The sequence below is a fragment of the Streptomyces sp. NPDC127092 genome (assembly GCF_042722475.1).
Classification (GTDB): Bacteria; Actinomycetota; Actinomycetes; order Streptomycetales; family Streptomycetaceae; genus Streptomyces.
Window position 1 is genome coordinate 14909 of sequence record NZ_JBHXFE010000049.1, and the last position, 47363, is coordinate 62271.

48 protein-coding genes and 1 pseudogene are annotated in these 47363 nt (G+C 73.2%); 29 read left to right on the top strand and 20 right to left on the bottom strand.

What is annotated here, in order from left to right; all coding sequences use genetic code 11:
• Nucleotides 1-144: 144 nt before the first annotated feature.
• Nucleotides 145-771 carry a hypothetical protein gene (locus ACFWJO_RS31220; protein ID WP_386870556.1) on the bottom strand — a complete coding sequence of 209 codons (627 nt, stop codon included), beginning with the start codon at nt 769-771 and terminating at the stop codon, nt 145-147.
• A 495-nt stretch (nt 772-1266) separates the two neighbouring features.
• Between ACFWJO_RS31220 and ACFWJO_RS31225 the strand changes: the two genes are divergently transcribed.
• The gene (locus ACFWJO_RS31225; protein WP_386870558.1) at nt 1267-2784 is read left to right on the top strand and encodes a glutamate--cysteine ligase; all 1518 of its coding nucleotides are present in this window, start codon (nt 1267-1269) and stop codon (nt 2782-2784) included.
• 26 nt (nt 2785-2810) lie between these two features.
• The gene (locus ACFWJO_RS31230) at nt 2811-3641 is read left to right on the top strand and encodes a CPBP family intramembrane glutamic endopeptidase (protein WP_386870560.1); all 831 of its coding nucleotides are present in this window, start codon (nt 2811-2813) and stop codon (nt 3639-3641) included.
• Nucleotides 3642-3741: 100 nt separating this feature from the next.
• Here the strand turns inward: ACFWJO_RS31230 and ACFWJO_RS31235 are convergent, their stop codons facing one another.
• Nucleotides 3742-4551, bottom strand: a complete 810-nt coding sequence (locus ACFWJO_RS31235) for a PhzF family phenazine biosynthesis protein (RefSeq protein ID WP_384416155.1) — start codon at nt 4549-4551, stop codon at nt 3742-3744.
• A 242-nt stretch (nt 4552-4793) separates the two neighbouring features.
• Between ACFWJO_RS31235 and ACFWJO_RS31240 the strand changes: the two genes are divergently transcribed.
• Nucleotides 4794-5420 (top strand): PadR family transcriptional regulator, encoded by a 627-nt coding sequence (locus tag ACFWJO_RS31240; RefSeq protein WP_386870563.1) that lies wholly within the window; start codon nt 4794-4796, stop codon nt 5418-5420.
• A gap of 70 nt (nt 5421-5490) precedes the next feature.
• Here the strand turns inward: ACFWJO_RS31240 and ACFWJO_RS31245 are convergent, their stop codons facing one another.
• The gene (locus ACFWJO_RS31245) at nt 5491-5919 is read right to left on the bottom strand and encodes an SRPBCC family protein (RefSeq protein ID WP_386870565.1); all 429 of its coding nucleotides are present in this window, start codon (nt 5917-5919) and stop codon (nt 5491-5493) included.
• 70 nt (nt 5920-5989) lie between these two features.
• A complete protein-coding gene (locus tag ACFWJO_RS31250) occupies nt 5990-6202 on the bottom strand; it encodes a hypothetical protein (protein ID WP_384416146.1) in 213 nt (70 codons plus the stop codon).
• A 307-nt stretch (nt 6203-6509) separates the two neighbouring features.
• Here ACFWJO_RS31250 and ACFWJO_RS31255 point away from each other — a divergent pair, with 307 nt between their 5' ends.
• From ACFWJO_RS31255 to ACFWJO_RS31265, 3 genes are all read left to right on the top strand, one after another.
• On the top strand, nt 6510-7019 hold the full coding sequence (locus tag ACFWJO_RS31255; protein WP_386870647.1) for a Clp protease N-terminal domain-containing protein: 510 nt from the start codon (nt 6510-6512) through the stop codon (nt 7017-7019).
• A gap of 41 nt (nt 7020-7060) precedes the next feature.
• A complete protein-coding gene (locus ACFWJO_RS31260) occupies nt 7061-8050 on the top strand; it encodes a DMT family transporter (RefSeq protein ID WP_386870567.1) in 990 nt (329 codons plus the stop codon).
• A gap of 173 nt (nt 8051-8223) precedes the next feature.
• On the top strand, nt 8224-9168 hold the full coding sequence (locus ACFWJO_RS31265; protein ID WP_386870569.1) for a DMT family transporter: 945 nt from the start codon (nt 8224-8226) through the stop codon (nt 9166-9168).
• Nucleotides 9169-9240: 72 nt separating this feature from the next.
• Here the strand turns inward: ACFWJO_RS31265 and ACFWJO_RS31270 are convergent, their stop codons facing one another.
• Both ACFWJO_RS31270 and ACFWJO_RS31275 read right to left on the bottom strand, forming a co-directional pair.
• A complete protein-coding gene (locus tag ACFWJO_RS31270; protein WP_386870571.1) occupies nt 9241-9900 on the bottom strand; it encodes an FMN-binding negative transcriptional regulator in 660 nt (219 codons plus the stop codon).
• Nucleotides 9901-9911: 11 nt separating this feature from the next.
• Nucleotides 9912-10679: a pyridoxamine 5'-phosphate oxidase family protein gene (locus tag ACFWJO_RS31275; RefSeq protein WP_386870573.1), complete on the bottom strand. Its 768-nt coding sequence runs from the start codon at nt 10677-10679 to the stop codon at nt 9912-9914.
• A gap of 35 nt (nt 10680-10714) precedes the next feature.
• On the opposite strand from ACFWJO_RS31275, the gene ACFWJO_RS31280 reads away from it, so the two are divergent.
• Complete coding sequence (locus ACFWJO_RS31280; RefSeq protein WP_386870575.1) at nt 10715-12046, top strand: aminotransferase class I/II-fold pyridoxal phosphate-dependent enzyme; 1332 nt, start codon at nt 10715-10717, stop codon at nt 12044-12046.
• A gap of 33 nt (nt 12047-12079) precedes the next feature.
• Here ACFWJO_RS31280 and ACFWJO_RS31285 read toward each other — a convergent pair whose 3' ends face one another.
• Nucleotides 12080-13171, bottom strand: a complete 1092-nt coding sequence (locus ACFWJO_RS31285) for a DMT family transporter (protein WP_386870577.1) — start codon at nt 13169-13171, stop codon at nt 12080-12082.
• 74 nt (nt 13172-13245) lie between these two features.
• On the opposite strand from ACFWJO_RS31285, the gene ACFWJO_RS31290 reads away from it, so the two are divergent.
• Nucleotides 13246-14151: a LysR family transcriptional regulator gene (locus ACFWJO_RS31290; protein WP_386870579.1), complete on the top strand. Its 906-nt coding sequence runs from the start codon at nt 13246-13248 to the stop codon at nt 14149-14151.
• Between the two features lie 28 nt (nt 14152-14179).
• Here ACFWJO_RS31290 and ACFWJO_RS31295 read toward each other — a convergent pair whose 3' ends face one another.
• Nucleotides 14180-14647 (bottom strand): pyridoxamine 5'-phosphate oxidase family protein, encoded by a 468-nt coding sequence (locus ACFWJO_RS31295; RefSeq protein ID WP_386870581.1) that lies wholly within the window; start codon nt 14645-14647, stop codon nt 14180-14182.
• Nucleotides 14648-14688: 41 nt separating this feature from the next.
• On the opposite strand from ACFWJO_RS31295, the gene ACFWJO_RS31300 reads away from it, so the two are divergent.
• Nucleotides 14689-15378 carry a cysteine hydrolase gene (locus tag ACFWJO_RS31300; RefSeq protein WP_386870583.1) on the top strand — a complete coding sequence of 230 codons (690 nt, stop codon included), beginning with the start codon at nt 14689-14691 and terminating at the stop codon, nt 15376-15378.
• Here ACFWJO_RS31300 and ACFWJO_RS31305 read toward each other — a convergent pair.
• Both ACFWJO_RS31305 and ACFWJO_RS31310 read right to left on the bottom strand, forming a co-directional pair.
• A complete protein-coding gene (locus ACFWJO_RS31305) occupies nt 15365-15793 on the bottom strand; it encodes a Rieske (2Fe-2S) protein (protein WP_386870585.1) in 429 nt (142 codons plus the stop codon). The two genes, ACFWJO_RS31300 and ACFWJO_RS31305, sit on opposite strands and share 14 nt — an antisense overlap.
• 113 nt (nt 15794-15906) lie before the next feature.
• A complete protein-coding gene (locus ACFWJO_RS31310) occupies nt 15907-17226 on the bottom strand; it encodes an ROK family protein (RefSeq protein WP_386870587.1) in 1320 nt (439 codons plus the stop codon).
• Between the two features lie 126 nt (nt 17227-17352).
• On the opposite strand from ACFWJO_RS31310, the gene ACFWJO_RS31315 reads away from it, so the two are divergent.
• From ACFWJO_RS31315 to ACFWJO_RS31335, 5 genes are read left to right on the top strand one after another with little or no spacing between them, the layout of a single operon-like run.
• The gene (locus tag ACFWJO_RS31315; protein ID WP_386870589.1) at nt 17353-18669 is read left to right on the top strand and encodes an ABC transporter substrate-binding protein; all 1317 of its coding nucleotides are present in this window, start codon (nt 17353-17355) and stop codon (nt 18667-18669) included.
• 14 nt (nt 18670-18683) lie between these two features.
• A complete protein-coding gene (locus ACFWJO_RS31320) occupies nt 18684-19664 on the top strand; it encodes a carbohydrate ABC transporter permease (protein WP_386870591.1) in 981 nt (326 codons plus the stop codon).
• Complete coding sequence (locus ACFWJO_RS31325; protein ID WP_386870593.1) at nt 19657-20529, top strand: carbohydrate ABC transporter permease; 873 nt, start codon at nt 19657-19659, stop codon at nt 20527-20529. Before ACFWJO_RS31320 ends, ACFWJO_RS31325 begins: the two co-directional genes overlap by 8 nt.
• A gap of 56 nt (nt 20530-20585) precedes the next feature.
• Nucleotides 20586-21968 carry a GH1 family beta-glucosidase gene (locus tag ACFWJO_RS31330; protein ID WP_386870595.1) on the top strand — a complete coding sequence of 461 codons (1383 nt, stop codon included), beginning with the start codon at nt 20586-20588 and terminating at the stop codon, nt 21966-21968.
• A gap of 30 nt (nt 21969-21998) precedes the next feature.
• Nucleotides 21999-24188: a discoidin domain-containing protein gene (locus ACFWJO_RS31335; RefSeq protein ID WP_386870597.1), complete on the top strand. Its 2190-nt coding sequence runs from the start codon at nt 21999-22001 to the stop codon at nt 24186-24188.
• Between the two features lie 114 nt (nt 24189-24302).
• Here the strand turns inward: ACFWJO_RS31335 and ACFWJO_RS31340 are convergent, their stop codons facing one another.
• The 4 genes from ACFWJO_RS31340 to ACFWJO_RS31355 all read right to left on the bottom strand — a co-directional run bounded on the left by ACFWJO_RS31340 (nt 24303) and on the right by ACFWJO_RS31355 (nt 28978).
• The gene (locus ACFWJO_RS31340; RefSeq protein WP_386870599.1) at nt 24303-26144 is read right to left on the bottom strand and encodes a potassium channel family protein; all 1842 of its coding nucleotides are present in this window, start codon (nt 26142-26144) and stop codon (nt 24303-24305) included.
• A 95-nt stretch (nt 26145-26239) separates the two neighbouring features.
• A complete protein-coding gene (locus tag ACFWJO_RS31345; protein ID WP_386870601.1) occupies nt 26240-27760 on the bottom strand; it encodes a flotillin family protein in 1521 nt (506 codons plus the stop codon).
• 55 nt (nt 27761-27815) lie between these two features.
• Complete coding sequence (locus ACFWJO_RS31350; protein WP_386870603.1) at nt 27816-28322, bottom strand: hypothetical protein; 507 nt, start codon at nt 28320-28322, stop codon at nt 27816-27818.
• Between the two features lie 92 nt (nt 28323-28414).
• Entirely contained in the window at nt 28415-28978 is a 564-nt protein-coding gene (locus ACFWJO_RS31355) for a CBS domain-containing protein (RefSeq protein ID WP_386870605.1), read from the bottom strand.
• A 356-nt stretch (nt 28979-29334) separates the two neighbouring features.
• Between ACFWJO_RS31355 and ACFWJO_RS31360 the strand changes: the two genes are divergently transcribed.
• Nucleotides 29335-31044 (top strand): GAF domain-containing protein, encoded by a 1710-nt coding sequence (locus ACFWJO_RS31360; protein ID WP_386870607.1) that lies wholly within the window; start codon nt 29335-29337, stop codon nt 31042-31044.
• A gap of 56 nt (nt 31045-31100) precedes the next feature.
• On the opposite strand, the gene ACFWJO_RS31365 is transcribed toward ACFWJO_RS31360, so the two are convergent.
• Nucleotides 31101-31586: a pyridoxamine 5'-phosphate oxidase family protein gene (locus ACFWJO_RS31365; protein ID WP_386870609.1), complete on the bottom strand. Its 486-nt coding sequence runs from the start codon at nt 31584-31586 to the stop codon at nt 31101-31103.
• A gap of 204 nt (nt 31587-31790) precedes the next feature.
• On the opposite strand from ACFWJO_RS31365, the gene ACFWJO_RS31370 reads away from it, so the two are divergent.
• Nucleotides 31791-32468 (top strand): response regulator, encoded by a 678-nt coding sequence (locus ACFWJO_RS31370; protein WP_386870611.1) that lies wholly within the window; start codon nt 31791-31793, stop codon nt 32466-32468.
• Nucleotides 32469-32535: 67 nt separating this feature from the next.
• On the opposite strand, the gene ACFWJO_RS31375 is transcribed toward ACFWJO_RS31370, so the two are convergent.
• Nucleotides 32536-33030, bottom strand: a complete 495-nt coding sequence (locus tag ACFWJO_RS31375) for a hypothetical protein (RefSeq protein ID WP_386870613.1) — start codon at nt 33028-33030, stop codon at nt 32536-32538.
• Nucleotides 33027-33161 (bottom strand): hypothetical protein, encoded by a 135-nt coding sequence (locus tag ACFWJO_RS31380; RefSeq protein ID WP_386870615.1) that lies wholly within the window; start codon nt 33159-33161, stop codon nt 33027-33029. The genes ACFWJO_RS31375 and ACFWJO_RS31380 overlap by 4 nt, the downstream gene beginning before the upstream one ends.
• A gap of 144 nt (nt 33162-33305) precedes the next feature.
• Here ACFWJO_RS31380 and ACFWJO_RS31385 point away from each other — a divergent pair, with 144 nt between their 5' ends.
• From ACFWJO_RS31385 to ACFWJO_RS31430, 10 genes are all read left to right on the top strand, one after another.
• Nucleotides 33306-34385 carry an ArsR/SmtB family transcription factor gene (locus ACFWJO_RS31385; RefSeq protein WP_386870617.1) on the top strand — a complete coding sequence of 360 codons (1080 nt, stop codon included), beginning with the start codon at nt 33306-33308 and terminating at the stop codon, nt 34383-34385.
• Nucleotides 34386-34530: 145 nt separating this feature from the next.
• Entirely contained in the window at nt 34531-34878 is a 348-nt protein-coding gene (locus ACFWJO_RS31390; RefSeq protein ID WP_386870619.1) for a hypothetical protein, read from the top strand.
• 3 nt (nt 34879-34881) lie between these two features.
• On the top strand, nt 34882-35439 hold the full coding sequence (locus tag ACFWJO_RS31395) for a hypothetical protein (RefSeq protein ID WP_386870621.1): 558 nt from the start codon (nt 34882-34884) through the stop codon (nt 35437-35439).
• 115 nt (nt 35440-35554) lie between these two features.
• Nucleotides 35555-36394: a HipA family kinase gene (locus tag ACFWJO_RS31400; protein ID WP_386870623.1), complete on the top strand. Its 840-nt coding sequence runs from the start codon at nt 35555-35557 to the stop codon at nt 36392-36394.
• Nucleotides 36391-36774, top strand: coding sequence for a DUF3037 domain-containing protein (locus ACFWJO_RS31405; RefSeq protein ID WP_386870625.1), 384 nt, complete (start codon nt 36391-36393; stop codon nt 36772-36774). Before ACFWJO_RS31400 ends, ACFWJO_RS31405 begins: the two co-directional genes overlap by 4 nt.
• A 195-nt stretch (nt 36775-36969) precedes the next feature.
• A complete protein-coding gene (gene fabG, locus ACFWJO_RS31410) occupies nt 36970-37731 on the top strand; it encodes a 3-oxoacyl-ACP reductase FabG (protein ID WP_386870627.1) in 762 nt (253 codons plus the stop codon).
• A 25-nt stretch (nt 37732-37756) separates the two neighbouring features.
• A complete protein-coding gene (locus tag ACFWJO_RS31415) occupies nt 37757-38524 on the top strand; it encodes an SDR family oxidoreductase (protein ID WP_386870629.1) in 768 nt (255 codons plus the stop codon).
• Nucleotides 38525-38672: 148 nt separating this feature from the next.
• On the top strand, nt 38673-40253 hold the full coding sequence (locus tag ACFWJO_RS31420; RefSeq protein WP_386870631.1) for an ABC transporter substrate-binding protein: 1581 nt from the start codon (nt 38673-38675) through the stop codon (nt 40251-40253).
• Nucleotides 40254-40346: 93 nt separating this feature from the next.
• A complete protein-coding gene (locus tag ACFWJO_RS31425; RefSeq protein WP_386870633.1) occupies nt 40347-41030 on the top strand; it encodes a uracil-DNA glycosylase in 684 nt (227 codons plus the stop codon).
• 86 nt (nt 41031-41116) lie between these two features.
• A complete protein-coding gene (locus ACFWJO_RS31430) occupies nt 41117-41593 on the top strand; it encodes a hypothetical protein (protein WP_385689957.1) in 477 nt (158 codons plus the stop codon).
• Between the two features lie 31 nt (nt 41594-41624).
• On the opposite strand, the gene ACFWJO_RS31435 is transcribed toward ACFWJO_RS31430, so the two are convergent.
• Both ACFWJO_RS31435 and ACFWJO_RS31440 read right to left on the bottom strand, forming a co-directional pair.
• Complete coding sequence (locus ACFWJO_RS31435) at nt 41625-42089, bottom strand: hypothetical protein (protein WP_386870635.1); 465 nt, start codon at nt 42087-42089, stop codon at nt 41625-41627.
• Nucleotides 42090-42262: 173 nt separating this feature from the next.
• Nucleotides 42263-42862 carry a TetR/AcrR family transcriptional regulator gene (locus ACFWJO_RS31440; protein WP_386870637.1) on the bottom strand — a complete coding sequence of 200 codons (600 nt, stop codon included), beginning with the start codon at nt 42860-42862 and terminating at the stop codon, nt 42263-42265.
• A 302-nt stretch (nt 42863-43164) separates the two neighbouring features.
• On the opposite strand from ACFWJO_RS31440, the gene ACFWJO_RS31445 reads away from it, so the two are divergent.
• Both ACFWJO_RS31445 and ACFWJO_RS31450 read left to right on the top strand, forming a co-directional pair.
• Complete coding sequence (locus ACFWJO_RS31445) at nt 43165-44352, top strand: FAD-dependent monooxygenase (protein WP_386870639.1); 1188 nt, start codon at nt 43165-43167, stop codon at nt 44350-44352.
• Between the two features lie 109 nt (nt 44353-44461).
• Nucleotides 44462-45409 (top strand): Gfo/Idh/MocA family protein, encoded by a 948-nt coding sequence (locus tag ACFWJO_RS31450; RefSeq protein WP_386870641.1) that lies wholly within the window; start codon nt 44462-44464, stop codon nt 45407-45409.
• A gap of 4 nt (nt 45410-45413) precedes the next feature.
• Here the strand turns inward: ACFWJO_RS31450 and lnt are convergent, their stop codons facing one another.
• On the bottom strand, nt 45414-47033 hold the full coding sequence (lnt, locus tag ACFWJO_RS31455; protein WP_386870643.1) for an apolipoprotein N-acyltransferase: 1620 nt from the start codon (nt 47031-47033) through the stop codon (nt 45414-45416).
• A 99-nt stretch (nt 47034-47132) separates the two neighbouring features.
• On the opposite strand from lnt, the pseudogene ACFWJO_RS31460 reads away from it, so the two are divergent.
• Nucleotides 47133-47363, top strand: a pseudogene (locus ACFWJO_RS31460) (hypothetical protein); the annotation flags it as partial.

Here is a 47363-nt window from a genome sequence, read left to right on the forward strand (position 1 = left end):
CGGTCTTGCGCCCCCCCCCCTGTTCGTGGTGTTTTTTTGCGTCCCTCCCCTCCGCCCCCCCCCCCCTTCCCCCCCCCACCCCGCCCCCCCCCCCCGCCCCTCGGTTGCTCCCCCCCCCCACTGCCGAACGGTCGGGGCGCGCGGTCAGGCCGTCGCGCTCGCGGCGGAGCCGAGCAGCGGCGGCGGCGTGAGCCGCAGGCCGATCACCGGGAGCAGATCGGCCACCGCGTAGGGGCGGTTCGCGGCGATCCCGGGCGGCGCGGGCGCGAGCGGGACGAGCAGGTCGGCCGGTCCCGGCTCGGTGGTGGAGCCGTCCGCCTCGGTGTCGGCGTGCAGCCACAGCGTCAGCATGTAGAGCTCCGGTACGGAGAGCAGCCGCGGCTGGTACGGGGTGACCAGCGCCTCGGCCTGGATCAGGGCCCGCTCGGTGGCCGCGACGTAGGGACCCTCGAAGAAGTGCGAGAAGGACCAGCCGTCGGGGGTGAGCATGGTGTCGGCGGCGGCGATCGCCCGGTCCCCGTTCCTGATGAGGAAGCGCCAGCCGGCCAGCCGGGTGCGCGGTGGCCGCTGCCCGGCCGTGCCGGCGGCCGCGGGGGCGTCGACCCCACCGAGCGTGCCGAGCACGTGGACGGGCAGGGGCAGTTCGGGGCTCAGCGGTCCCTGTGCGGTCCGCAGGGCCGGTGTACGCGGTTCTCGTACCGCCGAGGGCGTGCCGAGGGCCGCGAGGACACTGCGGAGGGCCGGCGCGGGGGCCGGGGAGGGTCGGAGCATGATGGGTCGCCTCTCACTCAGGAGACACGGTGAAGCGTGGGCAGGTAACGACGGCGCTGTCAGCGACGGGGCCAGAGAGGGGGGCCATGGGTGCATGGCCGTGCGCCAACACTCTGCCTCGTGCGCGGAGTTTATACGACACGTGTTCACACAGTGTTTCCGCTAGGCGCCGCGGATATTCCTGACAAGGCGTCATTCAGACGTATTCCCCGGGCGATTCGGTGGAATGCATGGCTCCGGGGATCCGCTGCCTGCGTTTTCCGTGCCGGGCCGGTCGGCCGAATCATGACCCCCGATGCGCCGGTGCGGTGCGGACAATATGACATTGGTATATGTCGATTGCTCTTTGCCCGCGGAGACTGCCTCCGGAGAAAGCCCGCCAAGAGTAACGGATCACACCTGCGCTCCGCAGGCGTTGTCGATCAGCCGACGGGGCATCATCGTCCGTGACGCTCGCGGCCGTCGCGGCGGCCGCCCACTCGGGAGGGACGCTCGATGGGGGAGAAGGTCGTGGCCGACGGGTTCGGCCCGTCCGACCGGCAGCGCTACCGTCGAAAGCTCCAGCAATGCCTGGCGGCACTCGCACGGCTGCTCGCGGAGAAGCGGTTCGACCGGCCCCGCAATCTCATGGGCCTGGAGATCGAACTCAATCTCGCGGGCGAGGACGGGCTGCCCAGGATGCTGAACGCGCCGGTGCTCGACCGGATCGCCAGTCCCGATTTCCAGACCGAACTCGGAATGTTCAACCTGGAAGTGAACATCGCCCCGCACCGGCTCGAAGGTCATGTATTCGACCGGCTCGCGGAAGAACTCCGTACCGGACTCGGATACGCCGACCGCAAGGCCGAGGAGCTGGACGCGGGCGTCGTGATGATCGGCATACTCCCGACCCTCACCCAGGAGGACGCGGTCCACGCCAACCTCTCCGCGGCCGACCGCTACGCGCTCCTCAACGACCAGATCCTCGCCGCCCGGGGCGAGGACTTCACGCTCGACATCCAGGGGGTGGAGCGACTGCACTGCACCGCGGCCTCGATCGTGCCCGAGGCCGCCTGCACCTCCGTGCAGCTGCACCTCCAGGTGACCCCGCCCCGCTTCGCCGCCCTGTGGAACGCGGCCCAGGCGATCGCCGGCGTGCAGATAGCGGTGGGCGCCAACGCGCCCTTCCTCTTCGGGCACGAGCTGTGGCGCGAGTCCCGGCCGCCGCTGTTCACCCAGGCCACCGACACCCGGCCGCCCGAGCTGCAGGCGCAGGGCGTCCGCCCGCGCACCTGGTTCGGGGAGCGCTGGGTGGACTCGGTCTACGACCTGTTCGAGGAGAACCTGCGGTACTTCCCCGCCCTGCTGCCGATCTGCGAGGACGAGGACCCGCTGCGCGTCCTGGACGAGGGCGGGGTGCCCAGGCTCCAGGAGCTGGTCCTGCACAACGGCACCGTCTACCGCTGGAACCGGCCCGTCTACGGCTGGGTCGACGGCGTCCCCCACCTGAGGGTGGAGAACCGGGTGCTCCCGGCCGGTCCGACGGTCACCGACGTCGTCGCCAACGCGGCCTTCTACTACGGACTCGTCCGCTCGCTCGCCGAGGAGTCCCGGCCGGTCTGGAAGCGGATGGACTTCGCCGACGCGGGCCACAACTTCGACACCGCGTGCCGCCACGGCATCGAGGCGGAGCTGCGCTGGCCCCGCCCGGGCCGCGCCGGCGGCGTGTCGACGGTGCCCGCGGCACGACTGGTCCTCGACGAGCTGCTGCCGCTGGCCGCGGCCGGTCTGGACGCCTGGCACGTCGAGCCGCGCGACCGCGACTTCTACCTCGGCGTGATCGAGGCGCGCTGCCGGCGGCGGGTGAACGGCGCCTCGTGGCAGGCGGACACCTTCCACGGGTTCCTCGAGTCGGGCCTCGACCGTCCGGCGGCCCTCGCGGCCACCACCCGGCGCTACCGCGAGCTGATGCTCACCGGGGAGCCGGTGCACACCTGGCCGGTGGGGGTCGAGGGCGCTTCCCCGGCCCCGTAGGTAGGGTTCCCGTGACCCGGAGAACGATGGGGAATGGGAGAACAGGTGTGGTGTCGGAGCAACGAGTGGTAGACGCTTCCCTGCCCCCCGACGGGCTGCCGCGCCGGATCCTGCGCTCCGAGACGCTCATCGTGCTCGCGCTGTCGCTCGGCGCGAGCGCGCTCTCCTCGCTCATCAGCTTCATCGGCTCGCTGACCAAGCCCGGCGCGCTCAAGGAGCAGGCCGCCACGCTCAACGGCTCGTACGCGCCCGGGCGGCCCTGGCTCGACCTGGCCTGGCAGCTGTTCGGCATCGCCACCGCGCTCGTCCCGGTCGTCCTCGTCGCCCATCTGCTGCTGCGCGAGGGCGCCGGAGTGCGCGGGCTGCGCGCGATCGGCTTCGACCGCACCCGGCCGTGGCCGGACCTCGGCCGGGGGGCGCTCGTCGCGGCCGGCATCGGCAGCGCGGGCCTCGCCTTCTACCTGGCGGCGCGCGCGTCCGGGTTCAACCTGACCGTGGTGCCCGAGTCGCTGCCCGAGGTGTGGTGGAAGTACCCGGTCCTGATCCTCTCGGCGATCCAGAACTCCGTCCTGGAGGAGGTGATCGTCGTCGGCTATCTGCTGCGCAGGCTCGACCAGTTGGGCTGGTCCCCGAAGGCCTCGCTCGCCGCGAGCGCGGTGCTCCGCGGCTCGTACCACCTGTACCAGGGCATCGGCGGCTTCGTCGGCAACATGGTGATGGGCGTGGTCTTCGTGTGGCTGTACCGGCGCTGGGGCCGGGTGGGCCCGCTGGTGGTCGCGCACGCGCTGCTCGACATCGTGGCCTTCGTCGGCTACGGGCTGCTCGCCGGGAAGGTGGGCTGGCTGCCCACGCCGTGAGCCGGCGGTGACGGGAGAAGGGGCGTACGGCCGGTGCCGTACGCCCCTTCTTCGTGTGCCCCTGTGCCCCCGTGCCCCAGTGCCCGAGTGCCCGGGAGGGTCAGGCGTGGAGCTCGCCGTCGATGACGGTGACCGCGTGGCCGTTGAGGTGGGTGCGCTCGCCGCGCAGGCGGGTGCGGACGAGGCCGGTGCGCGCACCGCCCTGGAAGCCGGTCAGCTCGTCGCGGCCGAAGCGGGCCGACCAGTAGGGCGCGAGCGCCGTGTGGGCGCTGCCGGTGACCGGGTCCTCGTCGATGCCGACGGCCGGGAAGAAGCCGCGCGAGACGAACTGGTACGCGCCCTCGGGCGCGTCGGCCACGGCCGTCGCGATGATCCCCCGGTCGGACAGGGTGCTCAGGAGCGCGAAGTCCGGGGCGAGGGTGCGGACGGTCGTCTCGTCGGCCAGTTCCACGACCAGGTCGCCGATGTGGGCGGCGGTGTCGTGGACGGCGACGGGCTCGGCGCCGAGTGCCTTGGCCAGGCCGTCGGGCGCGGCGACCGGGGTGAGCGAGGAGGTCGGGAAGTCCAGGGTGATCGTGCCGTCCGGCTCGGCCGTGGCGGTCAGCACGCCGCAGCGGGCGGCGAAGCGGACGGTGCCGGTGGCGGTTCCGGTGCTGTGCAGGACGTGGGCGGTGGCCAGGGTGGCGTGACCGCACATGTCCACCTCGGTGGTGGGCGTGAACCAGCGCAGCGCCCAGTCCGCCTCGCCGCCCGGCGGCAGCGGGTGGGCGAAGGCGGTCTCCGAGAGGTTGACCTCGGCGGCCACCTTCTGGAGCCAGGCGTCCTCGGGGAAGGAGTCCAGGAGCAGGACTCCGGCCGGGTTGCCGGAGAAGGGCCGGTCGGTGAAGGCGTCGACGATTCGAATCCGCATGGGACGGGACCGTACCGGAGCGGGAAAACCGCTGACCAAGGCCAATTCGGGACGACTGGACCGGTCGGGGGCGGGACCGGGGGGCGGCCGAAGCCGGCCGGGGTGTCCGGCGGGGTGCCGGACGGGGTGGCGGAAGGAAGCCGGGCGGAGTGTCGGTCGGGTGTTGCCGAACGAAGTGTTCCGATATATCGTTGAAGCATCGCGACAGTTCAACGATGAATCCCGATGGAAGGAGCGTTGCGATGCGTACCTACGGACACGAATTCGGACACGGAAACGGCCCCGGTGTCGGACGCGGGCACTGCGGTCCTGGCCCTCGCGGTGACTTCGAGGGGCGGCGCGCGGCCTTCGGGCAGTTCGGCCCGGGCTTCGGCGGACCCTGGGGCGGAGGCCCCTGGGGCGGCCGGGGCCGCGGCGGCGGCCGCGGCCGGGCCCGGCGCGGCGATGTGCGCGCCTCGATCCTGGCCCTCCTCAAGGACCGCCCGATGCACGGCTACGAGATGATCCAGGAGATCGTCGAGCGCAGTGGCGGGGCCTGGAAGCCCAGCCCCGGCTCGGTCTACCCGACCCTCCAGATGCTGGAGGACGAGGGGCTGATCGCCAGCGAGAGCGAGGGCGGCAAGAAGCTGTTCACGCTCACCGACGCCGGGCGCACCGAGGCCGAGGCGGGGCCGGAGGCCCCGTGGGAGGAGGTCGGGCGCGGCGTCGACTGGGACGCCGTGAACGAGGTCCGGCAGGCAGGCTTCGGTCTGATGGAGGCCTTCGGGCAGGTCTGGAAGACCGGTGACGCCCAGCAGCGGCAGAAGGCCGTGGAGGTCATCAACGAGGCCCGCAAGAAGCTGTACCTGATCCTGGCCGACGAGCACTGAGTGCCCGGACGGCGGCGAAGGGCCCCGCGGCGACGTGCCGCGGGGCCCTTTCGCGTACGGAGCGGGCCGGTCAGGCGACCAGGCCGGCGAGCCTGCGCAGGGACTCGGTCAGCGCCGCCGTCGCCGAGTCCTTGAGCTTGCCCGCCATCAGGGACACGGCCGCACCCGTGAACTCCCCGTCGATCCGTACGGTGGTGGCGTCGCCGTCGGCGGTGAGGGAGTAGCGCGTGCCGACGTTGACGCCCATCGGGCCCTTGCCGCGGATCGCGAACACGCGGGCGGTCTCCAGCTCCTCCACCGTCCAGGTCACCTCAGCGGGGAAGCCCATCAGCTTCATGTTCTCGGCGAAGGTCGCGCCGGCCTCCAGGGTGGCCGGGCCGCCGTCCGGGAAGTTCGTGTGGGTGGCGTTCCACTCCCCGTACGAGCCCCAGTCGGTGAGCTGCGCCCACACCTTCTCGGCCGGTGCCTCGATGCGTGCCTCCGCGCTGACTTCGGCCATGGGACCACCCCTTCACGCGTGTCTGCCGGCAGTTCGGTGTCGCGGAACGTAGCCGTCAGGGCGTGAACATTCAATACTGATGAACCGTCAGTTCTGCGGTCTCGCCCCCGGTCCACCACATCTGCGCGGAGTCGAACCAGTCGGACGCGCGGGGCCCGTCGCCCTCGTCGTGGCAGTGGAACGCGGCCCAGAAGAGATCGGCCGGCAGTGCCTCCCGCGGTGCGTAGACGCGGTAGACGTACTGCCGCCCGTCTTGCGCGAGCAGGGCCACCATCCAGAACATGCCTGGAGGACGTTACGGTACGGGCCTGTGGTTGCGCAGAGGGCGCAAGGCAAGGCGGCGCGCGCCCCTTGCGCAGAACTCGCCGGATCTCATCCGCAAGGAGGAGGAACCGCTCGCCCGTGCCCGACTCCGGTGGGATGCGCACATGCTCCTCGCCGGGGATGTCCGGGCCCGCGCGGGCTGATGAGGTGGAAGGGTGCATGCTCCCGTCCCTCCGGTCCCGCCCTCGGTCCCTTCCGTACCCTCCGCACGGCCTCCCGCGACGTCCGCGTGCCGCCGCGCGCCCGCGCCCCGGGCCCCCAGGCCGCTGCCCGCCACCGGCCGCGCCGAACTCGAGGACGGGCTGACGGCGGAGCTGATGACGGCGGTCACCGGTGCGCGGCGCCGTGCCCTGCGGGACGGTGACCGGCAGATCGACACCGCCCACCTGCTGCACTCCCTCGTCGAGGCCGACCCCGAGACCGCCGCCGCCCTCGACGAGGACGACCGGCTCGCCCGGGTCCTCGGCTACCTCGTCCAGCGCTCGATCGGCTACGGGCTGCGCTGGCAGCGCGCCGTCGAGGAAACCGGCTCCGCCCTGCCCGTCGTGCGCGGCGGCGAGAACGGCGCCGCCGGCTGGTCGCCGGCCGCCGCCACGGCCCTCGCGGGCGCCTTCGAGCGCGCCGCGCGCCGCGGTGGCCGGCGGGTCCGCGGGCTCGACCTGCTCGCCGCCCTGGCCGCCGACCCCGACAGCCGGGCCGCCGAGGTGCTGCGCCGGGCGGGGGTCGACCCCCTCGCCCTGGCCGCCCGGATCGAGGAGCCGTCTCAACAGGTGTAACGGCACTTACGCTGCTGACCGGCTCCTGTCATGATGGCCCGATGCACGCGTCTCAGGGGAGAAGCGCCGGCCTGGGAATCGCCCTGGCCTCGGCCTTCGCATTCGGTGGTTCGGGAGTGGCGGCCAAGCCGCTGATCGAGGCAGGACTCGATCCGCTCCATGTGGTGTGGCTCAGGGTGGCCGGTGCCGCCCTCGTCATGCTGCCCGTCGCCTGGCGCCACCAGGACCTCGTGCGCCGCAAGCCCGCGCTCCTCGCCGGCTTCGGCCTGCTCGCCGTCGCCGGCGTCCAGGCGTTCTACTTCGCGTCGATCTCCCGGATACCCGTCGGCGTCGCCCTGCTCGTCGAGTACCTGGCGCCCGCCCTCGTCCTCGGCTGGGTCCGCTTCGTCCAGCGGCGGCCGGTGACCCGCGCCGCCGCGCTCGGCGTCGTCCTCGCCGTCGGCGGCCTCGCCTGCGTCGTCCAGGTCTGGTCCGGACTCGGCTTCGACCTCCTCGGACTGCTCCTCGCGCTGGCCGCCGCCTGCTGCCAGGTCGGCTACTTCGTCCTGTCCGACCACGGCGGCGACGGGGCCGACTCCGCCGACCCGCTCGGCGTCATCGCGTACGGGCTGCTCGGCGGCGCCCTCGTGCTCACCGTCGTCGCCCGCCCGTGGGGCATGGACTGGGCGGTCCTCGGCGGCACCGCCGACCTGAACGGCACCGCGACCCCCGCCTGGCTGCTGCTCGGCTGGATCGTGCTGATCGCCACCGTCCTCGCGTACGTCACCGGCGTCGTCTCGGTGCGCAGGCTCTCGCCGCAGGTCGCCGGGGTCGTGGCCTGCCTGGAGGCGGTCGTCGCGACCGTCCTCGCCTGGGTGCTGCTCGGCGAGCACCTGGCGGCGCCGCAGATCGCCGGCGGCGTCCTGGTCCTCGTCGGCGCCTTCATCGCGCAGTCCTCGACGCCCAAGGCGGCCCCGGTCGAACCGGTGGCCGCCTCGGGGGAGCCGGCCGCCGAGGGCGCCGGGTTGTCGGGCGGACGAGTCTCCTCGTAGGGTCCTGATCATGCACGCGACCGTTCTTCCGCCCCCCGCCGCCTAGCGCGGGCGGCACCTTCCGCTGACGAAGACCGGGCTCGGGCGCGCCGTACACGCCCCCGAGCGGTTCGTCGCTGCCCGCCCGCGGAGCCGAGCGACCACCCACCCCCGTCTTCCCACGGAGAACGCACGTGTCGAACACCGTCGGTTCCGCCCTGTCCACCGGGCGGAGCCTCACCTATCTGATCGTCGCCGGAATCGCCTGGGGCACGGCGGGAGCCGCCGCCTCACTGGTCTTCCGGGCCGGCGACATGGGCCCCCTGACCCTCTCCTTCTGGCGCTGCGTGGGCGGCCTCGTGCTGCTGCTCGGCGTGCTCGCGCTGCGCCGCGGCCCCCGGGCCGGGGCAGGCGCCGCCGCTCGCGAACCGCGTCGGCGCAGGCTCGTCCGCATCCTCGGCACGGGCATCGGACTCACCGTCTTCCAGAGCGCGTACTTCGCGGCCGTGCAGGCCACGGGCCTCGCCGTCGGCACCGTCGTCACCCTCGGCGCCGGGCCCGTGCTCATCGCGGTCGGCGCCCGCGTCCTGATGGGCGAGCGGATCGGGGCCGGCGGCGTCGTCGCCGTCGGCGGGGCGCTCGCCGGGCTCGGCGTCCTCGTCCTCGGCGGCGGCGGAGCCGAGGTCCGGCCGCTCGGCGTCCTCCTCGCCGTCCTGTCCGCCGCCGGTTACGCGGCGATCACCCTGCTCACCCGGTGGCTCGGCCGCACCGGCGCGGGCGGGGACGCGCTGTCCACCACGACCTGGTCCTTCGCCGTCGGCGCCGTCGGGCTGCTGCCGATGGCCGCCGCGGAAGGACTCGTCCCGCACACCGACGCACCGCTGCGGACGCTCGCCCTGCTGCTGTACGTCGCGGCCGTCCCGACCGCCCTCGCCTACGCCCTGTACTTCGCCGGGGCGGCCGTCATCCGTGCCGCGACCGTCTCGGTGATCATGCTCCTGGAACCGGTCAGTGCCGCGCTCATCGCGGTCACCCTCCTCGGCGAGCAGCTGACCGCGGCCACGGTCACGGGCACGCTGCTCCTGCTGCTCGCCGTGACGGGCCTCGCCCTGGCGGAGGCCCGGGCGGCGCTGGCCTAGGCCGTCTCTTCCGGATCTTGACCGGGTCCGCGACGCCTGGCACGGCACCTCGCCGCGGGCATGTCCCGCGGGTCAGGCCCGCCGGGGCGGCATGGTGGCGTCGCGGCGGGCCTTGTGGGACAGGGCCGCCGTGTCGCCGGGGGCGCCGCGGTCGGTGAGGCGGGTCGTGACGCGGTCGCGGATCTCCGCCGGCTTGTTGCCGCCGTACTTGAACTTGGCGCGGACCTCGGTCACGTCGAGCCGGAGGACCCTGATGCCGGGCAGCATCCGGCCGAACGGCGCCTCGCCCGGGGCCGCCAAGGCCGTGCCGCCCTCCGGCTGGAAGTGGGCGACCTGGCGGTTGAGCAGGGCCGCCTTCTCCTCCGGGTCGTCCACGACGTGGGCCGTGCAGCGGAGTTGGACCGCCGCGTAGAAGGAGGTGGGCGTGCCGTGCTCGGTGGGCGCGCCCTCCGGCGCGGTCCAGTGGCCGGGCACGTACACGTAGTCGTCGACCACGCTGAGGAGCACGGTGGGGTGGTCCTCCAGGTCGCCCCAGAGCGGGTTGGGCCGGGCGAGGTGGGTGATCACCTGACCGTACGGGCCGGGTTCGGGCTCGTAGCGGAAGTGCATCGGCTGCACCCACGGCGGTTCGCCGGCGGAGCCGTTGACCGCCAGCTGCCCGAAGTCGTGGGCGGCCAGCCAGTTTCGCCACTCGCCCTCGTCGTGGGCGGCGTCCCAGGGATGAATCAGCACGGCGGTGCTCCCTACAGCGCGGCGAGGTAGTCGGGCAGCGGCGTGCTCGCGGGCTGGTCCGCGGCCGGGACCGGGGTGCCGTAGCCCCGCCGTACGGGGACCACGCCGGCCCAGTGGGGCAGCGCCGCGTCCTCGGGGTCGTCGTTGGGGCCGCCGGTGCGGACCTTCGCGGAGACCTCGCGCAGGTCGAGGCGGAGCACGGCGGTGGCGGCGAGCTCCTTGGCGTTGGCCGGGCGGGAGTCGTAGGAGCGGCCGGGGACGACGTGGTCGACGAGCGCGTCGAGCGCGGTGCGCAGCTCCTCCGGGTCGGTGACCTGGTGCGCGACGCCGTGCACGACCACCGAGCGGTAGTTGATCGAGTGGTGGAAGGCGGACTTGGCGAGGACCAGGCCGTCCACGTGGGTCACGGTCAGGCAGACCGGCAGGCCCGGCGCGCCCTCGCCCTTCCCCGCCGACCGCAGCGGACGGGAGCCGGTCGAGCCGTGGACGTAGAGCGCCTCGCCTATCCGGCCGTAGAGGGTCGGCAGGACGACCGGCGCGCCGTCGCGGACGAATCCCAGGTGGCAGAGGTAGGTCTCGTCGAGGATCGCGTGCACGAGGTCGCGGTCGTACGAGGCGCGCTCGCGGGAGCGGGTGGGGACGGTCCGCTCCGTGGCCTCGTAGGCCCCGGAGGGCGCGGGGGCGTCGGTGACCTCGGAGACCTCGGACGACCGGGAGGCGTCGGCGGGAGCACCCGTCGTCTGCTCCCTCTGCTCCGTCTGCTGGGTCTTCACCGTCATTGCGGACTCCATTGCACTAGTGCATAATCGGCTTTGTGCTAGGAGAGTATCGGATCGAAGGTCGTCGCGCATCGGAGATCGCCGCCAGCGTCGAACGCGGGGTCGGTACCGGGCAGCTCAAGCCCGGGCAACTGCTGCCCCCGATGCGCGAGTTGGCCGCCGCGCTCGGAGTGAACCCGAACACCGTGGCCGCCGCCTACCGCACCCTGCGCGAGCGAGGGGTCATCGAGACCGACGGGCGGCGCGGCAGCCGCGTGCGCTCCGCGCCCGCGACGACGGCGCGCGGCTCGCTCCGCGTCGAGGCCCCGGAGGGCGTGCGGGACGTGAGCAACGGCAGTCCCGATCCGGCGCTGCTGCCACCGCTCGACGCGGTGCTCGCGGCGGTCGCCGGCGAATACGCCGAGCGGCCGCCGATGTACGGCGAAGCGCCGGTGGACGAGGAGTTCGCCCGGCTCGCCAGGGCCTCCTTCGACGAGGGCGGGGTGCCGGACGGGCCCGTCGGCGTCGCCTCCGGTTCGCTCGACGCGATCGAGCGGGTGCTCGCCGCGCATCTGCGGCCGGGCGACGCCGTCGCCGTCGAGGACCCCGGCTGGGGCAGCCTGCTCGACCTCGTGCCGGCCCTCGGGCTGCGGCCCGTACCGGTCGCCGTCGACGACGAGGGGCCGCTGCCCGAGGCGGTGGCCCGCGCGCTGCGCGGCGGCGCCCGCGCGGTGATCGTCACCGACCGGGCACAGAACCCGACCGGGGCGAGCGTCACCGCCGAACGGGCCGCCGCGCTGCGGGCGGTCCTCGACGCGCACCCCGACGTGCTGCTCGTCGAGGACGACCACGGGCACGGGATCGTCGCGCAGCCCCTGCACCCGCTCGCGACCGGCGACGGCAGATGGGTGTTCGTGCGCTCGGTGGCCAAGGCGTGGGGCCCGGACCTGCGGATCGCCGCCTTCACCGGCGACGCCGAGACCGTCGACCGGGTGCTCGGCCGCCAGCGGCTCGGACCCGGCTGGGTCAGCCGGCTGCTCCAGCGGGCCGTCGTGCACCTGTGGCGGACGGGAGCGGTCGACCCGGCGGCCGTGGCGGCCTCCTACGGGGCGCGGCGCGACGGTCTCGTCCGCGCGCTGGCCCGGCGTGGCGTGGAGGCGCACGGGCGCAGCGGCATGAACGTCTGGGTGCCGGTCGCCGACGAGACCGGCGCCGTCGCCCGGCTCCTCGCGGCGGGCTGGGCGGTCGCGCCCGGCGCCCGCTTCCGCATGGAGGCCGGCCCGGCCGTCCGGCTGACCGTCTCCGGACTCACCCGCACCGACCTGGAGCCGCTCGCCGACGCGGTCGCGTACGCGGCCGGCCCGGCGCCCGCCCGCAGTTACGGCTGAGAGGGGGCGGAGCGGCGGCTTCCCCGTGCCGGTCTACCGGGTGGAGGCCTTCTCACTCCGGGCCGCATCCGCCCCCGTCCGGTGCCCGGGCTGTTCCTGTGCCCGGGGCCCCGTCGGTGCCTCGGCCGAGGTCCCGGCCCGTGTCCGCACCGGGGCGGGCGGGGAAGTGCGGCGCGGGCCGCGGGTCTGGGTGAGGGCCGCGCCCGCGAGGACCACGATCGCGCCGACCGGGGTGTTCCAGGTCAGCTGCTCGCCGAGCACGGCGACGCCGGCCGCGGTCGCGATGACCGGGATGAAGTACGTGACCATGGCCGCCGTCGTCGGCCCCACCTCGGCCACCACCCCGTACTGCAGCAGCATCGCCCAGCCCGTGCCCAGCGCGCCCAGTGCGATCACCGAGAGCAGCGGCAGGATCTCGACCGAGTGCGGCAGGCTGGTGAACAGCGGTGTCACGAGCGCCAGTTGCACGGTGGCGACGCCGACCTGGCCGGTGGCCAGGGAGAGGTTCGACGCGCCCGTGCCGGAGAGCGTGCGGCGGACGTAGATCCAGCCGACCGCGTAGCTGAACGAGGCGAGCAGCGCCAGCGCCGTGCCCGTGACGTCCAGGCCCGAGAAGCCCTGCCACGCGCCGAGCACCGTCAGGACGCCGACGAAGCCGATGCCCAGACCCGCGGCCCGCACCCGCGTCGGCCTGTCCTCGGAGAGGGCGACGAGCGACAGGACCATGCCCCACAGCGGGGTCGTCGCGTTGCAGATGCCCGCGAGGGTCGAGGGGATCGTCAGCTCCGCGTAGGAGAAGAGCGAGAACGGCAGGGCGTTGAGCAGGAAGGCCGCCACCGTCAGATGGCCCCAGGTGCGGGCGCCGCGCGGCAGCCGGTCACGCTTGACGACCAGAGCGACGGCCAGCACGGCCGTACCGAAGAGGAGGCGGCCGAAGGTCACCTGGAACGGGGCGAAGCCCTCCGTCCCGACCTTGATGAACAGGAAGCTGAAGCCCCAGATCAGGGCGAGGACGCCGAAGCGGATCCGCCAGTCGACGGAGCGGGACGCCCGCGGCGGGCGCGGGCGGCGGAGCGGGGGCGCGGAGGGCGGGAGGGACGGCGACGACGCGGCGGGGCTGCTCATGGTGTTCAGGGTGGCCGAGCCCACCTCGTAGTACAAGCGAGAATTCCTGGACCCGATCTCTTAGAATCACTTACATGTTGAATCTGGAGCGCCTGCGCACCCTGGACGCCGTCGCGCGGCACGGATCGGTGAGCGGCGCCGCCGACGGGCTGCACGTCACCACCTCCGCCGTCTCGCAGCAGCTCGCCAAGCTGGAGCGCGAGATCGGCCAGCAGCTCCTGGCGAAGAGCGGGCGCGGGATCCGCCTCACCGACGCCGGGCTGCTGCTCGCGGAGCACGCCGCCCGGATCCTGTCCCAGGTGCAGCTCGCCCAGGCGGACATCGAGGCGCAGCGCGGCCAGGTGGTCGGGGAGGTGCGCATCGCGGCCTTCCCCACCGCCATGCGCGGACTCTTCCCGGCGGCCATCCGGGCGCTGCGCGCGGCCCACCCGGAGCTGCGGGTGCACACCGCGGAGCTGGAGCCGGACTTCGGCGTGCGCGACGTGCTGCGCGGGGACAGCGACCTGGCCGTGGTCCTGGACTGGAACAACAAGCGGGCGCCGGTTCCGGCGGGCCTCGAGCGGGCGCATCTGCTGGACGACTCCGCCGACGTCGCGCTGCCCGCCGACCATCCGCTGGCGGGCCGCGCCACGGTGGACCTGGAGGACTTCGCGGACGAGGAGTGGGTTTCCTGGCCCGCCGGCGAGTTCTGTCACGACTGGTTGATGTTCACCCTGCGCTCCAAGGGCGTCGAGCCCCGGATCGCGCACGTCGCCGGCGACCACCACACCCAGCTCGCCCTGGTCGCCGCGGGCCTCGGCGTCTGTGTCGCGCCCCGGCTCGGCCGGCCGGCGACCATGGACGGGGTGGCCTTCGTGCCCGTACGGCAGCCGGTGCGCCGGCACATCTACGCGACCTGGCGCAGCGACGCGGGCCGCAGGCCCTCCATCCGCGCGGTCGTCGAGGCGCTGCGCACGGCGGGCGAGCCGCTGGACTCCTGAACGCCGTCCGTCCGGAACGCCGTCCGCCTCAGAGCGCGGCGAGCTTGCGGAAGTCCCAGGAGGCGACGGCGTCGGGAGTGAGCCGCAGCCAGGCGTGGCGGCCGTCGTGCGGCATGGAGTCGAGACCGAAGTTCTTCGCGGCGAAGAGCCGCTCGGGCGCCTCCAGTTCGGGGCAGGGCTCGCCGGTGCGCGGGGCCTCGCCGACGAACTCCACGCTGCCCGAGAGCTCCACGCCGCGCAGCTCCCCGTACTCCTCGCCGTCGTCGATCACGACCGCGATCCGGGGACGGGACCGCAGCTCCGCCCAGCGCCGGCTGCGTGTCAGGGAGTAGAGCCAGAGCGACGTGCCGTCCCAGGCGAACCAGAGCGCGCTGACGTGCGGGCGGCCGTCGGCCGACACCGTCGCCACCCGGCAGGTCCGCTGTTCGGTGAGGAAGGCGTCGAGCTCCGCCGGGGTCATCATGATCCGGCGTCCGTGGCGCTGTGCGACGGTCATCGTCCGCACCCTTCTGGATTTCTGATGAGGTGTCAGAAATCATGGGGCCTGTACCCCGGAGGTGCAAGGAGGAGGACACCGTGAGGCGGTCGGACCAGCTCAGGGAACTGCTCGCGCCCGACGGCGCCGCGCTGCTCACCGTCGAGTGCCAGGAGGGCGTCGTCGGACGGGACAGCGCCCTGCCCGAACTCGCCGCCGTGGCCCGTGCGTCCGGCGCACTGCGCAACGTCGCCCGGCTCGTCGCCGCCGCCCACGAGGCCGACGTCCAGGTCCTGCACGCGGTCGCCGAACGGCGCCCCGACGGGCGCGGCGCCAACCGCAACGCCCGGCTCTTCCGCGCCGCCGCCCGGCTTCCCGTACAGCAGCACGCCGGCAGCACCGCCGTCCGGATCGCCGAGCCCATCGAGGTGGCCGAAGAGGACCTGGTGGTACGGCGGTTGCACGGGCTCTCGCCGATCGCCGGCACCGAGGTCGACGCCCTGCTGCGCAACCTGGGCTGCCGTACCCTCGTGGTCACCGGCGTGTCCGCGAACGTGGCGATACCCAACGCCGTCTTCGACGCCGTCAACCTCGGTTACACGGTCGTCGTCCCGGGTGACGCCATCGCGGGAGTGCCGGCCGACTACACACCCGCGATGATCCGCAACACCCTCGCCCTGGTCGCCACGGTCGTGACGACCGACGACGTCCTCGGCTGCTGGAAGGCGCCCCGGCGGGTCAGCCGAGCCTGATCGCCTCGCCGATCACCTCGATCGGCGTCGGCTCCAGCGGCTTCGTCGCGGGACCCTGCTTCACGCTGCCGTCGTTGGCGTCGAAGCGGCTCTGGTGGCAGGGGCAGACGATCACGCCGTCTGCCACGCTGCCGACCTGGCAGCCCTGGTGCGTGCAGCGCGAGGAATAGGCCTTGAACTCGCCCTTCCTGGGCTGGGTGACGACCACGCCCTTGTCGGCGATCACCTTTCCGCCGCCGACCGGGATGTCGGCGGTCATCGCGAGCGGCGCGCTCTCCTCGACGACCTCCGTGCCGCCGTCCGCGCCGTCCGTGCCGTTCTTCCCGCCGCCCTCGCTGCCGCACGCGGCGAGGGCCGCCGTCAGACCCGCACCGCCCGCCGCCGCCACGACCGTCCTGCGTGCCACACCGCTCATACCGCTCCCTTTCGACCCGAGACGGTCACGATCACCGTCGTCCGTACGGGCGCCATCGTGTCGGATCCGGCGGCGCGGCGCCACGGTCCACGGACGGCGGAAAGCCGGCTCCCTCAGTGGGCCGTCCGCTCACGAACCGTCGTCGTCCAGGCCGGCTGGGCCTCGGCCGGCCCGGGCCCGGCCTCGGTGCGGCGGCCGCCGAGGGCGAAGAAGTCGGCGAGCGGGAGGATCGCGGCGCCGATGGTGACGGCCTCCGGGCCCAGGGTGCCCAGGCCGATGGTGACGCGGTCGGCGGGATAGCGCAGGGCGTAGTCCCGCGCGTGGCCGCGGACGCGGTCGAGGAAGCGCTCGCCGAGCTGGAGTCCGGCCCAGCCGCCGACGAGGATCCGCTCCGGCTGGAACAGGTTGACGAGGTCGGCGAAGCCGGCGCCGAGGTATTCGGCCGTCTCCTCCAGGACGGCGAGCGCCGTGGCGTCAGGCTCGCGTCCGGAGCCCGGCTCCGGGTACGCGGCGGCCAGCAGCGCGGTGAGCGCGGTCTCCTCGTCCGCGCCGGCCGGCGGCCGGCCACCGGCCTCGCGCCAGCGTTCGAGCAGCGCCTCGGCGCCCGCGTACGCCTCCAGGCAGCCCCGGGCGCCGCAGCGGCAGCGCCGGCCCCGTACCCGTACCGTCAGGTGACCCCACTCCAGCGCGCGGCCGGGGCCCAGCGGGTCGGTGGCGACACAGGCCCCGACGCCGGAGCCGAAGAGGACGAAGACGGCGCTGTGGGCGCCGCGGCCCGCGCCGAACCACAGCTCGGCCTGGCCCAGCGTGCGGGCCCCGTTGTCGATCCGGTACGGGACGGCCGCCGGCAGGTCCACGCTCTCGCGGAGCAGCCGCTCCAGCGGCACGGCGTCCCAGCCGATGGTCTGGCCGTGGACGACGGCGCCCTCGGGCCCGCCGTGGGCGACGATGCCGGGCACGCCCACGCCGACGCCGAGCAGCCGGCCGGGGTCCGTGCCGGCGGTGCGCAGCACCTCGGCGATGCCGTCGCGGATGTGGCCGACGACGAGACCGACCTCGTAACGGTCGTGCCGCTCGTCCCCGTCGACCGCCAACGGCCGTTCCGTACGCGCCAGTTCGGTGAGCGTGAGGTCGAAGAGCTCGATCCTGATCCGGGTCTCGCCGACGTCCACGCCGATCATGCAGCCGCTGCCGGGGCGGACCCGCAGCAGGGTTCGGGGCCGGCCGCCCGCCGAGTCGACGCTGCCGGCCTCCTCGACCAGGCCCTCGGCGGCCAGTTCGGCGACCACGTTGCTGACCGAACCGGAGCTCAGTCCGGTCGCGGGACCGAGCGAGAACCGGCTCATCGGACCGTCGAACCAGAGCCGGCGCAGCACCGCGGTGCGGTTCTCCCGTCGCAGGTCGCGCACCGTACGGCCGTTCGTTGCTCGCACCTCAACCCCCGCTTCCTCAAAGCCTGTTCCGCAAGATACACCCGGCGCGAAGCCTTGACGCGCCCTTCCCTTGGAGTTTAACTCACGTCCTAAATTAAGCCTCCCTCGAAAGGGTTCCGAGGAGTCATGCGCAGAATCAGAGCCGCGCTCACCGGCGTCGTCGCCCTCTCCCTCGCCCTCACCGCGACCGCCTGCGGCGGCACCGCCGACGGCGCGGGCGGTGCGGACTCGCAGCCGAAGACGCTCACCTACTGGGCCTCCAACCAGGGCCCGAGCATCGAGGCCGACAAGAAGGTGCTCCAGCCGGAACTCGACAAGTTCGAGAAGGAGACCGGCATCAAGGTCAGGCTGGAGGTCGTGCCCTGGTCCGACCTGCTCAACCGGATCCTCACCGCCACCACCTCCGGCCAGGGCCCCGACGTCCTCAACATCGGCAACACCTGGAGCGCCTCGCTCCAGGCGAGCGGCGCGCTGCTGCCCTGGGACGAGAAGAACTTCGCCGCGATCGGCGGCAGGGACCGCTTCGTCGAGTCCGCGCTCGGCTCCACCGGCGCGCCCGGCAAGGACCCGGCCGCCGTGCCGCTCTACTCCATGGCCTACGCGCTCTACTACAACAAGAAGATGTTCGCCGACGCCGGCATCACCAAGCCGCCGGCCACCTGGGACGAACTGAACGAGGCCGGCCGGAAGCTCGCCAAGGACGGCAGGTCCGCCATCGGCGTCGAAGGCGGCAACCTCGCCAACAACATCCACCAGGTCTTCGTGCTCGGCAAGCAGCACGGCGCCGACTTCTTCACGCCCGACGGCAGGGCCGACTTCACCTCCGACGGCGCCGTCGCCGCCGTCAAGCAGTACGTCGACCTCATGGCCGCCCAGAAGATCGTCGCGCCCGGGAACGCCGAGTACGCCCAGAACCAGTCCCTCGGTGACTTCGCCAAGAACCGCACCGCCATGGTGCTGTGGCAGACCGCCGCACAGACCTTCGCCGCCCAGGGCATGAAGCCCGACGAGTGGGGCGTCGCCCCCGCGCCCGTCCCCTCCGGCACTCCCGGCCAGGGCACCCAGGTCAACTCCATGGTCGCCGGCATCAACATCGCCGTCTTCGGCAACACCCGGAACCGCGAGGGCTCCCTGAAGTTCGTGAAGTTCATGACCGGCGACGCCGAGCAGAAGATCCTCAACGAGGCCTACGGCTCCGTCCCGCCGGTCAAGGCCGCCCAGGCCGACCCCGCCTTCTCCGGACCCGCGCTCGCCGTCATCCGCGACACCCTCGCCAAGAGCGCCGCCGCCCTGCCGCAGGTCCCGGAGGAGTCCCAGTTCGAGACCGTCGTCGGCACCGCCGTCAAGGAACTCTTCGCCGACGCCGCCGCGGGCCGCCCGGTCACCACCGAGTCCGTACGCGCCAGGCTCGACAAGGCGCAGCAGCAGATGCCGAAGAAGTAGGCACGACACCCGCCATGACCGCCACCGTCACGCCCCGGGTCGACCCCGGGGCCGCCACCCGCGCCGCCCCCACCGCCGGCGCCGCCCGCAGGCACGGCGCCCTGCTGCCCTACCTGCTGCTCCTGCCCGCCCTGCTGCTCGAACTCCTCGTCCACCTCGTGCCGATGCTCATGGGCGCCGTCATGAGCTTCAAGGAGCTCACCCAGTTCTTCATCCGCGACTGGACCGCCGCACCCTGGGCCGGGCTCGACAACTTCGCCGTCGCCGTGGACGTCGACGCGCCGGTCGGCGCGGCCCTGCTCGCGTCCTTCGCGACCACCTGCGTGTTCACGCTGGCCTCGGTCGCGCTGTGCTGGCTGCTCGGCACCACCGCCGCCGTACTCCTCCAGGAGAACTTCCGCGGCCGCGGCCTGCTGCGCACCCTCTTCCTCGTCCCGTACGCCCTGCCCGTCTACGCCGCCGTCATCACCTGGGCGTTCATGTTCCAGCGCGACAACGGACTGATCAACCACGTCCTCCACGACCAGCTCGGCATCGGCGAGAGCCCCGCCTTCTGGCTCATCGGCGACAACAGCTTCTGGGCGCTGCTCACGGTGTCCGTCTGGAAGGGCTGGCCCTTCGCCTTCCTCACCGTCACCGCCGGCCTGCAGAACATCCCGCGCGACCTCTACGAGGCGGCCGCCCTGGACGGGGCCGGGACCTGGCGGCAGATCCGGCACATCACGATGCCCGCGCTGCGCCCGGTCAACCAGGTCCTCGTCCTCGTGCTGTTCCTGTGGACCTTCAACGACTTCAACACGCCCTTCGTCCTGTTCGGCAAGGCGGCTCCCGAGGCGGCGGACCTGATCTCGCTGCACATCTACCAGTCCTCCTTCCAGACCTGGAACTTCGGCACCGGATCGGCCATGTCCGTGCTCCTGCTGCTCTTCCTGCTCGTCGTCACCGGCCTGTACCTGGCCCTCACCTCGCGCGGAAGGAGGACCGGCCGTGCCTGACCCGACGACCGCGCCGCACCGGGCGGGCCGACCGCCCGCCTCGTTCCTGTGGACCCGGCGCATCCTCCTCACCCTGCTCACCGGCTTCGTCCTGCTGCCGGTGTACGTGATGGTGTCCAGCTCCCTCAAACCGCTGGAGGACGTCTCCGGGAAGTTCCGCTGGTGGCCCAGCGGGCTCACCCTGCGCCCCTACGCCGACATCTGGCGGACCGTGCCGCTCGCCGACTACTTCGTGAACTCGCTGATCGTCGCCGGCGCCGCCACCGTGTGCTCGGTGACCGTCGCCGTCTTCGCCGCGTACGCCGTCAGCCGCTACGACTTCCGCGGCCGCCGGGTCTTCAGCGTGACCGTCCTGTCCACCCAGATGTTCCCCGGCATCCTCTTCCTCCTGCCGCTCTTCCTCCTCTACGTCAACATCGGCAACGCCACCGGCATCGCCCTCTTCGGGTCGCGCGGCGGACTGATCCTCACCTATCTGACCTTCTCGCTGCCGTTCTCCGTCTGGATGCTCGTCGGCTACCTCGACTCGATCCCGCGCGAGCTCGACGAGGCCGCCAAGGTCGACGGCTGCGGCCCGGTCGGCGCCCTGTTCCGCGTGATCGTCCCCGCCGCCCTGCCCGGCATCGTCGCGGTCGCCGTGTACGCCTTCATGACCGCCTGGGGCGAGGTCCTCTTCGCCTCCGTCATGACCAACGACACCACCCGCACCCTCGCCGTCGGCCTCCAGGGCTACGCCACCCAGAACGACGTCTACTGGAACCAGGTGATGGCCGCCTCCCTCGTGGTCAGCGTCCCCGTCGTCGCGGGCTTCCTGCTCCTCCAGCGCTACCTCGTCGCCGGACTGACCGCCGGCGCCGTCAAATGACGGCCCCCGTACGCCTTCAGACCCCGCATCAGATTCCGCCCACAGAAAGGGACTTCGTGTCCGAGCCCGACAGCGCCCCCCTCGACCTCGACGCCTTCCCGGCGGGCTTCGCCTGGGGCACGGCCACCTCCGCCTACCAGATCGAGGGCGCCGTCGCGGAGGACGGCCGGGCCCCCTCCATCTGGGACACCTTCGCCCACACGCCCGGCGCCACCGACAACGGCGACCACGGCGACACGGCCTGCGACCACTACCACCGCTGGCCCGAGGACATCGCCCTCATGAAGGAGCTCGGCACCGACGCCTACCGGCTGTCCGTCGCCTGGCCCCGCGTCCTGCCCGGCGGCGACGGCCCGGTGAACACCGCCGGACTCGACTTCTACGACCGGCTCGTCGACGGCCTGCTCGACGCCGGCGTCACCCCCTCCGTCACGCTCTACCACTGGGACCTGCCGCAAGCCCTCCAGGACCGCACCGAGACCGCCCGCGGCGGCTGGACCGAACGGGCCACCGCCGAGCGCTTCGCGCACTACGCCTCCGTCGTCGCGGCCCGCCTCGGCGACCGGGTCAGCCAGTGGGCCACCCTCAACGAACCCCTCTGCTCCGCCTGGATCGGCCACCTGGAAGGGCGGATGGCGCCCGGCTGGACCGACCTCACCGCCGCCGTCCGCGCCTCCTACCACCTGCTCCTCGGCCACGGCCTCGCCACCGCGGCCGTCCGCGCCGCCGCGCCAGGCGCCCAGGTCGGCCTCGTCACCAACCACTCCACCGTCGAACCCGCCTCCACCCGGCCCGAGGACGTCGCCGCCGCCGTCCGCGCCGACGGCCACACCAACCGCTGGTGGCTCGACCCGGTCTACGGCCGCGGCTTCCCCGCCGACCTGCGCGAGCTGTACGGGGTCGAGCTGCCCGAGAGGCCGGGCGACGCCGAGACCATCGCCGCGCCCCTCGACTGGCACGGCCTCAACTACTACTTCCCGGTCACCGTCGCCGACGACCCGGCCGGCCCCGCCCCGTACGCCCGCGAGGTACGGCTGCCGGGCGTGCCCCGCACCGGCATGGACTGGCAGATCGACGCCGACGGCCTGGAGGCCTTCCTGCTGCGGCTCACCGAGGAGTACGGCGTCTCCCGGCTGTACGTCACCGAGAACGGCTCCGCCTTCCCCGACACCGTGACGCCGGACGGGCGGATCGACGACCCGGAACGCACCCGCTACCTGGAACAGCACCTCGCGGCCTGCGCCCGCGCCCTGCGCAAGGGCGCCCCGCTGGCCGGCTACTACGCCTGGTCCCTGCTCGACAACTTCGAGTGGGCCTACGGCTACGACAAGCGGTTCGGCCTGGTGCACGTCGACTACGCGACCCAGCGCCGGACGGTCAAGGCGAGCGGCCGGCGGTACGCGGACATCATCCGCGCCCACCGGACGCGGACCGGCTGACCCCCACACCCCACCCGACAAGGAGCCGCCATGTTCCGCCACGCGCCACGCACGGCCCCGCCCCGCTCCCGACCCCGCACTCCCCGCCGCATCCGCGGCAGCGCCCTCGCCCTCGTCACAGCCCTGCTCGGCGCCCTGCTCGCGCTCGCCCCGGCCGCCGAGGCGGAGGCCGCGCCCGTCCTGCTGTCCCAGGGCCGGCCCGTCAATGCCTCCAGCCAGGAGAACGCCGGCACCCCCGCCGCGGCCGCCGTCGACGGAGACCTCGGCACCCGCTGGTCCAGCGCCTTCGCCGACCCGCAGTGGATCCGGGTCGACCTCGGCGCCCCGGCCGCCCTCAGCCGGATCGACCTGCGCTGGGAGACCGCCTACGGCACCGCGTACCGCGTCGAGACCTCCCTCGACGGCACCGACTGGACCACCGTGTACGCCACCACGAACGGCCGGGGCGGCACCGAGTCCCTGCCCGTCTCCGGCACCGCCCGGCACGTCCGGCTCACCGGACTGACCCGCGCGACCGGCTGGGGCTACTCGCTCTGGGAGTTCCAGGTGTACGGCACCGGCGACGGCGGCACGCCCCTGCCGGGCGGCGGCGACCTCGGGCCGAACGTCCACGTCTTCGACCCGTCGACACCCGGCCTCCAGGCCACCCTGGACGAGGTGTTCCGGCAGCAGGAGTCGGCGCAGTTCGGCAGCGGCCGGCACGCCTTCCTCCTCAAGCCCGGCACGTACCACGGCCTGAACGCACAGCTCGGCTTCTACACCCAGATCGCCGGGCTCGGCCTGCGGCCCGACGACACCACGATCAACGGCGACGTGACCGTCGACGCGGGCTGGTTCAACGGCAACGCCACCCAGAACTTCTGGCGTTCGGCGGAGAACCTGGCCCTCGCCCCGGTCAGCGGCACCGACCGCTGGGCCGTCTCCCAGGCCTCGTCCTTCCGCCGCATGCACGTGAAGGGCGGACTCGACCTGTCACCCACCGGCTACGGCTGGGCGAGCGGCGGGTACATCGCCGACAGCCGCATCGACGGACAGATCGGCAACTACTCGCAGCAGCAGTGGTACACCCGGGACAGCGCCGTCGGCGGCTGGTCCAACTCCGTGTGGAACCAGGTCTTCTCGGGAGTCGAGGGCGCGCCCGCGAACGCCTTCCCCGAGCCGAGGTACACCACCCTCGACACCACGCCCGTCTCCCGGGAGAAGCCCTTCCTCCACTACGAGGGCGGCGAGTTCAAGGTCTTCGCCCCGGCGAAGCGCACCGCCGCGCGGGGCGTCAGCTGGGCCGGCACCCCGCAGGGCGAGTCGATCCCGCTCAGCCGCTTCTACGTCGTGAAGCCCGGCACGACCGCCGCCACCATCAACCGGGCCGTCACGCAGGGCCTCCACCTGCTGTTCACTCCGGGCGTCTACCACGTCGATCGGACGGTCGAGATCAACCGGCCCGGCACCATCGTGCTCGGGCTCGGCCTCGCCACGATCGTGCCCGACAACGGCGTCACCGCCATGCGGGTCGCCGACGTCGACGGCGTCCGGCTCGCCGGCTTCCTGATCGACGCCGGCCCGGTCAACTCGCCCACCCTCCTGGAGGTCGGCCCGCAGGGCGCCTCCGCCGACCACGCGGCGAACCCCACCACCGTCCAGGACGTGTACATCCGCATCGGCGGCGCCGGCCCCGGCAAGGCCACCACCAGCATGGTCGTCAACAGCGACGACACCATCGTCGACCACACCTGGGTGTGGCGCGCCGACCACGGCGAAGGCGTCGGCTGGGAGACCAACCGGGCCGACTACGGCGTCCGCGTCAACGGCGACGACGTGCTCGCCACCGGCCTGTTCGTGGAGCACTTCAACAAGTACGACGTCGAGTGGTTCGGCGAGCGGGGGCGCACGATCTTCTTCCAGAACGAGAAGGCCTACGACGCCCCGAACCAGGCCGCCATCCAGAACGGCACGGTCCGGGGCTACGCCGCCTACCGCGTCGACGACTCCGTGACGACCCACGAGGGATGGGGGCTCGGCAGCTACTGCTACTACAACGTCGACCCGACGATCCGCCAGGACCACGGCTTCCGGGCCCCGGTGAAGCCGGGCGTGCGCTTCCACAGCCTGCTCGTCGTCTCGCTCGGCGGCAACGGCCAGTACGAACACGTCATCAACGACACCGGGGCTCCGACCTCGGGGACGCAGACCGTCCCGTCGACGGTCGTGTCCTATCCGTGACGCCCGCCTGCCGGTGACTCCGCCGGACCCCGCCGGCACGCCGTTTCCGCGGCGAGCCCGGCCGGGTCCGGCTCCGCCCGCTCGCCGCCCATGCCGGACAGCCGTCCGGCCGGTTCAGGGACGGGCGTCCGCGGGGCGGTTCCCGAGCAGTTCGGCGAGTCCCCGGCGGGTGGCGGCGATGACGACGCGGTCCTGAGGGTGCAGGACGTGCCCGGGATGGAGGTCCCACAGGAGGGAGGGCCGCTCGTCGCGGCCCGTGTGGGCGAGGTCGGGGTGGCGGGCCTCCGGCCCCGCGGTGTCGAGGGCGAGGACGCGCCACGCACCGGGCCGGAAGGCTTCCGCCACGGTGCGGCCCTCGAACTGGGGGTGGCCGGCGACGGGGACCGCGGCGAAGAGGAGGACCTTGCGCTCGACGGGTATGGCGCCGAGGATCTGGCGGCCCATCATGGCGCCGGCGAAGGCCGGGGCGGCCAGGTGGGAGACGCTGCGGCTGCGGGTGACGGCACCCGGATGGGCGGAGCGCAGGGTGCGGTAGACGGCGGTGGCGACGTCGTCGTCGTACAGGCGGAGCGCGACCCGCAGATCGCTCTTGAGCGCCCGCGCGGCGAGGGTGGCTTCCAGGTTCGTGGTGTCGGAGCTGGTCAGGGCCAGGAGGGCGGCGGCACGGCGGACGCGGGCGGTGTCCAGGACCCCGTCCTCGGTGACGTCGCCGAGGACCACGGGGACACCCAGGTCGCGGGCCAGGGCGATGCCGCGGGCGTCGGGGTCCTGCTCCACGCAGACGACGGGGATGCCGAGTTCCCGCAGCCGGGCCAGGACGCGGGTGCCGATCTTGCCCAGTCCCAGCAGCACGATGTGGCCGGACAGTCCGCGTGGCGGGCGCCGCAGGGTGGTGGCCGTGCGGAAGGTGCCCAGGGCTTCCAGCGCTCCGGCCACGAGCAGCGGCAACAGGGCGAGACCGACGAGCCCGGAGAGGAGTTGCAGGACCTGCCGGGTGGCCGGCTCGTCGACGGCCGGGTCGTTGATGGAGAACAGGTCGAGCAGGGTCAGGTAGGCGGCGTGCAGCGGGTCCGCGTCCGTGAGCACGGTCGTGGTCACGGACAGGGCGAGGACGGCGACGACGATGCCGGCGAGCGCCCACCGCAGCCGGCCCGAGAACACCTCCCCGAGCGGAGCACCCCGCCGCGCCAGCCGCCGGGCCGGAAGCGCGGGTCCCGCGTGCCGGACCGCCTCCAGGACGACGGTGCCGCGTGCCGTCGCGCCGCGTATGGTGCGGTCGTCGGGCAGGAGCTCCGGGGCCGGGGAACCGGCGGCGTCGGAGCCCTCCGAACCGGCCGGATCCGCGGCGGTCGACGAGAGCAGTGCCAGCGTGCACAGCCCCGGGTCCGGCACCTCGCCCCTGCCGGGCACCGGCCGCTCGGCGGCGCGCAGCAGCAGACCGTCGGCCTGCACCACCTTGCCGGTGTCGGCGACCGCGGTCGCCACCAGGGCCGGAGCGGCCGTGTCCGCGTCGGAGAGCACGGTCGTGGAGGCGTCCAGGACGGCCCGGTCCATGCCGGGGGCGGCCACCAGGGCGGCCTGGTCGAGGAGCTCCTCCAGGTGCTGGCCCAGCTTGCGGTTGTACATGCGGACGACGAGCCGCAGCCCGGGGCTCAGGCGACGGGCCGCGAGCGCCGCCCTGAGGTTCGTCTCGTCGTCCTCGTAGACCAGTGCCAGTGCGGCCGCGCGTGCCACCTCGGCCCGCAGCATCGCCCCGGTCGTGGGAGCCGGAGCGGTCACCACCCGTACGGGCACGACCGCCGCGCCGCTCCAGGTGTCGCCGTCCGCGGTGCCCGCCTCGGCCGCCCGCTCGTCGGCGTGGTCGACGGGCACGACGAGCACGACCCGCTGGCGGTAGACCTCCCGCAGCTCGTCGGCGAGCCGGCGCGCCAGCCCGTCGTCGCCGCAGACCACCATGTGGCCTGCGGTACCTGACGGCGCGGCACTCTGACGGGGCAGCCCGGCCATGTCTTCCCCCGTGACGTCGGGACCTGTTGCCGTGCATTATCCGGCTAATCGGTGATGGCGACCGGCGTGCTGGGAACCGCAGGTGCCGCAGGAGTGGCGGGAGTCGCCGAAGCAGCCGGAGTGGCGGGAGCGGCCGGATTAGCCGGAGTGGCGGGAGCAGCCGGAGTCGCCGGAACCGTGCCGGCGTCCGGCGCCGGCCTGCTGCCGGTGATGCCCTGGAGGAGCGAGGCGAGGTCGACTCCGGTGGCGGAGGAGAGCAGTTCCATGCCCTGGGCCACGTTGTCCGTCACCGTCCTGGTCAACCGGCTCGCCCCGTCGGTGGAGATGACGGTCATCCTGTCGACCGCGGCGAGCGGCTCCGCGGCCTTGGCGACGACCTGCGGCAGGACCTCGACCAGCATCTGGAGGACGGCGGCGTCACCGTACTGTCCGAACGCGTCCGCCTTCTTGAGCATGGCCTCCGCCTCGGCGGACCCCTTCGCCGCGATCGCGGCCGCCTGCGCCTCGCCCTCGATGCGGACGGCCTCGGCGAGGGCGGCGCGCTGCGCCTTCTCGCCCTCACCGGTCAGGCGGGCGCGCTCGGCGGCGGCCTCGGCCTCCTTCACCAGCGCGACGCGGTGGGCCTCCGCCTCCTGCTCGGCCCGGTAGCGGGCGGCGTCGGCGGGCTTGCGGACCTCGGTGTCGAGCTGGCGGTCGGTCAGGGCGGCCTGCCGGGCGGCGACCTTCTCCTGCTCGGTGAGGATGTCCTGCCGGCGGGCGGCCTCGGCGAGCGGACCCGCGGCGTTCGCCTGGGCGGCGGCCTCGTCGGTCTGCGCCTTGATCTCGGCCTGCTTCAGGTACAGCGTCCGCTGCGCGACCGCGATCTCCTCCTCCGCCTTCAGCCGGGCCTGTTCGGCCGCGCGCCGGGCGACCGCCTCGGCGATGTCGGCCTCCTGCTTCGCACGGGCGGCCTCGGGGCGGCCGAGGTCCTCCAGGTAGGAGCCCTCGGTCGTGATGTCCTGGATCTGGAAGGCGTCCAGGACCAGGCCCTGGCCCGAGAGGCTCGCCTCCGCCTCCTCGGCGACCTGGCCGGCGAACGCGGCCCGGTCACGGATGATGTCCTCCACCGACATGCGGCCCACGATCGACCGCAGGGCTCCGGACAGCACCTCCTGGGTGAAGCCGACGATGCCGTTCTGCTGCATCAGGAACCGCTGGGCCGCGGCCCGGATGGAGTCCTCGGTGCCGCCGACCTTGACGATCGCGACGCCCTCCAGGTTCGCCTTGACCCCGCGCAGGGTCACCGCGCCGCGGACCGCCACCGGGATGTGACGGCTGGACAGGTCGAGGGTGAACTTCTGCTGCACGAAGGGCACGACGAAGACCCCGCCGCCGACCACGACCTTCTGGCCGCTGTTGTCGGTGAACACCCGCCCCGTCGTCGGGTCGGTGGACCGCTTGCCGCGCCGGCCCGTGACGATGAACGCCTCGCTGGGCCCCGCGACCTTGTAGCGCGTGACGACGACGAGACCGAGCAGCACCAGAAGGACGACGATGCCGAGTGCGGACAGGAGTACAGGGCTCATCACGGAACCCCCTTCGATCAGAAGCGGAACGGAACGAGTGGACGGCGGAGCGAGGTCAGCGTTCGACGGGGCGGACGACGACGGACGTCGGTGACGGCGTGGACTCGACCCACACCTCCGTGCCGCGCGCGACGGGGACCGCGGCCTTCGCCGCGTACTTCACCGGCTGACCCGCGAGGTACAGCAGCACCTCGCCGTAACCGCCCGCCGGGATCGCCGTCACCACCGAGCCGCTCGTCCCCCTCAGGTCCTCGCCCCGCGGCGCGGGCGCTTCTCCGTCGCGCATCAGCGTCCGGCTGAACCTCCACGTCAGCCAGGCCACGACGCCCCCCACGAGCCCGCCCGCACCGGTGGCGACCCCCGCCCCCGTACCGGTGGTCCCGAGCACGATCGCCCCCGTGAACCCGAGAGCCGACACGAACCCGGCGATCACCGGCAACGACAGAAACCCGTCCGTTCCCCCGCCGATGCCGTCGAGGACCCCCTCCAGCACCCCGTCGAACGCGAGGGACAGGACCAGCAGTACGAGACCCAGGATGCCGAGACCAAGAAACCAGCTCATGCGCCTCACCTCGTCGCGTACGCGCTTTTCCGTCGCTGGGCAGATGGTTCCACGCGGTCGTGCAGGTGTTCACTGCCGGAGTACGGCAATCTTTATGCGCTCTTAATGCCGGACGTCAGCCGGTTCACCACGCCGACCACGCCGTCCACCCGCCACGCGGCCCGGACCAACGCCGAGACGGCGACCCCGGGTCGCGGCGACCCGGTCATGGTGACCATCCCCTCACGGACGTCGATGCCGAGCCCGTCGCCGGGGCGGGCGGCCGGCACGAGGGCGGAGACGGCGCCGACGACGTCCGCACGGATCTCCTCGTCCTCCCTCACGAAGACCCGCAGGAGATCGCGTCGGGTCGTGATGCCGATGAGGCGGTCCTCCTCGTCCACCACCGGCAGCCGGTCGACGCGGCGGCGTTCCATGAGGCGTGCGGCGTCGACGACGCGTTGCTCGGGATGCACGGTGACGGCGGGGCTGGTCATCAGGTCACCGGCCCGGCCGCGGCCCGTCCGCCGCCCGGTGAGGTCCGTCCGGGAGACCACCCCCACGACCTTGTCGTCGTGGTCCACCACCGGCAGCCCGCTGATCCGGTGCGCGGTGAGCACGCGGGCCAGTTCCTCGGCGGAGGTCTCCGGGCGGGCCGTGACCACCTCGCCGGTCATCACTTCTCCCACGGTCCGGTGTCCGACCACGGTTCTCGTCTCCAGTCGTCTCGCGTTGCCACCAGCCTGCGGGGCGGGGCGGCGCACGGGACAGAACCGGTCAGCACCCGTCCGCCGGGCCTTTCGGCCCGTGATCGACCGGACCCGCACCGAAGGAGGCCGCGGGCCGGCACCGTACGAGTCCCCGGGCCGGCACCGTACGAAGTCCCCGGGCCGGCACCGTACGAAGCCCGCGACCGGCACCGCACCGGCGGAGGGGGCGCGCCCGCACGCCGCTACGCTGTCCGGGGTAGTGCGGTCGGTCGAGGTCAGGAGACCAGGTGGTCGTGGGGGAGCCGTTGTCGAGGATGCCCCAGATGCGCCTCGACGAGCTCTTGGAGGAACTCCAGGCGCGCATCAACGCGGCCCGTGGCACCCGGGACCGCGTGCACGGCCTGCTGGAGGCCGTCGTCTCCGTGGGCCGGGAACTGGACCTCGCGCAGGTCCTGCGGCGCATCGTGGAGGCCGCCGCGTTCCTCGTCGACGCCCAGTACGGTGCCCTCGGCGTGATCGGCCCGGACGGCCGGACCCTGTCGCAGTTCCTCACCCACGGGCTCACCGAGGAGGAGATCGCCGGCATCGGGCCCCTGCCGGCCGGGCACGGCATCCTGGGCGAGCTGATCCGCCACCCGGAGCCGCTTCGCCTGACGGACCTGACGACGCACGAGTCGTCGTACGGCTTTCCCGCCCACCACCCGCCGATGCGGACCTTTCTGGGCGTGCCCATCCGCGTACGCGACGAGGTCTTCGGCAACCTCTACCTGACCGACAAGGCAGGCGGGCAGGACTTCGACGCCGAGGACGAGTCGGTCATCTCCACGCTGTCGGTCGCCGCCGGTGTGGCCATCGACAACGCGCGACTGTACGAAGCCTCGAAGCGCCAGCAGCGCTGGCTGCGCGCGGGCGCCGAGGTCACCAGCAACCTGCTCTCCGGAAGCCCGCGACGGGAGGTCCTGGAACTCATCGCCCGCCGCGCGCAGGAGATCACCGGGGCCGCGCTCGCCGACGTGTCCGTACCCGTCCCCGGGACCGAGGACCTGGTGGTCGAACTGGCCATCGGCGAGGGCGGCGACGAGCGCCGCGGCCTGGTGGTGCCCGTCGAGGGCACGCTGTCCGGCGCCGCGTACCGAGCGGGTGCGCCCGTGACCACGGTCCGCCTCGCCGAGGACGACCGGTACGCCGCGGGTCCCCGGCGCTTCGAAGGAACGGGGCCGGCGGTCGCCGTCCCCATCGGGACCGGGACCGAGGAGACCCGTGGCGTCCTGCTGCTCGCCCGTCACCAGGGACAGCCCGTCTTCACCGACGAGGAGCTGGAGCCGCTGCTCGCCTTCGCCGGGCAGGCCGCGCTCGCTCTGGAGCTCGCCCGGCGCCGCAGCGACACCGAGCAGCTCGCTCTGCTGGAGGACCGCGACCGCATCGCCCGTGACCTGCACGACCTGGCCATCCAGCGCCTGTTCGCGACCGGCATGACCCTGCAGAGCGCCGCCCGGCTGGTCCGGCACGAGGGCGCCGCCGAGCGCGTGGCACGGGCGGTCGGGGACCTGGACGAGACCATCAAGATCATCCGGTCGACGATCTTCGGACTGCGGGCCCGCGAGGACGACGCGCGGCCGAGCCTGCGGGCACGCGTGGCCCGCGCGGTGGGGGACACGGCGACGACCCTCGGGTTCCCGCCCCGCCTGAGCATGGAGGGCCTGCTCGACACGGACGTGTCGCCGGAGGTGGCCGAGCACGTCATGGCGGCCCTCAGCGAGATGCTGAGCAACGTCGCCCGCCACGCCCACGCGACGCGCGTCGAGGTCTCCCTGCAGGCGACGGGTGACGAAGTCCTGCTCACGGTGTCCGACAACGGCCGGGGCATCCCCGCGGACGGCCGGCGCAGCGGACTGCGCAACCTCGAGGAGCGGGCCGGGAGCCTGGGCGGCACCCTCCGGACAGAACGTCCCGAGGAGGGCGGCAGCCGGCTCCTGTGGCGGGCGCCGCTGACCGCCGCCCCCGCCGGACAGCCGCAGGAACCGGCGATCTGACGGGGTGACCACGGACCTCGCCGTCACTCCGTGGCCGGGAGCGGCGCGGGTACGCGTCACGGGGCCAGCTGAAGGCCCGTCACCAGGTCCGGCCGGATGCGCAGGGCCGCGTTCATGACGGGGTGGTCCACCCAGGGGCGCAGACGGGAGGCGAAATCGGCGAGTTCGCGCTCGTCGGTCACGCGACGGGCGAACCCGGTGACCACGACGCTCCAGCCGATGTGCGTCTCGGGGTCGATGGCGTCCGCCTCGTACGCCACCACGACACCCGTGGCGTCGGCGGGCGCCACGAGGGAGGCGAGCGTCGCGCCGTCGTGCAGCCGGACGATGATGTCCTCGCCGTCCATCAGATGGTTGACCGGCCGCACAGCCGGCAGCGCCTGCTGCGTGAAGACGATGCGCCCCAGGGAGACGGTGCCGAGCAGACGCAGCGCCTCGAAGCGGTCGAGCTGCGCGGTACGCCGGGGCGCCACGGCCGCAGGGTGGTGGCCCACGGCCGCACGGTGGTCGTCCGCCGTTCGCCGGGTGGCTTCGTCCTTCATCGCGTCCGCCCTCTGCTCCCGCTCGCTCCCGAGGCACTTTCGCTGCCTTTCGGCCAGCGTCCGCCGGGTTCGGCGGCCTGCGACAGGGCCGAAGGTCCCTCGCCGGGAAAGAGGGCCGAACGGCCCTGTCGACGGTCCCGCTCGCGGGGCAGGATGCACACGGATCCGCCCGTGGCGGAGGACCAGGCGAACGAGGAGCGTGGGATGACGGACACCAGCGGCGACCACACCGCGAAGGAACCGGTCAGGGTCTTCCTGCTCGACGACCACGAGGTGGTGCGCCGGGGTGTGCACGACCTGCTCGACGCCGAGCCCGACCTGACGGTGGTGGGGGAGGCGGGTACCGCCGCGCAGGCCCTCGTCCGGGTGCCCGCGCTGCGACCGGACGTCGCCGTCCTGGACGTACGCCTGCCGGACGGCGACGGAGTGAGCGTCTGCCGCGAACTGCTGTCGCGGATGCCCGGACTGGCGTGTCTGATGCTGACGTCGTTCGACGACGAGGAGGCCTTGCTCGACGCGATCATGGCCGGAGCGTCCGGCTACGTCCTGAAGCAGATCACCGGTACCGACCTGGTGACAGCCGTCCGTACGGTCGCCTCCGGGAAGTCCATGCTGGACCCCGGTGCCACGGCACGGGTCATGGCCCGGCTGCGCGGCGGCCCCGCGCAGGAGGAGCAGCCGCAGGGCCTGCCCGGACTGACGGACCGGGAGCGGGAGATCCTCGCGCTGGTGGGGGAGGGGCTGACCAACCGGGAGATCGGGACGCGGCTCTTCCTTGCGGAGAAGACGGTGAAGAACAACGTCTCCCGGCTGCTGGCCAAGCTGGGTGTGGAACGCCGGGTCCAGGCGGCCGTCCTCGCCACGCAGGCACTGAGCTCCTAGCCGCCCACGCGCCTCCGTACCGGCCGCGCACCAGCGCTTCCGGTCTGGGCTTCGAAAGAGCGCGGAGTCAGTGGCAGGCGCCCTCGCTGAAGGTCGCGTGGGAGAGGTAGAAGGCGAGCATGCCGGGGCTGGGGGGCGGCAGGTCCTCGGCCCCGGGAATGAGCACCGGGGGTTGCTCGTCCAGGGTCAGCGTGATGTGGACGCAGTACTCCGTTTCGGTGTCGTCCGTGCTGACGGTGTAGCGCCCGTCATGCTCCTCGCGCGTTTCGACGCCGTGCCCCGGCCCGATGCCGCTTTCCCGGACCGCCTCCGCGATCAGGAAGCCGTGGTTGCTCTCCAGGCTGGTGTAGTGCCGTCTGCCGTCCAGATCCGCGACACCCTGGCGGACGGCGTCGCGAAGCTCGCCTTCGCTCCACGTCGACCCGGCCCGCATGCCGAACAGCAGGCCGAGCGCGACGAGCGGCGTGAGGATGATGAGCGCGAGACCCACGGGGTTGCGGTGGTTGTAGACGTACCGGCTGGTGCCCCACCTGCTGCGGACGAAGACGGGTTCCTCGCTCAACGTGCCGCCCTGACGACGAGCTTCGAGGCGTCCGGTCCCGGCGTGGGAACGCCCTGGGACCGTCCGTCGGACCCGGCTTCCGCCCGGTCGTCGACGAGGGACGGGAACCTGAGCTGAGGCGCGGTCGTCATGGCGGCACTGTAGCGGCGACGGTGCTCACATCGGACGACCCGTTGATCGGCGACGCCGACAAGGGGACGTTCATGGGGTGTTTAGGGCGCTGGGTTCATCTGGGCCTCAGACCACCTGACATGACCGATCGAGGGGGCGGGGTCGTGCTCCGGATTCGATTCAGCGGTGCCGATCTCGGGCGGGTCCGGCTCGCGGCCGAGCCGGACGTCATGTGGGAGACCGTGCTGAGTCTCCATCAGCTCGTCGACCCCGACCCCTTCTTCGCACCCTGGAGCCGCCTGGCCCGCAAGCAGCTGGCCCGCGCGGGCATGGGCCGGGACGTGCACCTTCTGACGGCGCTCGTCCCGATCAGCTCGTACTTCCCCGACTTCCTGACGCCGCCCGGTCACGTCACGTCCCTGGAGGACGGAGTCGATCAGGTGCTGTCCACGGGCAAGGGCCGGTTGCGGGCGGAGATCGGCCGGCTCGCGCAGTCCCGGCCGGGTCCGGCGGTGTGGCTCGACGACGTGGCCGCCGGGCGGCCGGAAGCCCTTCGCCGGCTCGGGCGCGCGTTACGCGGCTACCACGCCCACGCCCTGGCGCCGCACGCCCCCGTCGGCGCGGTGGTCGCCCAGCGCGACGCGAACCGCCATGCGCGGCGGTTCGTCGAGCAGGGCAGCGAGGAACTGCTGGGCAGCCTCGGGCCCCAGATGCGGTGGCGGCCGCCGGTGCTGGAGGTGGAGTATCCGGTCGCTCAGCGGCTCGACCTGGACGGGCGCGGCCTGCTGCTGGTCCCCAGCTTCTTCTGCCACAACCATCCGATCGCCCTCGCCGATCCGGGGCTGCCGCCGACCCTGGTCTTTCCGGTGGCGCGGGAGCCGTTGTGGATCCCGAGGCCGGACGACGGTGGATCGGGAACGGGCGGTTTCGGCGAGACCGGCCTCGACGGCCCCACCAGCCCCAGCGGCCGCAACGGACGCAACAGTCGCAACGACCGCGACCGTTCCACCGGATTCGACGGTCTCGACGAGCTCATCGGGCCGACCCGGGCCGCCGCCCTGCGCTTCCTCGACCGCTCGCACAGCACCACCGAGCTCGCCGCGCGCCTGTGCACCTCCCTCTCCACGGCCAGCCGCCACGCCGCCGCGCTGCGCCGGGCCGGCCTGGTGGTCAGCGAGCGGCTGGGCGGATCCGTCCGGCACACGCGCACGGCGCTGGGTACGGGGCTGGTGCACGGCGTCTGAGCGGAGGCGGGCGGCTATTGCGCCAGAACGCAAAGGGTTCGACCGCCTCGGCACGATCCGTAGCGTCGCTCCTGTCGGTTCCACCCAGGAACCTACGGACCTGAGAGGATCGTGAGACCCAGTGGCAGTGATCTCCCTTTCGTCCATGCGGAAGTCCGTGGCGGCGTTCGGCCTGACGGCGATGGTCGCCGTCGCGCCCCTGCTCGCCGCGACCGACGCCCAGGCGCTCGGCAACAACCGTACGGTCGAGCGCAGTTGCGGCAAGAACTACGTCTCCAGCGGTTTCACCGGCTCCAAGAGCTGGGCGCAGACCGCGAAGTCCTCCGGCACCTGCGCCGGCAGGCTGAGCGCGGCCCTGGTGAGGAGCGACGGCTACTGGACCACCCGCGTGTACGGCACCAGCAGCTCCGCGTACGCCAGCTACAGCTCCACCGTCTCGGCCCGCAACGGCCTGCACTGGGGCTGCGACGGCTGCAACGTCACCTACTCCTGACCCATGCGCAGGGCGACGCTGGTCGTCGCGCTGCTCCTGGCCACCGTCTCGGGCTGTGCTCAGGCAGCCGGCCCGGACGGTGGCGGGGCGACCGGCGACATACCCCTTCCGGGGCAGGAGTGGGCGCTGAAGGACGGCCGGGTCAGCGCGGCCGAATACCGCACGGCCATGGGACGCTTCGTGTCCTGCGTCAGGGACGCCGGCTATCCGGTCACCGAGCCCGTCCTCAGCCCCGCGGACAATCTGACACTGATCTACGCCATCACGCCCAGCGGTGAGCCGGAGACGTACAACAACGCCGTGCAGCGCTGCAACCTCTCCCACCTGTCGATGGTCGAGCCCACGTTCGTCGAGGCCCGGCGGCAGGTGATGGAGGCGCCGCTGCGGGCGGCGGTCGGCGACTGCCTGAGCCGCGAGGGCGTCGTGCTGACGGGGAAGGAGCGCAGCCTGAAGGACTTCGCCCGCTCGGCGAAGGACGAGACGCGCGTGGTCGACTGTGTGACGGACCGGTGGGCACGGGTCTATCCCACGCTTCCCGCGGAGGTCCCGCTCCGCTTCTGAGCTCGGCGGGGCAGGCGGTGCCGCCGCCCTCGTCGCCGACGAGGGCGGTGCGGCGTACGCGGCCCCGCGGTGGGGGAGCCCACGGGCACCGGGGAGCGGGGCATAGCCTGGGCTGATGCTTACCGAAGTGACAGCGACCCGCTACGTCACGCCCTTGCGTGAGGGCGGCTCGCTCCCCGGGATCGTCGAGGCCGACGATCTCGGCACGTACGTCATGAAGTTCACGGGCGCCGGGCAGGGGCGCAAGACCCTCGTCGCCGAGGTCATCTGCGGGCAGTTGGCCCGGCGGCTCGGGATGAGGGTGCCGGAACTCGTCGCCATCGAGCTCGATCCCGTCATCGGGCTCTCCGAGCCCGACCAGGAGGTGCAGGAGCTCCTCAAGGCGAGCGGCGGGCTCAACCTCGGCATGGACTTCCTGCCCGGGGCGCTCGGCTTCGACCCGCTCGCCTACGAGGTCGACCCGAAGGAGGCCGGACGCGTCGTCTGGTTCGACGCGGTGATCAACAACGTCGACCGTTCCTGGCGCAACCCGAACATGCTGGTCTGGCACGGGGACCTGTGGCTCATCGACCACGGCGCCACGATGATCTGGCACCACAACTGGCCCGGTGCCCAGGCCTCCGCGGCGAAGCCGTACGACGCCTCCGACCACGCCCTCGCGCGCTTCTCGCCCGACGTCGCCGCCGCGGCCGCCGAGCTCGCCCCGCTCGTCACCCGCGAGCTCCTGGAGGAGGTCGCCGCGGACGTGCCCGACGAGTGGCTGGTCGACGAGCCCGGCTTCTCCGGCACCGACGAACTGCGCGCCGCCTACGTCGAGGCGCTGCTGCCGCGCGCCGCGACCATCCACGAGCGCATCACCCTCGGCCCGCGCACCGAGCGGCGCCCGCAGCAGCCCCCGGGCTGGCTCGCCGAACGCCTCGCCCCCCGCCCCACCCAGAAGGACAGCACCACGTGACCGACCGCGACGTCTTCGAGTACGCGCTGCTGCGCGTGGTGCCGCGCGTCGAGCGCGGCGAGTGCTTCAACGCGGGCGTGGTCGTCTACTGCCGCGCCCGCTCCTTCGTGGCCGCCCGCACCCACCTGGACGAGGCCAAGCTGGCCGCCCTCGACCCGCAGGCCGACGTCACCGGCGTACGGGCGGCGCTGCACGCGGTCGAGGGGGTCTGCACGGGCGGCGAGGCCGCCGGTCAGGCCGCCCGCGACGACGCCGGCCGGCGCTTCCGCTGGCTGATCGCCCCGCGCTCGACCGTGGTCCAGCCCGGCCCGGTGCACACCGGCCTGACCACCGACCCCGAGGCCGAGGTGGAACGTCTGCTCGACCTGCTCGTGCGCTGACCCCCGTCGCCGGCGACGCGGAGTGATCCTGTGCACCCGGTGGGCCGTTGACACCGGGTGCCAGGGCTTCTAGCGTCTCGTCCTGCGGGCGATACTAAGCGGTCGCTCACCTCTCCGAAGGGCGGTTGCCCGGGGGAGTGGGCGGACCGCGCGGTAGGGCCGTACACAGGGACGATCCAAGGGCGAGGAGAACACATGTCCACCACCGAGCAGCGCGTAGCCGTCGTCACCGGTGCGGCGCGGGGCATCGGAGCCGCCACCGCGATCCGGCTCGCGGCCGAGGGCCGCGCCGTGGCCGTACTCGACCTCGACGAGGCGGCCTGCAAGGACACCGTCGAGAAGATCACCGCCGCGGGCGGCACCGCGCTCGCCGTCGGCTGCGACGTCTCCGACGGCGCCCAGGTGGAGGCCGCGGTCGCGCGGGTCGCCGCCGAGCTCGGCGCGCCCACCATCCTCGTCAACAACGCCGGCGTGCTTCGCGACAACCTGCTCTTCAAGATGTCCGAGTCCGACTGGGACACCGTGATGAACGTGCACCTCAAGGGCGCGTTCCTGATGGCCAAGGCCTGCCAGAAGCACATGGTGGACGCGGGCTTCGGCCGGATCGTCTCGCTCTCCTCCTCCTCGGCGCTCGGCAACCGCGGCCAGGCCAACTACTCGGCCGTCAAGGCCGGTCTGCAGGGCTTCACCAAGACCCTCGCCAAGGAGCTCGGCAAGTTCGGCATCACCGCCAACGCCGTCGCCCCCGGCTTCATCGTCACCGAGATGACCGCGCAGACCGCCGAGCGCGTCGGCATGGGCTTCGAGGAGTTCCAGGCCGCCGCCGCCTCCATGATCCCGGTGCAGCGCGTCGGCCGCCCCGAGGACGTCGCCAACGCCATCGCCTTCTTCACGGGCGACGACGCCGGCTTCGTCTCCGGCCAGGTCATGTACGTGGCCGGCGGCCCGCTCAACTGACCCGCGACGCGGAGGAGGCACAGACATGAGCACGAAGGAACTGCCCGAGCCCTCGGGCAAGGTGGCCCTGGTCACCGGCGGGAGCCGGGGCATCGGCTACGGCGTCGCCGAGGCCCTGGTGGCCCGCGGCGACCGGGTCTGCATCACCGGGCGGGGCGAGGACGCCCTCAAGGAGGCCGTGGAGCGGCTCGGCGCCGACCGGGTCATCGCGGTCCCCGGCAAGGCCCACGACGAGGCCCACCAGGCCGCCGCGGTCGAGGCCACCATGGAGGCCTTCGGCCGGGTCGACTTCCTGGTCAACAACGCGGGCACCAACCCGGTCTTCGGCCCGATCGCCGAGATGGACCTGAACGTCGCCCGCAAGGTCTTCGAGACCAACGTCATCTCGGCCCTCGGCTTCGCCCAGCAGACCTACCGGGCGTGGCAGAAGGATCACGGAGGGGCGATCGTGAACATCGCCTCGGTCGCCGGAATCGCCGCATCGCCGTTCGTCGGCGCATACGGAATGAGCAAGGCGGCCATGATCAATCTCACTCTCCAGCTGGCGCACGAATTCGCGCCGACGGTCCGTGCGAACGCGATCGCGCCGGCCGTGGTGAAGACGAAATTCGCCGCCGCGCTCTACGAGGGCCGGGAGGTCGAGGCGGCCGCCGCCTACCCGCTCGGCCGGCTCGGCGAGCCGCGCGACGTCGGCGGCGCCGCCGCCTTCCTCACGTCGTCCCAGTCGGACTGGATCACCGGTCAGACGCTGGTCGTCGACGGCGGCATTTTCCTGAACGCCGGTGTCGGGTGACCGGTATCCGGACACCCTGCTGAATTCTTGACCGGTTTGGCCCCGGTTATACGAGAAATGCCTCGAGTGCCCCGCCAGGGCAGCGCATTGACCTGGCGGGGCGCTGCGGTATGGTCGGCCGACCCCAGGCTGAACGAGGAGCGTGCACGTGTTCAACCGGACCAGTCTGCAGGCCGCTGCAGCCCTTGCGTCCATATCCCTCCTGTCCGGATGCAGTGTGTTTTCGGACAGTGAATCCGCAGCTGACCAGAGAATCGTCGTGGGGACGACGAGTTCTCCCACGACCCTCGATCCGGCGGCCGCCTGGGACAATTCCTGGGAACTCTTCCGGAATGTCTTCCAGACCCTCGTCGCCTTTCCGACCGGCAGCACCATCCCGAAGCCGGACGCCGCCGACTGCGCCTTCAAGCAGGGCTCCTCGAGCCGGGTCTACGAGTGCCGCATCCACGACGGGCTGACCTTCTCCAACGGTCACAAGCTGGACGCCGAGGCCGTCAAGTACTCGATCGAGCGGATCCGCACCATCGACGTCGAGGGCGGCCCCAACGGCATGCTGGGCTCGCTCGACAAGATCGACGTGGTCGACCCCCAGACGGTGGTCTTCCGGCTCAACCAGCCCGACGCGACCTTCCCCTTCGTCCTCGCCACCCCGGCCATGTCCCTCGTCGACCCGGCCGAGTACCCGGCGGACAAGCTCCGCGAGGACGGCAAGCTGGTCGGCTCCGGCCCGTACGTCCTCGACTCGTACACCGAGGGCGAGAAGGCCGAGCTCAGCCGCAACCAGAGCTACAAGGGCTTCGCCGACCGCAAGAACGGCGGCGTGACCATCCGGTACTTCAAGGAGTCCGAGCCGATGGTCGCCGCCCTGAAGAAGAAGGAGATCGACGCGACCTACCGCGGTCTGACCGCGGCCGAGGTCGTCGACCTCCAGGCCGACACGCCGGAGAACCAGGGCCTCCAGCTCGTCGAGTCCACCGGCGCGGACATCCGCTACCTGGTCTTCAACACCAAGGACTCCTCGGTCGCCAAGCTCGCCGTCCGCAAGGCCATCGCCCAGCTCGTCAACCGCGACGAACTGGTCAACAAGGTCTACCAGGGCACCGCCGAGCCGCTGTACTCGATGGTTCCCAAGGGCATCGCCGGTCACACCACCAAGTTCTACGACCGCTTCGGCTCGCCCGACGCCGCCAAGGCCAAGAGCATCCTGCGCTCCGCCGGCATCACCGAGCCCGTGAAGCTGGACTTCTGGTACACCACCGACCGCTACGGTTCCTCCACCGCGCCCGAGTTCGCCGAGCTCAAGCGCCAGCTGGAAGCCTCCGAGCTGTTCGAGGTCACCCTCCACGGCAAGCCGTGGAAGGAGTTCCAGGCGGGCTACCAGAAGGGCGAGTACCCGGTCTTCGGCCGCGGCTGGTTCCCCGACTTCCCCGACCCGGACAACTTCATCGCCCCCTTCGTGGGCAAGAAGAACGTCCTCGGCACGCCCTACGTCAGCCCTGAGATCACCGACGAACTCCTCCCGAAGTCCCGGCGCGAGAGCGACCGCGCGGCCGTCACGGACGAGTTCACGCAGGCGCAGGAGATCATGGTGCAGGACGTCCGGCTGCTGCCGCTGTGGCAGGGCAAGCTCTACGTCGCGGCCAGCGAGGACATCGCGGGCGGCGAGCGGGCCCTCGACCCGCAGACCGTCATGCAGATGTGGGAGCTGAGCCGCCGCACCAGCTGGTAGCACCCCGCGGGACCCGGGCGGCGGACGGCGTTGTCAGTGGGCACCGGTAGGTTCTCGTTCGGAGTAAACGAACGCCCACCGGAGGATCCTGACGTGACCGACACCGACCTGCTGCCCGAGTCCTGGCGCGGCGTCCTCGGCGAAGAGCTGGAGCAGCCCTATTTCAAGGAGCTCACCGAGTTCGTCGAGGAGGAGCGGGCCAGGGGACCGGTCTTCCCGCCGCGCGAGGAGGTCTTCGCCGCCCTCGCCGCCACCCCCTTCGACCAGGTGAAGGTCCTGATCCTGGGCCAGGACCCGTACCACGGCGAGGGCCAGGGCCACGGCCTGTGCTTCTCCGTCCGGCCGGGCGTCAAGACCCCGCCCTCGCTGCGCAACATCTACAAGGAGATGCAGGCCGAGCTCGGCCACCCCATCCCGGACAACGGCTATCTGATGCCGTGGGCCCAGCAGGGCGTCCTGCTGCTCAACGCGGTGCTCACGGTCCGCTCCGGCGAGGCCAACTCGCACAAGGGCAAGGGCTGGGAGAAGTTCACCGACGCCGTCATCAAGGCCGTCGCCTCCCGCCCCGACCCGGCCGTCTTCGTGCTGTGGGGCAACTACGCCCAGAAGAAGCTCCCGCTCATCGACGAGGAGCGGCACGTGGTGGTGAAGGGCGCCCACCCCTCGCCGCTGTCGGCGAAGAAGTTCTTCGGCTCCCAGCCCTTCACGCAGATCAACGCGGCCGTCGCCGCCCAGGGACACGCACCGATCGACTGGCGCATCCCGGACCTCGGCTGACCTCACCCGGATCCGGCGCGCCGTGTGCGGTCACGGGGCGCCGGATCCGGCAGGCTCGGAGGGGGACCGAACGCGTGGAGGCCGTGATGACCGGGCAGCAGGTGTCGGACGACGCCGTCATGACCAGGATCGGGCAGGCGATGATGCTGCTCCACGGCGGCGACCGGGAGGAGGCCCGGAACCGCTTCGGCGCGATCTGGGACCAGCTGGGCCCGGACGGCGACCCGCTGCACCGCTGCACGCTCGCCCATTACATGGCGGACGCCCAGGACGACCCGGACACCGAGCTCGCCTGGGACCTGCGCGCGCTGACCGCCGCCGAAGGCCTCGACGAGGACCGGCTCGCCCGGCACGACTCGGCCGTGGCGCTGCGGGCCCTGTATCCGTCGCTCCACCTCAACCTCGCCGCCGACTACGTGAAGCTCGACCGCCTCGACGCGGCCCGCGTCCATCTGGACCGGGCCCGTGCCGCCTCCGTGGTGCTGGACGACGACGGCTACGGCAACGGGGTGCGGGCCGCGATCGAGCGGCTCGAGCTACGGCTCCGGGAGCGGCGCTCGTAGGGGACGCTCCCGGCGTCCTCGGGGGCCGGGCTCAGTGGCCGTGGTGGCCCCGGCACAGCTTCGCCTGCGGGCTGTCGGGGCTCCAGCCTCCGTACGCCTGACCCAGGGCGCACACCTCGTCCCGGTCGCGCGGAACCCTCGGCACGTCCGGCGGTTCGGCGGCCGGGTGCCGTGGCTTCTGCTGCTTCGGTACGGCGGAGGGGCGGGGCTGTTCGCTGCGGCGGGGCCGGTCGGGGGCCTGCCCGCCCTCGGCCCGCCGCCGCTCCACGGCCGAGCGCGGCTCGGGCTCCGGAGGATCCGGCATCGCCGCCTCCAGGGCCTCCCGGGCGGGGCCCTGGACGATCTGCGGAGCGACGTCCGGGCCGTCGGCAGAGGCCGGACTGCCGGGGGAGGCGGGCGGGGGGACCGAGGGCGGCGGTTCGACCGCCATGCAGCCCGAGAGGGCGGCCATCGCCACCCCCGCGAGCAGCGTCACTGTGGTTCGGGTTCTACGCACCCGCGCCACTTTGCAGCTCGGCGCGCCTCCCGCGCGCCCCTACTCGCGGGGAATGCCCCGCATGAGTGATCATCGCGCGCAGGCTGACCCTGACCCGCGCGGGGCTGGGGAAGCCCGGCGTTCAGTGGCCCCCGGCCGAAGAAGCAGGCCGCGGGCAGCTGCGTGACGACGAGTCACCCGCCCAGCATCCCGCGCAGCAACTCGTCGTAGCCGGTCCGCAGCTCCGCGCGGCTCGGCACGGCCGCGTGGAAGGAGCCGGCCGCGCAGGAGAACATCAGGCCCTCGCTCCACGCGATGAGGGAGAGCGCGTGGCGCTCGGGGGAGGCGGAGCCGGCCGCGCGCATCATCGCGATCAGCGGGCCGTGGAAGACCGCTCCCGCGGAGTCGAAGAAGGAGCGCAGCTCGGGGCGGCGGGTGGCTTCCAGGGCGAGTTCGTAGCGGGAGACGAGCAGCGCCCGGTGGTCCGTCAGATAGCGGTGCAGGGCGAGGGCGAGAGCGTCGGCCAGCCCATCGGGACCTGTGTCCGCGGCGGGCAGCTCGTGCGGGGCGAGGACGGCCGCCTCGCGCTGGACCTGGCGCCGTACGGCGGTCTCCAGGAGGGCCTGCCGGGTGCGGGCGTGGTTCGAGGTGGAGCCCTGCGGGAGACCGGCCCGCTCGTCGACGGCGCGGTGGGTGAGCCCGCGCATCCCGCGCTCGACGAGCAGGTCGAGGGCGGCGTCGCCGATGCGGTCGGCGCGGGTGAGCGGGGCGTCGGGGGCGGGTGCGGCGGTCATGGGCACCAACCTATGCGACCTGCCGCTGCCGCTTCGACTACAGGTGTAGTACGGTGAAGGGGTCACTACACCTGTAGTCCGGGGTGTGCGGGCATCGCGGTGCTCGGGTGCCGGGGTGCTCCGTGCCCGGCCGTCCGGGGGCTTCGTGCGCGGCCGTCCGGGCGTCCAGGCGTCCGGGCCGGGTGTCCGGTTGTCCGGGCTGGGTGTCCGGGTCTCCGGGTCTCCAGCCTGGGTGTCCGGGTCTCCGGGTGCCGAGGTGAGTGGCCGTCGTCCTCGTGTCCCGTCGTCCCCGAGGGGGAGTCATGGAACAGCACCGTGCGGTCGTCGTCGGAGCGGGCATCGGCGGTCTCACCGCCGCGATAGCCCTGCGCGGACGCGGCTGGGACGTCACCGTCCTCGAACGCGCCGACGGCCTCGCCCCCGTCGGCGCCGGCATCGGCCTCGCCCCCAACGCCCTGCGCGCCCTCGACGTGATCGGCCTCGGCGACCGGATCCGCGAGCTGGCCGCCTGGCAGGGCGACGGCGGCATGCGGCGACCCGACGGCCGCTGGCTCGCCCGCACCGACGCCGGCGCCGCCGCCGCCCGCTTCGGCGGCCCGCTCGTGCTGCTGCACCGCGCCACCCTCGTCGACCTGCTCGTCTCCGCCCTGCCCGACGGCACCGTCCGCACCGGAACCCCCGCCGCCCTGGCCGACGCCGGCGACACCCGGCGGCCCGCCCGCGTCAGCACCGGCGACGGCGAGATCGAGGCGGACCTCCTGATCGCCGCGGACGGCATCCGCTCCGCCACCCGCACCGCCCTCTTCCCCGCGCATCCCGGACCCCGCTACTCCGGCTTCACCACCTGGCGCACCGTCATCCCCGCGCCGGAGCGGCCCTTCGCCCCGCACGAGACCTGGGGCCCGGCCCGCCTCTGGGGCAGCCAGCCGCTCAAGGACGGCCGGGTCTACGCGTACGCCATGGCCGCGGCCCCCGCCGGCGCCCACGCGCCCGACGGGGAGAAGGCCGAACTCCTGCGGCTGTTCGGCGACTGGCACCACCCCGTACCCGCGATCCTGGACGCCGCCGACGAGACCACGATCCTGCGCCACGACGTCCACCACCTCATCGACCCGCTGCCCGCCTTCCACGCCGGCCGCAGCGCCCTCCTCGGCGATGCCGCCCACGCCATGCAGCCGACCCTGGGACAGGGCGGCAACCAGGCGATCGAGGACGCCGTCGTCCTCGCCCACCACGCCGGCGGCGGCCTGCCCGTACCGGCCGCGCTCGCCGCGTACACCGCCGACCGGCTGCCCCGGACCACCGCCCTGGTGCGCAAGGCCGCCCGCACCGGCCGGCTCGCACTGCTCTCCGCCCGTCCCGCCGTCGCCCTGCGGGACGCCGCCGTGATCGCCGTCTCCCGCTTCGGGCCCGGCCTGGTCCTCCGCGGCTTCGACGGCATCGCGGACTGGCGGCCGCCGGTCGCCGCCCAGTCCTCCCGCGTAAGCTGACCGGCGCGAACGCCCGCGCCGCGAGCACCGGAACGCGCAGGCCGCACCAGGAACGCCACACCGCGACGAACAAGAACGCCCGCACCGCGACGAACAAGAAGGAGACCCCGTGAAGGTCGGCTGCATCGGACTCGGCGACATCGCGCGCAAGGCCTATCTGCCCGTCCTGGCCACCCTTCCCGGGGTCGAACTCCACCTCCAGACCCGCACGCCCGCCACCCTCGACGCGGTCGGCGACAGCCTCCACCTGCCCGCGGACCGGCGCCACCTCGACCTCGACTCGCTGATCGCCGCCGGCCTCGACGCCGCCTTCGTGCACGCGCCGACCTCCGTGCACGCCGAGATCGTCACCCGGCTCCTGGAGGCCGACGTGCCCACGTACGTCGACAAGCCGCTCGCCTACGAGTACGCCGAGTCCGAGGCCCTGGTGGAGCTCGCCGAGAAGCGCGGCGTCGGTCTCGCCGTCGGCTTCAACCGCCGGCTCGCGCCCGGCTACGCCCAGTGCCTCGACCACCCGCGCGAACTGATCCTCATGCAGAAGAACCGCATCGGACTGCCCGAGGACCCCCGCACCTTCGTCCTCGACGACTTCATCCACGTCGTCGACACCCTGCGCTTCCTGCTGCCCGGCGAGGTCGAGCACACCGACGTGCGCGCCAGGATCCGCGACGGGCTGCTGCACCACGTCGTGCTCCAGCTCTCCGGGGACGGCTTCACCGCCATCGGCATCATGAACCGGCTGAACGGCTCCACCGAGGAGATCCTGGAGGTCTCGGGCCAGGACACCAAGCGGCAGGTCCTCAACCTCGCCGAGATCATCGACCACAAGGGCCAGCCGAGCGTGCGGCGGCGCGGCGACTGGGTGCCGGTGGCCCGTCAGCGCGGCATCGAGCAGGCCGTGCTCGCCTTCCTCGACGCCGTGCGGGAGGGACGCCGGCTCAGCGCGCGGGACGCGCTGCGGACCCACGAGCTGTGCGAGTACGTGGTGCGCGAGGCGCTGTCCCAGGACCGGTCCCAGACCCCGCCCCAGGACTCCCAGGACTCCCAGACCTACTGAGCCGTCACCGCTCCGAGGAATCCGGGCCCTCACCCCGGCCCGGGCCCTCACCCCGACCCGGGCCCTGACCCCGGCCCGGGCGTGCGTCGGGGCGTGCGTCCGGGGCCGTCCCCGCGTCCGGGGCCGTGCCCGGAGGCTCGTGCGCGTCCAGGTCCCGCCGGAACCGCCGGAGCGCGCCGCCCCACGGCAGGCCCGCCGCGACGACGAGGACGGTCACGGCCACCGCCCCGTACACCGCCCAGTCGCCGAGCCGTTCGTACGGCGTGCCGCCCCGGGCGAGCGGCAGCTCGTAGACGGCGGCGGCGCTGCTGCCGGTGCCCAGCACCGGGCCGATGCGGCGCCCGTCCGGCCCGTACGCGGCGCTGACCCCGGACAGCGTCGCGTGCACCACCGGCCGCCCCGTCTCCGCCGCCCGCAGCGCGCCGAGCGAGGCGTGCTGGGCCGGCGCCCAGCTGTCCTGGAACGTCGAGGTCGACGACTGCGCGACGACCACGTCGGCGCCGTCCCGGGCGAGCCGGCGACTCATGTCGGGGAAGGCGGTCTCGAAGCAGATCAGCGGCCCGATCCGCAGCCCCGCCGGACCGGGCCCGGCCGTGCCGGGCAGCGTCATCACGACCGGCGCCGTGCCGCGCCGCCGGTCCTCGCCCGCCGCCTTGCCGACCGAGGTGGCCCAGCCGAGCACGGCACGGGCCGGGACGTACTCGCCGAAGGGGACGAGCCGCATCTTGTCGTAGCGCTCCCGCGTCGGCCCGTCCTCACTCACCAGGATCGCGCTCTTGAAGATCCCTTGGCGGTCGGAGCGGCGGGCGTCCACGTTCACCAGGAGCGGCGCGTCCACGGCGCGGGAGAGCGCGGTCAGCCGGGCCGCGAAGTCCGGCCGGGACACCAGGTCCACGCCGACGCTGCTCTCGCCCCACACCACCAGGTCGAGCCGCTGCCCGGCGAGCGATCTGGTCAGCTCCTCGCCCCGGTCGAAGCGCTGACCCGGCGACCCGATCACTCCGGGCTGCACGACCGCGACCCGCACCGTGCCCGCTTCGCGTGGCGGCGCCCCGGCCCACCAGCCGAGGCCGGCCACCAGGGCGCAACCGGCCAGACCGGCCACCGCGACCGGCCGCAGCCGCGGCACGGCCACGAGCAGCGCGACGGCCGTGTTCACGGCGACCACCAGGAAGCTCACCAGCCACACGCCGCCGACCGCGGCGAGCCGCAGCTCCGCCGGCACCTGCCACTGGCTCGCCCCGAGCAGTCCCCACGGACCGCCCAGGCCCTGCCACGAGCGGACCAGCTCGACCAGGAGCCAGCCGGAGGGCACCACGAACAGCGCGGCCGCCGCCCGGCGCGGCGACGGCGTGCCCCGCAGCATCACCCGCACCAGCCGGGCCCACGGCAACCACAGCAGGCCGAGCAGCGCGGCGATCACCGGCAGGAAGACGTGCAGGCTCGGCAGCAGCCAGTGGTGCATGGCGAGCATGAAGCCGAAGCCGCCGCACCACCCGTCGTACCCGGCCCGGCGCGGGTCCGGAGCGCCGCGGATCAGCAGCAGCCAAGGCACGAGCGCGAGGAACGCCCACCACCACAGACCGGGCTCGGGAAAGGCGAGCGCGGGCAGAGCCCCGAGCACGAGCGCACCGGCAGACCGCCCGACACCCCGGCCCCGACGCGGGGCGCGCGGGCCACGGCCGGGGCCCGCGCCAGGACCTGTGCGCCCCCTTCCGCCCGCGTGCCCGTCCCGCCCGGCGGCCTCGCCCGTGCTCTTGCCCGGGCTTCCGCCCGCGTCCCCGTCCCGCCCGGCGGCCTCGCCGCCGCTGCCGCCACCGGCCCGGTCAGCCCGACCGCCGTCGTGGCCCGCTCCGGCGGGGGGCCCGACCTCGGTCCCGGGCCCGGTCTCGTCCCCGGCTTCGTCCTCGGGCCCGGCCTCCGTGACGGGGGCCGTGACGGGCGCCGTGACGGG

What these genes read in the sequence shown, in the direction of transcription:
- ACFWJO_RS31340 (WP_386870599.1), bottom strand. Translation starts at nt 26,144, where the DNA reads ATGGTGGTCTGCGGCGACGACGGGCTGGCGCGCCGGCTCGCCGACGAG.
- ACFWJO_RS31260 (WP_386870567.1), top strand. Translation starts at nt 7,061, where the DNA reads ATGCACGCGTCTCAGGGGAGAAGCGCCGGCCTGGGAATCGCCCTGGCC.
- ACFWJO_RS31430 (WP_385689957.1), top strand. Translation starts at nt 41,117, where the DNA reads ATGACCGGGCAGCAGGTGTCGGACGACGCCGTCATGACCAGGATCGGG.
- ACFWJO_RS31285 (WP_386870577.1), bottom strand. Translation starts at nt 13,171, where the DNA reads ATGAGCAGCCCCGCCGCGTCGTCGCCGTCCCTCCCGCCCTCCGCGCCC.
- ACFWJO_RS31225 (WP_386870558.1), top strand. Translation starts at nt 1,267, where the DNA reads ATGGGGGAGAAGGTCGTGGCCGACGGGTTCGGCCCGTCCGACCGGCAG.
- ACFWJO_RS31320 (WP_386870591.1), top strand. Translation starts at nt 18,684, where the DNA reads ATGACCGCCACCGTCACGCCCCGGGTCGACCCCGGGGCCGCCACCCGC.
- ACFWJO_RS31230 (WP_386870560.1), top strand. Translation starts at nt 2,811, where the DNA reads ATGGGGAATGGGAGAACAGGTGTGGTGTCGGAGCAACGAGTGGTAGAC.
- ACFWJO_RS31275 (WP_386870573.1), bottom strand. Translation starts at nt 10,679, where the DNA reads ATGACGGTGAAGACCCAGCAGACGGAGCAGAGGGAGCAGACGACGGGT.
- ACFWJO_RS31290 (WP_386870579.1), top strand. Translation starts at nt 13,246, where the DNA reads ATGTTGAATCTGGAGCGCCTGCGCACCCTGGACGCCGTCGCGCGGCAC.
- ACFWJO_RS31365 (WP_386870609.1), bottom strand. Translation starts at nt 31,586, where the DNA reads ATGAAGGACGAAGCCACCCGGCGAACGGCGGACGACCACCGTGCGGCC.
- ACFWJO_RS31440 (WP_386870637.1), bottom strand. Translation starts at nt 42,862, where the DNA reads ATGACCGCCGCACCCGCCCCCGACGCCCCGCTCACCCGCGCCGACCGC.
- ACFWJO_RS31305 (WP_386870585.1), bottom strand. Translation starts at nt 15,793, where the DNA reads ATGAGCGGTGTGGCACGCAGGACGGTCGTGGCGGCGGCGGGCGGTGCG.
- ACFWJO_RS31220 (WP_386870556.1), bottom strand. Translation starts at nt 771, where the DNA reads ATGCTCCGACCCTCCCCGGCCCCCGCGCCGGCCCTCCGCAGTGTCCTC.
- ACFWJO_RS31335 (WP_386870597.1), top strand. Translation starts at nt 21,999, where the DNA reads ATGTTCCGCCACGCGCCACGCACGGCCCCGCCCCGCTCCCGACCCCGC.
- ACFWJO_RS31300 (WP_386870583.1), top strand. Translation starts at nt 14,689, where the DNA reads ATGGGGCCTGTACCCCGGAGGTGCAAGGAGGAGGACACCGTGAGGCGG.
- ACFWJO_RS31445 (WP_386870639.1), top strand. Translation starts at nt 43,165, where the DNA reads ATGGAACAGCACCGTGCGGTCGTCGTCGGAGCGGGCATCGGCGGTCTC.
- ACFWJO_RS31360 (WP_386870607.1), top strand. Translation starts at nt 29,335, where the DNA reads ATGCGCCTCGACGAGCTCTTGGAGGAACTCCAGGCGCGCATCAACGCG.
- ACFWJO_RS31350 (WP_386870603.1), bottom strand. Translation starts at nt 28,322, where the DNA reads ATGAGCTGGTTTCTTGGTCTCGGCATCCTGGGTCTCGTACTGCTGGTC.
- ACFWJO_RS31390 (WP_386870619.1), top strand. Translation starts at nt 34,531, where the DNA reads ATGCGGAAGTCCGTGGCGGCGTTCGGCCTGACGGCGATGGTCGCCGTC.
- ACFWJO_RS31395 (WP_386870621.1), top strand. Translation starts at nt 34,882, where the DNA reads ATGCGCAGGGCGACGCTGGTCGTCGCGCTGCTCCTGGCCACCGTCTCG.
- ACFWJO_RS31415 (WP_386870629.1), top strand. Translation starts at nt 37,757, where the DNA reads ATGAGCACGAAGGAACTGCCCGAGCCCTCGGGCAAGGTGGCCCTGGTC.
- ACFWJO_RS31250 (WP_384416146.1), bottom strand. Translation starts at nt 6,202, where the DNA reads ATGTTCTGGATGGTGGCCCTGCTCGCGCAAGACGGGCGGCAGTACGTC.
- ACFWJO_RS31240 (WP_386870563.1), top strand. Translation starts at nt 4,794, where the DNA reads ATGCGTACCTACGGACACGAATTCGGACACGGAAACGGCCCCGGTGTC.
- ACFWJO_RS31245 (WP_386870565.1), bottom strand. Translation starts at nt 5,919, where the DNA reads ATGGCCGAAGTCAGCGCGGAGGCACGCATCGAGGCACCGGCCGAGAAG.
- ACFWJO_RS31380 (WP_386870615.1), bottom strand. Translation starts at nt 33,161, where the DNA reads ATGACGACCGCGCCTCAGCTCAGGTTCCCGTCCCTCGTCGACGACCGG.
- ACFWJO_RS31345 (WP_386870601.1), bottom strand. Translation starts at nt 27,760, where the DNA reads ATGAGCCCTGTACTCCTGTCCGCACTCGGCATCGTCGTCCTTCTGGTG.
- ACFWJO_RS31370 (WP_386870611.1), top strand. Translation starts at nt 31,791, where the DNA reads ATGACGGACACCAGCGGCGACCACACCGCGAAGGAACCGGTCAGGGTC.
- ACFWJO_RS31235 (WP_384416155.1), bottom strand. Translation starts at nt 4,551, where the DNA reads ATGCGGATTCGAATCGTCGACGCCTTCACCGACCGGCCCTTCTCCGGC.
- fabG (WP_386870627.1), top strand. Translation starts at nt 36,970, where the DNA reads ATGTCCACCACCGAGCAGCGCGTAGCCGTCGTCACCGGTGCGGCGCGG.
- ACFWJO_RS31295 (WP_386870581.1), bottom strand. Translation starts at nt 14,647, where the DNA reads ATGACCGTCGCACAGCGCCACGGACGCCGGATCATGATGACCCCGGCG.
- ACFWJO_RS31315 (WP_386870589.1), top strand. Translation starts at nt 17,353, where the DNA reads ATGCGCAGAATCAGAGCCGCGCTCACCGGCGTCGTCGCCCTCTCCCTC.
- ACFWJO_RS31400 (WP_386870623.1), top strand. Translation starts at nt 35,555, where the DNA reads ATGCTTACCGAAGTGACAGCGACCCGCTACGTCACGCCCTTGCGTGAG.
- ACFWJO_RS31355 (WP_386870605.1), bottom strand. Translation starts at nt 28,978, where the DNA reads ATGACCGGCGAGGTGGTCACGGCCCGCCCGGAGACCTCCGCCGAGGAA.